The following is a 56,365-nucleotide window of genomic DNA, read 5'->3' on the forward strand; positions in this document are numbered from 1 at the left end:
CGAGTAAAGCGAGAGTACGAACGACACCATTGGGAAATAATGCGCCCGGCCGTATAGCCCAATAATAGAGGAGACGCAGAGTTTTGTAGCGAAGCGTCGAAGCGTCAGGCGCGACTCGGCGTCTAGATGCGGCATCATGAATGCTCGCTGCCATCATCGCGCCGACTATGCGTTCGCGGGTCCCATCGATCAGCTCGCACGTGCGCGATAGCGCGGTGCGGCCTTCAAAAAAGTATGCCTGTCTCGATCAGCGCGCGCACCTGATCGCGTCGATCGAAGTCACGACCGAAGCCAAAGCCCGCCTCGAGGTTCCCGATCCGGGTGTACGACACCTCTCCTCGCGCGAAGAATATGCCTTTCTGATAAGTCGGCGTTAAGGTCAGCGACCAGGCACTGCTTCCGGGACCATAAAGCAAGTTCGTTGGCGCACACGACGCGTCCGATCCGCATCTTCCCCCGCTAGTCTTCAGATACTCAGCCCGCGCGCCGAGCGACCACTCCTTGTCGATCGCGTATTTAACGAGCAGCGCCCCGCCGTAGGTATCGGCGGAACGATTGATGCCGAGCTGATCATCGCGGCCAACGTGGCTGTATTGGAGATACGGCGTCAGCGTGAGCGGACCGCTCGTATGGGTGTAAATGAGATTGAAAATGCTGCTATTGTTCTGCGCCAAAGGCGTCGCGAAGGAGGATTTGTCATTACGCGATAGCGCACCAGCGCCGACGAAGCTCAGCGAATTCGAGGAATCAAACGCGTAGGAAAGCGTGCCCGAGAGCCAGTTCAGCTTTCCCGAAAAGTAGCCGTCGTTAAGCGAGACCGCCGCACTGACCGCTCCCTTGGCGTAGTTCACTTGAACGCCGCGGCTGATGGCCGGCTCCTGATTCCACAGCAAGCCGCGCTCGATATTGACGTTTTGGAAGGTGAACGTCGACTCCGCGCCGACCATCGTCGGCAGTAATCCGGCAGACACGGATAGTTCGGGCGATATCACCGCTTTCGCGTACGCCACCGGAACCGGACCAAAAAGCTGTTCTGTCGCTTCGGTCGCCTTCAGGTAAGACGTACCCAGCGAAGGGATGGAGTAAATGCCCGTCTGAACATAGAACTGTAGCGGGCCCCGGGTCGTTTGAAACTGGACTTGCGCGTTGCTGATATCGACGAAGCCATCGCGGTTGCCGATCCCGCCGGCGTGCGTTGCATTGGTCTGCGCGACGCCAATGCCCGTCACTTGGCCCGACACCAGAACCTGACCGAACGGTCCTGCCTCAAGCGCGATGGCGTCAGGATTAGGGACGAGGGGGCCAGCAAAACTGGGTGCCGGAACCGGATCTGCATATGCCGCGCTCGCGCCGAAGAGCGTAGCGCACGCCACTCCAAGCGCCAGGGTCGAGGGCGATGTCAACCACCGTTTGTGTCGCGGCGTCGACTTGCGAATAGCAGAGAAATCGGCAGGTCCGGGCATATTGCATCCCCATTTGATTGGGCAGATGCAGCGAAGCACTAATTTTACGCGTATAAAGTCGGCGCTTTATCTGACGCTGGGACGTAAGGATCGCATATATATTTGGGAGGGATCGGCACTGTTTGACGCCGCTTAGACCGCCTGGCGGTAATGGAACTCAGAAACGGCGGCTTCGACCATTATGCAGTAGCTGCTTGCCCGGACGTCAAGCTCAGCAGCCGACGAAAGGGCGGGTTGTCATTCTCGGTCGACCAAACCGCCGAGAAGGGCACCGCACACCCTTCGAGCCTCCGATAGGTGATGCCGGGGAACGACGTCTCCGCGACCGATTGGCTTGCTATCGAGATGCCCCTGCCAATCGCAACCAACTGCATCAGGGTCTGTGACGACACCCGGTCACGCTGTATCCGTGGCGAATATCCAATAGAGGAGAGGTGCCGGAAAACGAACGCTTCGATATCGCGTCCCGGCGTAGCTTCGGTCACCAGAAACTGCTTCAGCCGGATGTCACTCCACGCGATTTCGCTCTTCTTCGTGAGTGCATCACTCTCCGGCAAGACGACGAACACATCCTCGCTCCACAGCCGTTTGGTGGCAAGGCTTCCAGTGTCAAGCGGCGCGGCCATGAACGCGATATCGAGATTGCCGCGCTCCAGGTCCTCGAAGAGCTGTGTATGTGTGCCTTCCACAAACTCAAGCTGCACCGCTTCATGCTGCCGACAAAAGCGAATAAGGAGCTCCCCGAGAAACCCGGTTGCGAGCGGAGATGACAGGCCGACGCGAACCGTACCGGACCGGCCGCGACCTATCGTGCCGACATCGCCTACCGCGCGATCAATCTCGTTCAGCGCGGCTTGGGCATGCTCGACAAAAATCGAGCCAGCTTGCGTTAGCGAAACGCCCGACCTCTTGCGAAGAAATAGGCTGGAGCCCAGCCCGTCCTCCAAGTTTCTGACCTGTCGACTGATCGTCGACTCCCGCACCCCAAGGCGTGAGGATGCCTTGCGAAAGCTTCCAAACCGGGCGGCCGTCACAACGTATCGTATGTGCCTAAGTTCTAGCTCAAATGCCTTCACCGCCGGAGGGGCCGAGCTGTGCAGCGATGTCGGCGGCGATGGAAGCTACAGCGCATCTCGGCGTTACCTGTGATTGGAACGCGTCGAGTCGAACGCGATGCTATAGGAAGCTGCTTACCCCGCGTGACATAAGGATCGCGTAGAGTTTCGGGGGCGACCGCAAAGACCGCGTAAGACGCAGCCCTCATTCGCCAGTTCGAAAGCCTACTCTACTTCACTCGCATTCATCTATTCATGACCGGCCAAGAAACGTCGCAGGCGGTAGCTGTGACATGCTCCCTTACGCCATCCTTATACACGGGCGTAAAAACTCAGCGCCGCCTTTACGTGCAACGTCTTAAAGGCGTCCCGCAGACTGACACTAAACTGGAGCTGCAGCCAAAATGCTCAGCAACTTTCTGGCCGAGAAGCCGAGATCTGCGCGTCTACTGAGCCGCGTGCGTCCGCGCTCGCGCACGCAGAGACGATCTTTCGGCGTCGTCGCGCTGTTTGGAGAATCCTCGTGACCGAAACCCTCATGATTGGTCTGGCCGGCGCCTGCGCGGTCGGCCTCTTCATCTACCTTTTCTACGCCCTCATGAAGCCTGAGCGCTTCTGAGCATCAACGATCCATTCTAACCGGCAGGTGGCAAATATGGGCGACCTCATCTTCGTAGCGGTAACGCTCGGATTCTTCGCAATCACAGCAGGGTTCATCGTGGCCCTCGATCGAATTTGAGGGGGCTCTGATGGGATACGATCTGAATCAATTCATCGTCGTTCTGGCGATCATGACGGGCCTCGTCTTTGTGACTGGCCCGTGGCTCACGCGCATCTTCACCGCGCCTGGACACAATATTATCGAGCGCGGCACCTACCGGTTGCTGGGCGTCGATCCCGCCGAGCCGATGTCTTGGAAACGCTATGGCGCGGTGCTGCTCCTCAGCAACGCCGCCATGATGCTGCTCGGCTACCTGATTTTGCGCATCCAGCAACTTCTGCCCGGCGATTCGCTCGGTCGCTCTTCGCAGACACCCGACCTCGCGTTCAACACCGTCGCCTCGTTCATCACCAATACCAACTGGCAGGCCTATTCTGGCGAAACGAGCCTCTCGAACCTGTCGCAGATGGCGGTCATCACGTTCCTGATGACCGTCAGCGCCGCGACCGGCGTTGCCGCCGCGGGCGGCTTCATCCGGGGCCTTAGCCGCAAGAGCGCCGGCGACATCGGCAATTATTGGGTCGACTTCACGCGCGTCACCTACCGCCTGCTGCTCCCGGTCTGCTTCGTCCTTGCGCTCATCTATGTGTGGCAGGGCATGCCGCAGACGCTGACGGCCGACACGGTGGTCACGACGCTCGAAGGCGCTCGCCAGCAACTCATCATCGGGCCGGTGGCCAGTCTCGAGACCATCAAGCACATCGGCACCAACGGCGGTGGCTTCTTCGGCATGAACGCCGCGCATCCTTTTGAAAACCCGACACCGCTCACCAACACGCTGCACATCCTGAGCATGTTGTTGATCCCGTCGGCCCTGACCTACGTCTTCGGATCGATGATCGCCAACCGCAAGCAGGGTTGGTCGTTCTTCGCCGCCTTCTTCGTCATGTTCCTCGGTTTCCTAGCGCTGGTCTACGGCGCCGAGCATGCGGGCAATCCGATGCTCTCGCCGCTGGGAATTGATCAGGCGCAGACCGCAACGCTCGGCGGCGGCAACATGGAGGGTAAGGAACTTCGCTTCGGCATCGCGCAGACCAGCCTGTTCGTGACCACCACGACGGCGGCGACGACGGGATCGGTCGACTCGATGCACGCCTCGCTGACGCCGCTTGGCGGCCTCGTCCCGATCGCCCAGATGATGCTCAACAACGTGTTCGGCGGCGATGGCGTCGGCCTCATCAATCTCGTCACCTATGCAATTCTGACCGTCTTCCTGGTCGGCATGATGATCGGGCGAACGCCCGAATTCCTCGGCAAGAAGGTCGAGGCGCGCGAGATGAAGTTCGTGATGCTGGCTGTTCTGGCCCATGCCTTCAGCATCCTCGGTTTCACGGCGCTCGCATGCGTCATGCCCTCCACCGTCGACAGTCTGGCCAACATGGGGCCCCACGGTTTCAGCGAAGTGCTCTACGCCTATACCTCGGGCACCGCCAACAACGGTTCGGCCTTCGCCGGCTTCAACGCCAACACGCCCTTCTTCAACACAACCATTGGGCTCGCGATGCTGGTCGGGCGCTATCTGACCTTGCTGCCGATGCTGGCGGTCGCGGGCGTGATGGCGGCGAAGACGACGGTGCCGGCTGGCCCAGGGACGCTCTCGACCGCAACGCCGCTGTTCACAGGGCTTCTCGTGTTCGTGGTGTTGGTGGTCGGGGGTCTGACCTTCCTCCCCGCGCTCGCGCTCGGCCCCATCGTCGAGCATCTGCTGATGCTGTCTGGCACGACATTCTGAGGACATCGCCATGCACAACGATCAATCGACATCCGCCGACCTCTCTGCCACCTCCGCCTTCAAGGGCATCGCCCGGCCGGTGCTTGTTTCAGCCCTGCTATTCATGGTGGTGACAGGTCTGGCCTATCCGCTGGCGACAACCGGCGTCGCCAATCTGCTCTTCCCGAGCCAGGCTCAGGGAAGCCTGATCGAGAGAAACGGGCAGGCCATCGGGTCTCGCCAGATCGGACAATATTTCGCACGCCCGGAATATTTCCATAGTCGGCCAAGCGCCACGTCGGGTCCCGACCCGCAGGACCCCTCCAAGACGGTCGACCAGCCGTATAACGCTGGAGCCAGCGCCGCGAGCAACCAGGGTGTTCTCAGCAAGAAGCTCCTCACCGCGGTCGAAGAGCGCGCCATCGCCTACCGTCAGGAGAACGGACTGGCGGCCAACGCCGCCGTTCCGGTCGACGCGGTGACCGCGTCCGGCTCAGGTCTCGACCCGCATATCTCGATCGCCAACGCCAACATCCAGGCGCAGCGGGTCGCTCGCGCCCGAGGGGTGGCGGTGGACCGCGTCCTGGCGCTGATCAATGAGAATGTCGATCGACCGCAGTTCGGTCTGTTCGGCGACCCACGCGTCAATGTCCTTGCACTCAATCTCGCGCTCGACGCGGCTGCCGCGCCGGCCCGTCCGGCTGCCCAATAAAACCGAGGTGGCATCATGTCCGATCTAGAGACTCCTACGGCGCAGAGCGCCGCCGTCCTCGGCGGAAACGTCAAGCAAGTGCCGTGGGCATCAGTGGCCGCGGAAGCCTTCAAGAAGCTGTCACCGCGCGTTCAGATCAAGAACCCGGTGATGTTCGTCGTGTTTCTCGGCAGCATCGTCACAACTTTGCTTTTCATTCAGGCCGTGACCGGCAAGGGCGAGGCGTCCGCTCCCTTCATCTTCGCGATCGCCGCATGGCTTTGGTTCACGGTCCTTTTCGCCAACGCTGCCGAGGCCATGGCGGAAGGGCGCGGCAAGGCGCAGGCCGATGCGCTGCGCGCCACCCGCCAGCGCGTTCTCGCTCGGATGCTCAAGGAGCCGCGACGTGACGCCGAATCCTGGCCTCAGGCGAGCGACGAACTGGGTGTGGGAGCATACGTGCTTGTCGAGGCTGGCGAGATCATCCCGGCCGACGGCGAAGTGCTGCAAGGCGCAGCTTCGGTGGATGAGTCCGCAATCACCGGCGAGTCCGCCCCCGTCATCCGCGAGGCAGGCGGCGACTTCGCATCCGTGACGGGCGGCACACGCGTGCTTTCGGACTGGATTGTTGTCGAGGTCACTGCCAAGCCGGGCGAGGCCTTCCTCGATCGCATGATCGCGATGGTCGAAGGCGCTAAGCGTGGCAAGACACCCAACGAGATCGCACTCACGATCCTATTGGTCGCACTCACGATCATCTTCCTGCTCGTCTGCGTCACCCTCCTGCCGTTCTCTAGCTTCAGCACGATCATCAACGGCTCGGGCACGGTGGTGACGATCACGGTGCTCATTGCGCTTCTCGTTTGCCTCATCCCGACGACGATCGGAGCACTGCTCTCAGCCGTGGGCATCGCCGGTATGAGCCGGATGATGAAGGCCAATGTGCTGGCCACCTCTGGCCGCGCGATCGAGGCGGCGGGTGATGTCGACGTCCTCCTCCTCGACAAGACCGGCACGATCACGCTCGGCAATCGCGAGGCGACGAAGTTTCATCCCGCGCCCGGCATCAAAGAGCCCGCGCTGGCCGACGCGGCGCAGCTCGCATCCCTTGCCGACGAGACGCCCGAAGGGCGCTCTATCGTGATCCTGGCCAAAAACGCTTTCGGCATCCGCGGCCGCGAGCTTCAGGGCGCGGAGACAATCGGTTTCACCGCGCAAACCCGAATGAGCGGCATCAACATCGACGGCCGCCAGATCCGGAAAGGTGCGGCCAGTGCGATCCGCGCCCATGTCGAGGCGATGGGCGGTGTCTTCCCCAAGGAAGTGACCACGACCGTCGAAGAAGTTTCTCGCCGCGGCAGCACACCGCTCGTCGTTAGCGACGGAACCAATGTCCTGGGCGTGATCGAGCTCAAGGACATCATCAAAGGCGGGATCAAGGAGCGCTTCGCCGAGCTTCGCGCGATGGGCATCAAGACCGTGATGATCACCGGCGACAACCAGTTGACGGCAGCGACCATCGCGGCCGAAGCCGGCGTCGACGATTACTTGGCTGAGGCGACGCCGGAGGACAAGCTCCGGCTTATTCGCCAGTACCAGGCTGAGGGACGGCTCGTCGCGATGACCGGCGACGGCACCAACGACGCGCCCGCGCTCGCCCAAGCCGATGTCGCCGTCGCGATGAACAGCGGTACGCAGGCGGCCAAGGAAGCCGGCAATATGGTCGATCTCGACAGCAACCCAACCAAGCTGCTGCGCGTCGTCGAAGTCGGCAAGCAGATGATCATGACGCGCGGCGCGCTCACGACCTTTAGCGTCGCAAACGACCTGGCCAAGTATTTCGCGATCATTCCCGCCGCCTTCGTCGCGACCTATCCGCCGCTCGCCGCGCTCAACGTGATGGGACTGCACAGCCCGGCCTCGGCGATTCTCTCTGCGGTCATCTTCAACGCGCTGATCATCGTCGTGCTAATCCCGCTCGCCCTACGCGGGGTGAAGTATCGCGCCGAACCGGCGGCGCGGCTTCTCGGTCGGAACCTGCTCATCTACGGATTAGGCGGGATTATCGTGCCATTTATAGGTATAAAGCTCATCGACCTCGTGCTCACGCCGTTCTTTTAGACGAACGGCGTGCGGCACTGGCGTGAGGCAGTAGACGATGAACGATCAGCGACCTGATCCGGACGCTCTTCTGGAGGCCGTAAGAGGTAACGCAGAGCACTCCAAACGCGGACAGCTCAAGATTTTCTTCGGGGCCTGCGCTGGGGTGGGGAAGACCTTTGCGATGCTTCAAGCGGCGCGGCAGGCTCAGGCTGAGGGCGTGCGCGTCGGAATCGGCATCGTCGAGACGCACGGCCGCAAGGAAACCGAGGCGCTGATCGACGGCTTTGCCATTCTCCCGCGCAAGACGTTGCCGGGTAATGGCAGGCCTGTCACCGAGTTCGATCTCGATGGCGCCCTGGCGTCCGACTACAAGCTGCTGGTGGTCGACGAGCTTGCCCACACGAACGTCGCCGGCAGCCGCCATGCCAAGCGGTGGCAAGATGTCGAAGAGCTGCTCGACGCCGGCGTCGATGTCTACACCGCGCTCAACGTACAGCACCTCGACAGCCTCAACGACATCGTCGGCGGCATTATCGGCATTCGCGTCCGTGAAACCGTACCCGATCGCATTTTCGATTCCGCGACCGATGTCGTGCTGGTCGATCTGCCGCCGGACGATCTGCTCGCCCGCATGAACGCCGGCAAGGTCTACTTGCCCGTGTCAATCGAGCGCGCGCGTCAGAACTTCTTCCGCCGCGGCAATCTGATCGCGCTACGCGAGCTTGCGCTCCGCCGCGTCGCCGACCGGGTCAACGCCGATGTCCGGACCTACCGCGTCTCGCACGCGATCAAGACGGTCTGGCCGACGCAGGAATTGCTCATGGTCTGCGTCAGCGCGGATCGGTCCCAGGAAAAGCTCGTCCGTGAAGCCGGGCGCCTCGCCCAGCGGCTTCAGGCCAAATGGATCGTCGTCCACGTCGATCAGCCCTATCAAAATAATGACGCGCGATCCCGCGAGGCGCTGCTCGTCATCGCGAAGACGGCCCAATCAGCCGGCGCGGAGTTTGCAAATGTCCCTGGCCAAGACATTACCGAGGCGATCCTCGACTATGCTCGAAAGCGCAACGCCACCAAGCTCATCATCGGAAACACAGCTCGCCGACGCATATTTACGTTCAAACGTCGATTGCAGGAACGGCTTGCCCGCGCCAATCCGGAAATTGGGCTCCTGCTGCTGAGCGTTGACGAAGTCCGGGCGACCCGCCGAGTTCGTTGGATACCGGAGGAGCCGCAGACGCAGATCGCGGCGCTTGGCATCGCCACGCTCGCATGCGGCGCGGCGACCTTCCTCGCCTCCCAGCTCGTAGGCTTTTTCGATCTTTCCAACGTCGTCATGCTTTTCCTGGTGACGACCGTGTTCATCGCCTTGCGACTCGGCCGCCTCGCCGGGGCGTGGGCGTCCCTGCTTTCGGTAGGCTGCTTTGACTTCTTCTTCGTCGAGCCGAAGCTCTCGTTCGCGGTCACCGACACGCAATACATATTCACTTTCGCGCTTATGATGGTAGTCGCAGTCGTGATCAGCCAACTCGCGGCGCGCCTCCGATCGGAAGCTCGTGTAGCCCGTGCCGGAGAACGACGGGCGTCGGCCTTGGCCAGGATCGCCCGCGACCTCTCAAGCGCGATCAAGATTGACCAAGTTGTCGCGATTTGCCGGGAAGCGCTGACACCACTGTTCGAAGCGCGGATCATCCTCCTGGTTCCCGACAAGAACGAGCGCTTGATGCCTACCGAGGACCCCGGCCTTGTCGATACATCGACCGCACAATGGGCTTTCGATCATGGACAACAAGCGGGCCTTGGCACTCAGACCTTGAGCGCCGCCCACGCCCTGTACCTTCCCCTGAAAGCGTCGATGGCCATGCGCGGAGTGCTGGCGGTCGTGCCGGTCGGCGCGCCGCTGCCCGACGATCCGGACGATCGCCGTCTGCTTGATGCCTGCTGCTCGACCATTGGCCTCACGCTCGAGCGCATCCACTTCATGGAAGTCGCACAGGAAACCCTGGTCCGGATGGAGGGTGAGAAGCTCCGCAACGCGCTGCTGTCGGCCGTATCGCACGACCTCAAGACGCCGCTGACCGCGATCCGCGGCCTGGCCGAGACGCTCGAGCATCGCAAAGAGCTTCCAGTCGAAGATCGCAGTGACCTGGCGCGCTCGATCCGGGTTCAGGCCGACGAGCTCAAGCGCCTCGTTGCCAACCTGCTCGACCTGGCACGCATGCAAAGCGAAGGCGTGCGGCTCAACAAGGAATGGAATTCCTTGAGCGAGATCGTCGGCAGCGCCGTGTTACAATCGCGCGCGATCCTCGAACCTCGCAAGGTTCGCACCAATCTGCCGGCGGATCTTCCGCTCATAGAGGCCGATGCCACGCTCATCGAGCGCGTTCTTATCAATCTGTTCGACAACGCCGCCAAGTATACGCCGCGCGATAGCACGATAAACGTTCGGGCCGGTGCTACGGCGGACACCATGTATCTTATCGTTGAAGATAATGGCCCCGGGCTCCCCGTGCGGGATCCGGAAATGCTCTTCGAGCCGTTCGCGCGCGGGCAGAAGGAGTCGTCGGTCGCCGGCGTTGGATTGGGGCTCGCGCTCTGCCGCAGTATCATCACGGCTCACGGCGGAAGCATCCGAGCCGAACAGCGCAAACCAAACGGAGCTGCGTTCGAGATACGACTGCCGCTTGGGACGCCGCCTGCGATCGAAAGTGAACCGATCCATGATCAAGCCGCGCATTCTGATCGTTGAAGACGAAGCCGATATTCGGCGCTTTATCCGCATGGCGCTGGAAAAAGAGGGCATGAATGTCTTCGAGACGGCGACGGCCGAAGAGGCGCGGCTGAATGCGGGCAGTCGCAAGCCCGACCTGATGATCGTCGATCTCGGACTACCCGACGGCGACGGCAAGACGCTGATCCGGGAAGTGCGCGGCTGGATGTCAGCGCCCGTTCTCGTACTATCCGCGCGCGAGCAGGAAACCGAAAAGGTGGAGGCGCTTGACGCCGGCGCCGACGACTATCTGGTCAAGCCGTTTGGCGTGCCCGAACTCCTGGCGCGAGTGCGGGCACAACTGCGGCGCGCCGGCACCGTATCGAACGGCGGCGCAGCGTCGCCCGTAGCCAAGTTCGGGTCGGTCACCATCAATCTTGCCACGCACGAAGTTGCGCGCGCGGGCATACCCGTCCATCTCACGCCCAACGAGTTTCGACTTCTGACGGCGTTGGTCCGTGGCCACGGCAAGGTGCTAACCCACCGCCAACTGCTTATGGAGGTGTGGGGTCCCGGATACTCAGAACGCGCCCATTACCTCCGCATCTACATGGCGCAGCTCAGGCAAAAGCTCGAAGAGGAGCCGTCGCAGCCCCAGCACCTCCTGACGGAATTGCAGGTCGGATACCGCTTGTCCGGCCTGGAGGCCGCCGAGGCACGTCATAGCTGAGGCTGAACAACCGGATCAATCCGACAATCCGCAAGGACCAGATCATGGCCGAAAATCAGAATGAAACTGTCATCGAATTGGCCACCGACGGCCGTATCGAGAAAGCTGACGTCGAAACCGCCATGCGGCAGCTTGATACGGCGCTTGAGCGCGGCGACACCGTCCATGTCTTCGCGGAAGTCCGCAACTTCAAGGGCATGTCCTCGGAGGCGTGGCGTAGCGATCTTGGCAATGCGTTCCGCTACTTGGCACGGCTCAGACAATTCGGACGGATCGCCATCGTCAGCGACCAGGCTTGGATCCGTAACGCCGCCCGGATCGAAAACGCCTTGCTGCCCTATGTCAGCTATCAGTCCTATACGCCCGATCGTCGGGAGCACGCCCTCGCCTGGGTTCGCGGTGACGTCGATTGCGCGCATCCTGAAAGCCTGCGGGTCTTAGAGAACGGTGATTCCGATATTTTCACCTTCGAGATCGACGGGCGCATCACCAGCGCGGATGCGCGCAATCTCGCCGAGAGGCTTTCGGCCGCGTTCAGCGGCGGGGGCGGTCGCCGTCTCCTCGGCATCGTCCGTCACTACGACGGCTTCGAGCCGTCGCTGCTCGTTGATACGAGGCTGCTCGAACTGAAGATCGGACTGTTACGCCATATCGAGCGATATGCGCTCGTCGGCGGGCCCGACTGGATAAGTCGCCTCACCAACCTCTTCGATCCGCTGCTCAAGATGGAAGCCCGTCATTTCGCGGCTGGCGACGAAGAGGCTGCACGGGCCTGGTTGCGCCGCCATGGCGGCTGAAGAAGAGCCCGTCCCCGCCAGCCCATCGGAGACTGCTTCCTCGGTCCGGAGCACCAACGCGAAGAGCGTCGATCCGGTATCGGACGAAGCATATTTCGCCCGCCGGGCGGCACAGGAACTGGAGTTAGCGGCCAACGCTTCAGATGTAGCGGTCAAGAGACTTCATCTCGATCTCGCCGCGCGATATGCAACGCGCCGCGAGTTGGCTGCGCGAGACGTCGAGGCGAGTCATCCAATCGGTCGAACATGATTTTACCGCCGGCCGCCGAGAGCGAGGTCAAGCCCCGACCAGAGGTGCTCCCCAAGCCGGCATCGACCGCAATGTCCGCGCCGCTTAGAACCACGGCGAGCCAATCAGCCCGACGTCACAAGCGCTGTAGCCGCACACAATCGTCGGTCATCGCGATGACGACTGCAGGTCGGGCGACTAAGCTCGGGCCGCACCTCCTCATACAGAAAGAGGACTGATGCCAGTCATCGCAGCGTATCTCTACCGCGACGGTCGTCGGATTCGCGAGGTCGACATCGGCGAACGGGTTGATTGCCCGACGGATCGCTCCGAGTTCGTTTGGATAGGCTTGTCGGACCCATGCGCGGAGGACGTCATGGCATTACAGGCCCTCTACAATCTTCACCCACTCGCGGTAGAAGACTCGCTCAAAGACGGCCAGTTGCCGAAGGTCGATATCTACGGCGATCAGTTGTTCCTGATCGCGCGCACCGCGCAACTGGACGACGGCGTCATTGCCTACGGACAGACCGCCGTGTTCCTCGGTCACAGTCACATCATCACGGTGCGGCAAGGCTCAACCCGATCACACCTTCCGCTGCGCAAGCACCTGGAAGAGTCGCCAGATCTCCTCGGCCAAGGCACGGACTATGTGTTGCACGCAGTGCTGGATTTCATCGTCGACGGGTACATTCCACTGGTCGAGTCGCTCGAGGAAGAAGTCTCGGCTATGGAGCAGCGCACGCTCGACGCCTTCTTGGGTCGAACCGAGATCGCCCGAATATTCACGCTTCGGCGTCAGCTCACTCGCTTTGGACACATCCTGATACCCATGGAGGAGGTGGCCCGTAAGTTAGCTCAGACCAACCATCCTTGCATCGATGCCGAGGCTCGCCACTATTTCGGCGATGTGCTGGATCACGTGCGGCGGGTGGAGACGATGAACACTGGTCTCCGCGAGGTGCTGACTTCCGTTTTCGAGTTCAGCAATCTGATGGAGCAACAACGCACTGGCGCCATCACCCGCCAACTGGCGGCATGGGCGGCGATCCTGGCCGTGCCGACTGCCTTGGCTGGCATTTACGGGATGAACTTCGAGCATATGCCCGAGTTGCATTCCGTCTATGGCTACCCTGCGGTTATGTCGATCATCGCCGTGATATGCCTTACACTCTACCGGCGCTTCCGAAAAACTGGATGGCTATAGCCCACACTACTTAAGGCCAAAGACGCGGCATACCTCACGGCTGCCGACTTAGGAAGTAAGGCGCATATATACACCATCTTTACGTCTAGCCCGAAAATCTGATCTCGAATCTTTATGATCGTGCCTTTAGTTGGATTGCCGCCACCATGGAGGGCGGCATGCCAATCGCAGCAACTGATGCAAGGAATGCAGGGTTACGACTAGCGGGCTTGCTGGGCGTGATCATTGCCGCACTTGCGTTGAGCCGCCTGTACGCACTTGTCCATGTGCTTCCGCTGCATGAAGCCACGCCCTTTGAGATGCTTCTGGCGGCGTTGGGCTTCGTCGGCATGAGCGCGGGCAGCGCCTTGCTCGTGCTCGGTCGCCACATCTTTGATCAGATCGAGCTACCGAGGCGCTCTCCGGCGAACCCTCTCCACATTCCCTCCGAGAAGGCCTCGCACGCAATGAGATGGACCGTGGCGCCCGCCAATCCATCATCGGTGTCTCCGCGCCCGCCGCGCGCCAGCAACCATGTTCTGCTGCGGGGAGCACGATGAGGCACAATGATGAATCCAGAAGGCCTCCTGATGCTCCTGCTCATCATCGGCGGGTTGCTGTGGTTGAACATCTACCTCCGCGTAAAGCTGTTTCTGGCGAGCCGCCGGGACAGGCGCAAAGCAACAAAAGACCGCGGATCGGAGGAACGCTCCGCCTGAAAAAATCGCAAACATGATTGGAGCAGCCGCGATCAACCTGAGAGCAAGCGAACTTCGATCAACGTCGCGGCTTCGATTGACCGTCCGCTCGGTTTCACGGAATGACCAATGTCTGGCGCGTCCGTCTTCATCATCTTCTTGGCAGTGCTCTTGATTGCAGCACGCCTGTTGCTTCGCCCGGAGCGCCGACCGCCGGTCCCCGCGAGCGAAAAAGCCGAAGGCATTCCACGTAGCGATAGACCAGTTGGAACACGCCCTACAACGTTTGAGCCAAGCAAAAATCGCCGCTTTCTCAAGTTGTCCGCCCCTTCCGGTGGGCCTCAAAAGAGGCTCTCACATAGCCTGCGCGACGCTTGCAGTCATTTCACCGGCGGCAGCACATCGGCATCGCTTCGGATCGGACTGGACGCCTCCCTGAGCTATGGCCCACTTCGAAACGTGCTCGCTCGGCTCCAAAAAACAGAAGCAGCAATAGATGTACGTTTTGTCGAGGGTGACGGCGACGATATCGCCGATCAAGTTGCGCGCGGAACAATTGACGTCGCTTTCATACAAGAGCGGGTGGATAAAGCGTCCATCGTGTCCGAGCACTGCTGGAACGAGACGATCGTAGTAGCCTTGCCGGAGGGTCATCGGCTCGCCGGTCACCACGCCCTTCGTCGCGAAGCACTCAGATGCGAAACGTTTCTGATGGCGATCGATGAAACGCGCGTCATCCGCACGGCGAACGAAATAGCGACAATACTCGAAGGCCGGCCACGGTTGATCATTCCAACCCAGGTCCATCGCGACACTCTCATGCATCTCGTAGGATTGGGGTTCGGGATCGCGCTGACACGCTCTTGCGCACTAGGCGTTTATTACCCCGGCGTCATCTACCGACCGATCAGCGCTCCGGAGCCTCACGCTGCGGTCTACGCAATATGGCGGCCGGAGACCCTCTCGCCAGAGGCGTCAGTTCTGCTCGCCTATGCCCAGGCCGAAGGCCGTCAAGGAGCGGTGGAGTGATCGCCCCGTCAACCCATGCTGCGCGCCGCCGCCTGAGCTTCCTTCGGCTCATAAGGGCTTTTGCACCGACCTCGCCCAGGGTGCTATAGGATGCCGCCCCTCAGCATTCTTTCCGCGGCCGTTAAGATCATCGGCGTCTCAGGCCTGATCGGCCTGCTCGTGGCGGCTCATCATATACCAGCGGCCGCGACGCCGTTGCGCGCGGTCGCCTTGCTTTGGTTTCTTGCGCTCGGGATCATCTACGTTCTGATCCCGGGGAAACGAAGCGGGCGCTCCTTCCTTGGTCGCCGTCCATGGCGGTGAACAGCTTTCACGCTGATGTCGGCGACTGGATCCTCATGCTCGCGCGCTTCGCTTTGCTCGTGTCGCTAGTGGCGTTGTTCGTACGGCGACGCCAAGTCACACGAGGCATAATGGCGAAGCTCGACACGCTCGCGAAGTCTCGGCTCATCAACAAAGCCAAAGATCGGTCTGTAACCGAGGCTCCACAAGAACCTCTAGCTGGAGATCGAGGTCGGCTTAATGGATCTCAGGACGAGAAAGACTGAAAGCGAAGATCTTAGACGAAGCTAATCTGCCCTAACGCAATATTTGCGCGGTTTGGCCCGATCATACGCCATCCTGATGTCGGTCGAGCTACCGTTCGTTGCATTGGCCTCGCGCGGCCGTGACCGGCGAGCCTTGGAGCAATGATAGGGCACTCGCCGACCATGTGGGAAGCGGTCACGCGATTCCGGTGGATGAGGTTGTTGCGTGAGCAGGATAGCCGCTCGCGGATACACCTCCGCGCGTTTTGCGGGCAAGTCGGATTGATCCTCCTACTCTGCGCACCAACCTTTGCGCTCGATCATCGGCCGCCCTTTCTTTTCCTGTTCTTCGTGCATTTAATGTTTGCTGCATCCGCGCTCGTTCTCGTTGGGGTGGCGCTGGTCACGCGACAGCCAGTTTCGCGTACGAGCCTCTGCATGTGGGATCACGTCTTCGCCATGTTGCTCCTGATGCTGATCAGCTCCGCGGGACTCAGAATGCTGGTCAGCTAAGGCCGTGCGCTCGCCGTTCTCAGCCAAATCGGGTTCACCGGGTTACGTAACACATCGCTCTGAGGCTCGCGGGGCGATTGACGGGGCTAGGGCCGCAGCCCATGGTCGCTTGGTTATGCAAGCGTCGAAGGCTCACGTCCGATTCTGCAATCGCGGGTGCCAGCTCATGTCGGGCTGTTAGCCCCGGGTCCGGACGTTCGCGTGCTGGGTTCGGGGTAAGGGCATAGCCCGATCCGCCACGCCTCGCCAGCGTTCGCAACCCTCACACTACGAGCCTTCGTCATGACCCTTGTTAAAGCTGCCGCGCGCCCTCCCATTCATATGATCGACACCGAAGCCGATGCGCTGTCCGATCTCGGAATGCGTGCCCACGCCCGCCAGTCAGATGTTAGCCGCCTGTTGATGGCCGAGATCGAACGCGCCAGGATTCACACCGCCGAGGACATTCCTCCTGACGTCGTTACCATGCGTTCGACGGTCGAGTTTGTCGATCAGGCAACCGGCACCCGTCGTACCGTCGAACTTGTCTACCCTGCCGAGGCCGATATTGCTGCGAACCGGATCTCCGTACTCACTCCTGTCGGCGCCGGGCTCATCGGCTTGCGCGAAGGTGACTCAATACTCTGGCCAGATCGCGATGGACACGAGCGCACGCTGAGCGTGGTCAAGGTGATACAACCGGTGCGAGGCGCGAAAGCAAAAGGTCGGTGATCGCGACCCCGGCGGCCGATTCGACCGCCTACTTGATGAGCCTAAGGCCGGCTGACGACCGAAGAGCTGCGATTGGCGTTATTGCGCCGCTAGCTCTACGCGAGATCCAAAGGGTTTCAGCATTTGTTTGGCGGCAGGCCGCGCAGACATACGGTCGTACCAACCGCCCACCGAGGGCCGTTGCGGCACGTTTAGCCATGGCGTCTCTGGCCCGGCCGCAGCCATAAAGCCGTATAGAATGATATCCGCCATGCTCAAATTCTCGCCCGCAATGAAGGCCTTTTCCGCCATCTCATCGTCGAGCATGTTGAGCCCGCGTTCGGCGATCAGCCGGTTTGAGTGCATGGCTTCAAGCTGAAGGATTCGGTTGCCCCGATAGGCTTCGACCGCGATGTCCGACCCTCGGAACCATGCAACGAAATGGGAAATTATCTCCAAGTACATTCGCCGAGTCCACATGTGCACCTCAGCGCGCTCAATGGGCGAGTTGCCGCACAGGTGCCGGCCACCTTGAGCGATTTCATCGAAGTAGCCGCAGATCGCCGTTATCTCGGTAATCACACGACCATCATCCAACCGGAGGGCTGGTAATTCTCCGCGAGCGTTTACGTTCTCGAGATACGGACGACGGCGGTTCTCTAGTGCGGCAAGGTCAATAGTCTCCACATCGAAAGAAAGCCCTCCACGCTCAAGTACAAAAAGGCGGACAGTGGTCGGGTTCGGTCCAGGTTGCTTGGCGTCATAAAAAATCAAGATCCATCTCCTCATCAAGACGCGACACGGCGGTATGCTCCACCCCCTCGTCCTTGCCTTCCCGCACCCCAGTTTTCCGGAAGGCGACACATCCGTTAGAATGCAGGCCAGCGACAAAATCACCCGATGCGCGGGAAAAAGGGCAAGTCCTCGGAAAACTTGAGCAAGATGTCGTATATCGACCTCATGCTCGCTAGCGTTGCGAAGATCAGTCCATTGTTGTCGATTGGAAGCTTCGAAGATGTATGATCCAGCTAGCCTGGCGTGTCAGAATGCACTCGGTGGTGTCGTCTTGGAAACGAGCCGGGCCGTAGGATGGCGCTCTCTGCTGGTCGAACGCCGGCGATGGACTGCGGGTGAGATCGAGCTAAGTGGGACGCCGTCGCCAGATCTCCGTCTCGCAGTAGCGTTAGGCCCGACGCATTACGCCGAAGTGTTCTCAGCCGGGAAGTGGCGCGGTTCAAAAGTCCGCCGTGGCACAATCGGCGTTACGGCGCCCGGTGACACGGATCGGCTCCGGTGGAGCGCCCAAACAGCACTGGAAGCCACCAGCCTCTATATATCTCAAGCAATTCTTGCAGCGGCATCTGACCAGCTGCGAATATCGGGCGCTCATGGCGCGAACATCGCAAGCGCGAAGCCTATTTTTGCGGATGCGGCGGTGACGGGCGTGGTAAGCAGCCTAATTTCCGGCATGCGACGCGGTGCTCCGGAAATTTATGCAGAGTCGTGCGTATGCTGGCTAGCGATGCATCTAATGTTGATGCACGGCAGGATTGATCCTCTGACCCATTTCGCAGGGCAGGAAGGCATCACCGACAAGCGCCTATTGCGCGCCGTGGACCTAATTCGAATGCGGTATGCCGAGAATCTCACCCTAGACGAGCTTGCGTCGGTAGCTTGTGTGAGCAAGTTCCACTTTTCTCGACTGTTTAGGAAGCGGACTGGGCTGTCTCCCCACGCGTTTATCATGGAGGAACGAATGAAGACCGCTCGTGCCCTCCTGCTTGAGACTGATCTGCAGGTAGCCGAGGTCGCTCGGAGAGTTGGATACGCGCGTGCCTCAGCGTTCAGCGTTGCCTTCCGAAGCATAGTTGGCACTACGCCGTCTGATTTTCGCGTCGAGGCGCTACAATCAGACGTGACTTAGAATAGCGACGAACGAGCGGAACGCGCCCTCCGCCTGCAGGCGCCGGCTTTCCGCTTCGAACACGCGGCATGCGCGCTTAAGCTCCTGCGGCCTAGCATCCGGCAGGGTTGCACGAAGGACATCCTCGACCTTCTCCGACCATTGGACGAGTGTTCGGGAAACATCAAAAGTGGTCGTTGCCACGGCCTAAGTCCCTTCGCGACGGTCTTTATAGGCCATACGGTGCCGAGTGGCTCCCCAAGCCAATGTCGACTCCGTCGATCGGCAACTCCAGCGCACGGACACGAACCGGAGGGCCCGCCTTGCATCAGGCATTGAAACCGCCATCCGCCGTGATGGCGGACCCAGTCATAAAGCCGGCCGCGGGGCTCGCAAGGAAGCTCACGACCGATGCGATCTCATGTGGCTGGCCGACACGCTTGAGCGCAGTGAAGTCGATATTGACGTCGTTGAGCGCTCCATCGGCGGGGTTAAGGTCGGTCCTGATCGGCCCGGGCTGGACGAGGTTGACGGTGATGTTGCGGGTCCCAAGCTCGCGGGAGAGCCCGCGCGTGAGGGCAAGCTGCGCCGACTTGGTCACCGCGTACATCGTCAGCTGCGGAAACGGAACGCGCTCGGCGATGTTCGAGCCGATGAAGATGATGCGACCGCCCTCGGGCAGGTGCGGGATCACGGTCTGCGCCACCAGCACGGCGCCGCGGACATTGATATGCAGGAGGGTATCGATGTCGTCGAGGCTTAGCTCGGCAATCGTGCCGGTACGCGCGGTTCCGGCGTTGTTCACCAGGATGTCCAGACCGCCGAGCTTCGCGACCGCTTCTGCGACGAGACGCTTCACCGCTGCTGGATCAGCATTGTCGGCCTGGACCGCAAAGCCCCGCCGCCTTTTCGCTTCGATCTGTCGGACGATGTCCGCCGCGCTGTCGGCGTCGTTCTGATAGCTGAAGGCGACATCTGCGCCCTGGTTAGCCAGCTCGACCGCGATCGCCGCGCCGATGCCGCGCGAACCGCCCGTCACCAGGGCGCGCTTGCCGTTGAGGTCAGTCATGGATGATCTCCGGTATTGGCGGCGTGCGAGCCGCGAGTGTGTTAGATGAAGCAAGCGCTCGACGGCGGATCAGTCGGCCCGGACAATCAGCTTCTTGCCGCTGTGGCTGCCGTCGAAAAGCTTCAGGAAGGTTTCGGGCAGGCTCTCGAAGCCTTTGATGAATTCCTCGCCGTAGATGATCCTGCCGCTCGTCACCAACGGCGTCATTTCCGCGAGGAATTCTGGAAACGTGTCCAGCACGTAAGGCGTCGCGAACGCCTTGATGCTGACGAAGCGGTAGTGGATCAGCGTGATCATCCGAGGCAGATAGTTGGTGCCCTTAGGCAGCTCGGTGTCGCTGTAATCGGCGATGGTCCCGCAGAGCGTCATCTTCGCGTCAGTGTTGAAATGCTCCATCAGCACCGGGAAAAGCGGGCCGCCGACATTCTCGAAAAACGCGTCGATGCCGTTGGGCAGTGCGCGGGCAACCTGCTGCTCAAGGTCGTCGGCCTTGTAGTCGATCGCTTCATCCAGGCCGAGCTCGCGCTTGAGGAAAGCCACCTTCTCCGGTCCGCCGGCTACACCGACGACGCGAAAGCCCCGCAGCTTGCCGAGCTGCGCCGCGGTCGAGCCCACCGATCCCGCCGCACCGGTGACGACCAGCGTGCCGCCGGGCTTGAAGTCGTGGACCTTGGTCATGCCGTACCAGGCGGTGAAACCGGTAAGGCCGAGAGGCCCGAGCGCGGTCGAGAGGGGCGCGATATTCGGATCGAGCTTGCGAAGGTCGGAGCCGTCCGACACCGCATAGTCCTGCCAGCCCGTCCAGGTCTGGACGTGATCGCCCACCGCGAAGTCCGGGTTGCGGCTCTCCTCGACCACCGCCACCGTCGGCCCGCCCATCGGATCGCCGATCTCGATGACCGGCCATTCGGACGAGCCGTTGCCCATCAGGTTGCGCTGATAGGGATCGATCGAGAACAGCGTGTTGCGAAAGAGCACCTCGCCGTCCTTCGGCGACGGGATCGCGCTTTCCACGAGCTCGAAGTCGCTGAGCCTGGCCTGGCCCTGGGGGCGGGCGGCGAGCGTGAACTGGCGGTTGGTCTTCCTCGTCATGCGAAATTCCTCGTGAAGCTTGATCGTTGAATGGCGTTACGGCGCTCAGCTCAGCGCGGCGATCAGCGCCGTGTCTTTGTTGGTGAAATCCGGGTCGACATAGATGCGCACGGCACGGATCAGGTCGCCGTCGAACTCGAAGACGTTGCAAAACAAGCCCTGGGAGATCTCGCCGTCCGGGAACGGCGTGCCGTCTGACGTCTCGCCCCACTCGCGCCCCTCGACCGCGATCGTGTCGCCGGCTTCGATGAAGGACAGGCCGTCGATGTCGTGCTCGAGCCTGCGCAGCACCTTCGCCATGCGGATCGTGAAGGTGCGCACTGCCTCCTTGCCGATCGCCGTGCCGAACTTGGGATAGGTCAACCGGATATCGTCGGTGTACAGGTCAAGGACGCGGGTATCGGCGGCATCGGCATAGCGGAAGAACTGCCGGATCATATCGCGCCGGTCGGTGGAGTCTGGGTTCGCCACTGCGGCTCTCCTGTCGACGCTCACGCGTCCTGGATGATCTCGATGAGGTTGCCCCAGGGATCGGCGAAGAAGCCGCCGCGTCGCCGGATCGGCTCATATTCGAGTGGGCCGGCGACGATCGTCACGCCGCGCCGCCCGAGCTCGGCAAGCGTGTCCTCGATGCTGTCGACCTTGAGGCAGAGATGGTGCCAGCCCCGCTGACCGAGTGAGGCCTCGATCTCCCCCGCTCCCGGGCGGTCGACGGCGCCGGGGCCAGCCGCGATCTCGATCTGGAAATCGTCGTCGTCCGGCGGCGCGAGGAAGCCCCACTTCAACCCGACCGCCTCGGTGGTGGCGGTCAGCCGGAAGTCGAGCTTCTCGGTGTACCAGGCAACGGCTGCGTCGAAATCGGGCACGCGCACGCCGGCATGGTCGCCGCGCATCGACGCGAGCGGGCTGGACGGCTTTCGGGGCGGTGAGAACAGCGCCATCGTCAGGCGCTCAGCTGCCGGGCGACCGCCTCGGCATCATGGATCGCCGCCATGTGCTTGAAGCGGCCGTCGATCACCTGATAGACGGCATATTCGACGACCTCGAACGAGGCGCCGGTCGGCTCGACACCAACGAAGGTCTTGGCCGGGGTGCCAGTGTTCACGAGCTGCGCGCCGAGCCGGTCGCCGTCGATGATGAGGTTCGTCAGCTCCCAGTGAAGGTCTGGAACCGCGCCGGCCTCTTCCCGCTGCACCGCGAGGATGTCCTCGCGGGTGGCCGGCTTGCCATTGAGGGTGACCTCGTCATGGATGAATGTGTCCATGACATCGAAGTCCCTGGCATTCAGGGCGGCAATGTAGCGATCGTAGAAATCGCGCAGGTCTGGGTTCGACATTGTTATCTCCATTGATCGGTCAGGTGGAAGCTTGCTGGATTCTCAGCTTGACGGTTGTCCGGGGCGGTGCGCGCGGGCGAGATTGGCGACCAGCTCGGCTCGGGTCTGAGCACTCTGCTTCCAGGCGGGCTGGCCCGGGCGGGTCCGCCAGGATTCGCTGAGAGGGCTGTTGTCGACGTTGTCGAAGCCGAACTGGTCGTAGAGCCGCGCGACGATCGCGACGGCCTCGGGAAAGTTGCTGGACGCGGACAGCGCCAGCCGGTCGGGTGCCCCGGAGGGTTTACCCCAGGTCAGAATCCGCGGCGCCTGGATGTGGGTGAACGCCTTCACCACCTTCGAAGCGGGGAGCTGCTCCTGCCGCAGCTCGTGCTCGGTCTTCTCGCCCGAGTCGACGATTCCGTAGTTGCCGTCGCGCCACGGCATATAGTTGTTGGTGTCGATCACGACCTTGCCCGCGAGCGCATCAGCCGGCATGTCGTTGACCAGCTTGAGCGGCGCCGCGACGACGACAAAATCGCCGGCGGCAGCGGCTTCCGCCGCCGTGGCAGCGCGCGCCGCCGGACCGAGTTGTTCGACGAGATCGGCCAACGTCTCGGGCCCGCGCGAGTTGGCGAGCACGACCTCATAGCCGCTGGCGATCGCCGCACGCGCGATATGACTGCCGACCTCGCCCGCGCCGATGATGCCGATGGTGGTCATGCGGCCCCGACCAGCGCTTCGCTCCTGGCCCAGAGCTGCCGCGCCTTTCCCTCATCGAGCGCATAGGAGCGCACGCCATCGGCGAAGGGGTTGGGCGTGTCGTCGACTGTCGCAACACGGACATCTTCGAGATACCTACCGCCGATCTCGTCTCCGTCTGCAACGACCGCGGCCCAGACCGTCGTCGCGGCCGCCTGACCGACGTCCTTCAGTTCCGCTGGCGGCAGCCCCGCCTCGGCGCGCGCATTGCCCACGGTCTGGAACAGGCCGTTCAGCTCCTCTTCGCTGAAGTTGCGGGGAAGGTCGGTCAGGCTGTTGCCGGGCATGACCGCGGCCGCGCGGATGCCGCGGGCTCGATGGCGGCGGTCGAACTCGACGGCGAACAGCGCATTGGCCGTTTTCGACCGGCCATAAGCGACGAACGGCTCGTATTCCTGCCGCTCGAAATTGGGATCGTCCAGATCCACGTCCGCGACGCGATGCGCCTGCGACGACAGCACCACGAGGCGGCCGCCGTCGACAAACAACGGCTCGATCCGGGTGACGAGCGCGAAGTGGCCGAGGTGGTTGGTCCCGAACTGCGTCTCGAAGCCGTCGGCGGTCCTGCCAGCGGGCGTTGCCATTATGCCGGCATTGGCGATGATGGCATCAAACCGGCGGCCGTCGGCGAGCAGCCTGTCCGCGGCGGCCCGAACACTCGCCAACGACGCAAGGTCGAGCTCGATCAGTTCGAGGCTGCCGCCGGCGGTTTCGGCCTCCTTAAGGACCGGCACCGTCGCCGCCTCCGCCTTTGCGATGTCTCTCACCGCGCCGACGACGCTGGCGCCGCGCGCGACCAGCGCCCGCGCCGTCTCCAGCCCGATCCCCGACGAGATGCCCGTGATAAGGTAGCGCTTTCCCGAAAGATCGATACCGGCGAGGACCTCGTCGGCGGTCGACCGGGCGTTGAAATTGTCTGTCATTTTCACTCCTGCTGACCATCGCGCCAGTGAGCCAACCCCGGCCATCCGATAACATAACGGACATTACGATAATGACTGTTACGGAATCTGGACAAACAGAGTCAAGCGGTTTAGTAATGACCGTTATGAAAAGTGGGGAGCCGACCTGATGGGACGTCGTCGTGAGTTCAATGAGGTGGAAGTGCTCGACGCCGTGCTCCCGGTTTTCTGGCGAAAGGGCTATGAAGGCACGTCCTATGCCGATCTGGTCGATGCGGCCGGCGTGGAGCGGCCGGCGCTCTATTCGGCGTTCGGAAACAAGGAAGCGCTCTTCCGCAAGGCGCTGGCCCGCTATGAGGAGCTGTATCTCCACTATATTCCCGAGGCGCTCGAGCTGCCTACGGCGCGTGACGTCGCGGCGCACTTCCTGCGCAGCACGGTCGAGCTCAATACGCGTTTTGAGGATCGCACCGGCTGTCTGGGCATCAATGGAGCAATGGCGGGCGGCGAAGAGGCCGAGCCGGTGCGCCAAGCGCTGGTTGCGTTTCGCGCAGCCGGCCAGCAGCGCTTCCGCGAGCGCTTCGAAAGCGCCAAGGCGGAGGGTGATTTGCCCGAGGCCGCGGACCCCGCCGTGCTGGCCGCCTACGTCATGACGGTCAGCCAGGGGATCGCGGTGCAAGCCAAGGCCGGGGGCTGCCGCGCGCTGCTGCACGCGGTGGCGGAACAGGCGCTGGCGTCCTGGCCGACGTAGGTCGGCACGCGCGGCGACCCTGCCCGAATGCGCGCGGAACTCACCCTGGGATTGCGTGCGGAGCGGCGTGACTGGATCAGTTCTCGGGAACCGGCACGTCGAACGCGTTCAGCAGAATGCAGATCACGGTGTAGCTGGCGACCAAGAATGCGAGTTCGCCCACACCTTCGTTGCCAAACAGCGCTCGTGCCTGTTCGTAGGTCGAGGCGGGCACCGAGCCGCCGCCGGTCGCCGCCGTCACGAAGTCGAAAGCGGCAGCCTGCATCTCGTCGAGATCCGGCGGACGCTGGCCGGCGGCGATCGCCGCGATCAACGGTCTCGGCAATCCTGCCTCCACCGCCATCTTCTCGTGGGAATAGAGTTCGTATCGCGCCTTGAAGCGCGCGCCGACCGCCAGGATCACCACCTCCCGCACCGTCTCCGGCAGGGTCGCGCCTCCGACCAGCGAGTCGAGAAACGCGAACGCCGGCGCGCCGAACCGCGGGAAGTGCAGCAGCGCCGGGAACGGACCGATCAGCGCGCCGTCCGCGTCCTGCGAGGCGAAGGCCGACAGGCTTCGTCCCATGCGCTCGACGATCGCGTCGTGCAGGGCACGCACCTCCGGTGAAAGATCATTGGGCGGGATCGGCGGCAGGCGCATGGCGGATCCTCAGGGCTGACCGGGAAAATGGTCGCGGATCAGCGCTGCGACATGGGCGACGGCGACGTCGCCCTGCGCGCGATTGGCGACGGCGAGGTGCAGCGGAAAACCCTCGACCGCGATCGGCGGCTCGCAATAGTGCAGCTCGGGTTCGTGATGCATGCACGCGCGCGGCAGCATGGCGATGAGGTCGCTGGCCAGCAGCAGCGGCGGCACCATCAGGAAACTCGGCACGGTGATCCCGACCCGCCGCCTGCGTCCGAGCAGCGCGAGCTGGTCGTCGAGCGGCGTGCGGCGGCTCCCGCGCGCCGAAAGGACGACGTGCGGAAAAGCGAGCCAGCGGTCGAGATCGAAGTCCTGCGCCGCCGGATGCCCGCGCCGCATGGCGACGCAATAGCGCTCGACATAGAGTTCGGTGCGCACGAATCCGCTGCCGGCCTGCGGCAGAACCGAGATGGCGACGTCGGCCTGGTCGCGCGCGAGCGCATCGATAACGTCCTCGCTCTCGCGCCAGTGCAGCAGCACCAGGCTGATGCCCGGCGCGGTGCGTCGGGTCTGCTCCCACAGGATCTGGAGCAGCGTGAGCGCGGGAATATCGGTGGAAACGATGCGGACCGTGCGCTCCACCGTGGCCAGTTCATCAGGCGGGGCGCCAATCACAGCGCGAGCCTGTGTCAGCAACGCGCGGATCGGCTCGCGTAGTGCCTGTCCGCGCGCGGTGAGTTCCATCCCCCGGCCGGCGCGCACGAGGAGACGATCACCGAACAGCTTGCGACACCGGTCGAGCGCGCCCGAGACCGAGGGCTGGGCCATGCCGAGCCGGCGCGCCGCGCTGACGAGCTTGCGCTCCTCGAGCACGACATCCAGCACGACCAGAAGATTCAGATCGACATCCCTAAGGTCCATGTGACGAGGCTATCTGCCAATCGGCCGTGACGATAGACGGAACGCGGATCATCGCCGCTGTCGATTGTCCGATATAGGCCACGCCTATCGATCCCATCCGCTCTCGCGACGTTTACGGTTCAAGATCAATCGCCGGAGTACGCAGTCATGATTTTTCATTCGATCCGCTTCCAGTTGAAGGAGAGCGTGACGCCGGAGCAACTCGATCCCGTGCTCAAGCAGTTACACAAGATGGGCACCGAGATTCCGGTCATTCAGACTTACTGCGTCGGCCGCGATATCGGCGGTGACTTCGACTATGGCGCCACCTTCGTCGTCAAGAACATCGACGACTACAAGACCTACATGCATTCGCCGATCCACCGGAAGGTGGACGAGATCGGCCTGCCGCTGGTGGTCGACATGGTCTCGTTCGACGTCACCGACGAGGAGGACCCAACCATCCCCGACCAGATCAAGGCGATCCACAAGGAGCGGTTCGAAAGCGACCCAGCGCTCGCCAAGCTGGTGCAGGGCCTCAAGTCCTACTCCGGTAGCAGCAGGCCGGAGTGAACGCGATGGCGAAGCCCGTGCTCACCGCCACCGGCGGTGGCTACGCCCCGGACGGCTGGAAGCAGTGGCCCGAAGACGAGGAGTTCTCGGCCCAGTTCGTCCGCATCCTGGCCGCCGCGCAGGACGGCGCGAGCACGGTCGGCGAGTGCTTCCAGACGGCGGGCCGCATCCAGTCGGGCGATCGCGATGGCTGGCACGAGTCCTGGCTCACGCCGGCGGAACGCTCCGTTTCGCGCGCCGAAGCGGCCGAGGCCGCCGGTCATCGCCTGACTGCCCGTGCCAACTGGATCCGCGCGGCCAACTATTTTCGAACCGCCGAATTCTTCCTCGACCCGGCCGATCCCCGGCGCCTTTCGACATTCGACCGGATCGAGGCCTGCTCGCAGCGCGCGCTCACCTTGTTCGAGCCGGCCGGCGAGATCGCGCGCATCCCCTATGAAGATGGCACACATCTCGACGCCTATTTCCTGATCGCACCGGGCGAAGGGCGCCGCCCGGCGGTGATCGCCTTCGGCGGCCTCGACGAATATAAGGACGAGCTGATCCAGGAGATGGAGCGCTATGCGCTCGCCCGCGGCCTCTCGCTGCTGCTGGTCGACCTTCCCGGACAGGGTGGAACGCTGCGTCGGGAGGGAATCACCGCGCGACCGGACACCGAGGTGCCGGTGGGGGCCTGCATCGATTGGCTGCTTGGCCGCGATGATGTCGATCCCGGTCGGATCGGGGTCTACGGCGCGAGCCTGGGGGGCTATTACGTCACCCGCGCCGCCGCGCGCGAGCATCGCGTGGCCTGCGCCGTCTCAGACGCGGCGCAGTGGAAGGTGGCAAAGTCGGCGCAAGCGCTGTTGGCGCAGCCCAACAGCATGACGGCAGTGCTCTCGCGCTGGGTGTTCGGCGCGCGTGACATGGAGGAGTTGGTCACCGTCACCGAGCCGTTCGATCTCGAAGGCGTGGTCAAGGATATAGCCTGTCCCTTCCTAATCGTGGCGGGTGAGCTCGACAGCTTCGGCACCCACAACGCCGAGAGCGTATATGCAGAAGCCAAGGCGGCGGGCGTCGACGTGACGATCAAATGGTTTTCGCCCGAAGAGACCGGGGCCGCGCATTGCCAGATCGACAATCCGACCATCGGCATGGAGCTGATCTGCGACTGGCTCGCCGATCGGCTGGGGCGTTGAGCACCATGTCCGAAACCACTCTCGTCACGCTTGCCGAACGCTGGCGGCTGCTTTGGAACGGGGATCTGGCGCTGGGACGCGAGATCATCGCCGACGACTTCGTCGCCCATGCCGCGCCTATGACCGGATCGGGCGATGACCTCATTCGGGGACGTACGGCGCTCGAAGCCTGGATCTCAGGCATTCACGAATTGCTCGACGAGCTCGCCTTCACCTACGAGCTGGGGCCGATCACCCAGGGCAACCTGATGGCGGTGCGCTGGCGCGCGCGGGGCTGCTATCGTGGCGGCTTTCCCGGCAGTCCACCCGAAGCGATCGGCCGCGCGGTGACCTTCACCGGCACCGACAGCCTACGCACAGAAGATGGCTGCATCGTCGAATATTGGGGCAACGCAGACAGCCTGCTGTTCGTCCAGCAACTCGGTGTTCAGACGATGCCGGGCTACTAGCGACTCGCGCTACCCAATAGGGCCGCCACAGCGATGACTCGAACTGCATGCCGCTATCGGCCGCCGTATCCGCTGCGCTGGCGTACTCCCGGCGACGTTAGAGCAGGATACGGCGGCGAACGGCGGTATGTGGCGCACCCGACACGATTCGAACGTGTGGCCTCCACCTTCGGAGGGTGGCGCTCTATCCAGCTGAGCTACGGGTGCATTATGCTTACGCGGTGCTTACGCGAAAAATCTTAGAGTTGAAAGCGCCAACCTCGGTGCTCTCAAAGTGCTGTATTTCAAGTGTTTTTCGAACTCCTTCTCACAATCGTTCCGCTTGACATCAGCCTTCGGAGGGCAACGCTCTATCCAGCTGAGCTACGGGTGCTGACCGCGAAGCCTCTGTAGCCCGGCTCCGCCCGGAGCGCAACAGGGAAAGGGATCGGGCGTCCGCTCAAGGGGATCCGGGCGAAGGCTCCTGCGGCAAAGGTCACACGGTCGAATCGTGTCGGGTGCGCAGGGGGAGGGGAGGCGAGGGCTGGAAGGGGCCGGCAATGTTCCCCGGTTGTGGACGGCGTGCGGCGCGGCTGACGCCGCGTGCCGCTGGTGTGCCGGCTGAGCCTGTGCTGATCTGACGTCGCCGTCGTGATGGCCGATGGAATGCGAGGAGCGCAGCAGGCGTGACCGGTGTCTTCGCCCATTCGGCGCCAGGCCAGCCGACGGCGCAGTGGGAGGCCCTGTCGGACCATCTCGCCCGGGTCGGCGACACGGCTGCGCGCTTTGCCGACGTCTTCGGCTGGGGCGAGCTGGCGCGACTGGCCGGCACGCTCCACGACATCGGCAAGGTGTCCGAGGCGTTCCAGTCCTACCTTCACGGTCGGGGCTCAAGCTGCGACCACTCGACGGCGGGCGCCCGCGTGGCGGCAACCGAATATCCTCACCCGGTCGGACGGATGCTCGCCACGATCGTCGCCGGGCATCATGCAGGTCTCGACGATGGCGACGGGATCGACCGGCGGCTCGATCCGCACCAGGCGGAGATCCCGGCCTTCGAGGGGTGGCGAAGCCATGCAGCGACGCTCGCGCCGGTGGCGGGTCTGAGACCGACGCGGCGCTTCGCGCAGAGCGTGTTGCCCGGCTTCACCGACGCATTCCTCACGCGAATGCTCTTCTCCTGCCTAGTCGACGCCGATTTCCTGGAAACCGAGCGCTTCTACGCCGGCGCGCAGCCAGTCCCTCGCGGCGGCTACCCCGAAATCGCCGTTTTCCAGGCACGGCTCCGCGCCCATATGGACGGGCTTTCGGCGACGGCCCGCCCCGGCCTGGTCAACGTCGTGCGGGCCGAGGTGCTCGCGTCCGTGCGCGAGCGGGCAGCCCTGGCCCCAGGTCTCTTCATACTCACGGTCCCAACGTGAACCGCTCCGGGTTTCCCGGCAACTGTAATCAGATCGCGGCGGCTGGGGTGTAATCGGTACCGCTGGCGAGCATGGCGTTCAGTGTAACCAGCAGTTTGCGGGCAGTAGCCGTCAGTGCCGCCTTGGTCGGTTTTCCGGCCAACTGGAGGCGCTGGCGGAAGTCTCGGAATATGGCACACCGCCGGGAGGCTTGCAGAGCTGCGAGGTAAAGGATCGTTCGGACGATTGGCCGACCACCGCCGACGCTGCGTGGGCCGACACGCTTGCCGCTGTCACGCGCGATCGGTGCCAAGCCCGCCAGGGCAGCGATGCTGCGGCGATCAAGCTGCCCGAGTTCAGGCAGCTCGGCGATCAATGTCGCGGCAACGATTGGACCTACACCAGGAGCGGTTTGAAGGCGCTGATTGAGAGGTGGGATTGCCCCGTTTCTGTGGTTCTTGCTCACTTTGCGTGGATCAGGCGGCCAGAACCATGCGGCGTTTCAGGAGATCGAGGCCTGCCCGTCCGTAGCACTGGCGCTTGATGAGCTTGAGCCGGTTGACCTGGCCTTCAGCCTGGCCGCTACTCCATGGCTCCATGAGAGCAGCCCGGACGGCAGCGATGTCCGCCTCCAATCCCGAGGCGAACGTCGCGATCGCAGAAGCCTCACAGGTCCGGGCCTTCGTGATCCAAGCCTCGATGTCTGCAGCGGCGTCCTAATCATCGGCCACGGGCTTGCCCTTCCCGGCGGCGCGCACGAGTGCGGTGAAGCGGCGGGCCAGACCCGTGACGGCCCGCGCAGTGTCGTCCTGCTCGACGCGGCTCACCACAGCCGCTTCGCTCTCATCCAAGACCGAGGTCGGCTGCACGAGCAGCCACGCCAACTGCCGTGCTGGCGGCAACGGGGCTTCCGATCCAAGCGGCTCCGAAGCGGAAGCCTTGGCACTGCGGGGCTTGCGGCCTGACCGGACCGGCCTCGTCCGGCGCTCGGCGACGAAGCGATGCACTTGCCGGCTCGTCCCCGGGTAGCCCTGCTCCCGGATCTCGCGCCACAGCGCCATGGCGTTCTCGCAGCCCTCGTCGATCCGCCCCGCCAGGTATGCGCCGTGCGGATCAAGCAGGCTCGGCCCGGCACCGTGAGGCAACCGCGTCGGGAACGTCTCGGCGCTGGCATACTTGCGCACCGTCGCACGAGCCAGCCCCAGGGCACGGGCGATCGCGAGCAGGGGTTCCCCACCGGCATGCCGGCGGCGGACCTCGTCGTAGACAACCTGCCATCGCATCCGGCTCTGTGCCCCCGCTTCCAACTCCGACAGAGAGCGGGCAAAGGCGCGGTCGCGCCGGGCGGGACGAACGGTCGAGCCAGGGAGGAGCGGCAGGCTGCGCAACCGGGCATGGGCGCCGTGGAGCCAGCGTTCGACGGCCTGCCGCATGTTGGTGAGCAGGTGCCATCGATCGGCGACCTGCTGCGCCTGGGGAGCGCCAAGGCTTGCGCCTCGGGCGTACTCGGTCGAGCGATCCCGGGCGACGAGTTCGACGCCGGAGTGCTGTTCGAGCCAGCCGGCCACCGTGGGTGCCGTACGATCAGGGAGGAGGTCGATGACGCGGTGACGATCGAGATCGACGACGATCGTGCCGTACCGGCTGCCCTTACGGATTGCCCAGTCGTCGATCCCGACCCGGATGGGAGCCGGCGCGTCGGGCATCGGCATGCGGGTGACGAGCCGCAGCACGGTCGCGCGACTTGCCGGCATGTGGAGGTGCGTGAGGAGACGCGCGCCGCCTGCACCGCCGCAGGCGAGGCCGACCCTGGCCTGCACCTCGCCAAGCCGCCGCGTGCGCCGGGCGCGCGGTGCGAGGAAGGTCATAGGCGTCTCGGCGAAGGTCCGGCGTCGGCAGGTTGGGTTGAGGCAGTAGAACCGCCGCACCTCGATGCGGAGCCTGGTCTGCGATGCCGACACTGGCAGGTCGGCGGGCTGGCGGTGATAGCGGCTATGGACGGACCGGCTCGCCTGCCCGCACTCGGGGCAGCGGCCGCTGGCTGCGTCCAGTCGCACGGGTATGATGAGGTGATCCTCGTGCTGCTCTACAAACCGCGCGACACGACACTCGGGGATGGCGAAGGAGATATCCATGCCCATCCACGATGGGGAGGGCGGGCCTGCCCTGCAGCGGCCCGAGTCAATCCACCGCCATCCACGCAAAACGAGCAAGAACCACCGATCCGGGGCAATCCCAAGGGCAGAGTTCTGGATCGGCTTTGATCAGGTCACCGATCTGCGCCTCGACCTTCGCGATGCGACGATCGAGAACCGCAATCAAGCTCACGATGTCAGCGCGGGCTTGGCGGTCAGCTGTTTGCTGGAGCCTTGTGGCCTCCTGTTTACGGATCTCGACGAGTTGGCGACGGCGGGTCGCCTGGGCCTGAAGGGCGCGTCGGGCTGCGGCGAGGGGCTGTGTCGTTGCGGGCCGCAGCCGTATCCCTAACTCTGCCAATATACGCGCATCGACGCGATCGGTTTTCCCGATCACTCCCATGGCCCGGGCAAAATCGCGAGCCTGTCGCGGGTTCACGCGACTGAACCGGACATTGCAAGTTTCGAGAGCATCGCGCAGCACGCGATCATAACCACCACTAGCTTCGAAGATGACCCATGCCCCCTGCTTTGCACATGCAGCGGCGAAGCTTCGTGCTGCAGCAGTCGTATTTGCGATCCGGCGTGCGCCGCTGAGCGCATGGTGAACGTCGAGCCAGTCCTTGGCAACATCAACTCCGACGAAGATGTCTTGCATCATGATCCCTACTCCTGTCCTGCGGGATCGGCCGAAGCTGTCCCAATCAACTGTCCAGGCTGATGCTTCATGGCGCGGACGGCTCCCGATCCGGGAACTGGGCTCAGACACCCTGGAGGCTCGCGGGATGCCGTCCGCGGGAGCAGAGTAGATCAACCGCGACAGACAGGAGGCTCCAACTTCTGAGAGGATGGAGCCATGACGAAGCGAACAGCCCCTTTTTCGCCTGAGGTGCGCGAGCGCGCGGTGCGGATGGTGCGCGACCATGAAGGCGAGCATGGCTCGCAGTGGTCAGCGATCCAGTCGATTGCGGCCAAGATCGGCTGCTCGGGCGAGACGCTGCGGAACTGGGTGCGTCAGTCCGAGCGTGATCAGGGCGTGCGTCCTGGCCAGACAACGGACGAGCGCGAGCGGATCAAGGCGCTGGAGCGAGAGGTTCGCGAGCTACGCCAGGCCAACGAGATCCTGCGCAAGGCGAGCGCGTATTTCGCGATGGCGGAGCTCGACCGCCGGTCTCGGCCATGATCAGCTTCATCGACGAGCATCGAGAGGTCTACGGGGTCGAGCCGATCTGCAGGGTGCTGCCGATCGCCCCGTCGACTTACTACGCGCATGCCGCCCGGCGCGCCGATCCGGACAAGCAACCGGTTCGTACTCGCAGCGACGCCGCGTTGATGATCGAGATCCAGCGTGTGTTCGAGGCGAACTTCTGCGTCTACGGCGTGCGCAAGATCTGGCGGCAACTGGCCCGGGAGGGGATCGTGACCGCGCGATGCACGGTGGCGCGGCTGATGCGCCGATTGGGCTTGGCGGGGGTGGTGCGAGGCAGGACCGTGCGCACCACGATCTCCGACCTGGCCGCTGCCTGTCCGCTTGATCGGGTTAACCGCCACTTCAAGGCTCCCCGGCCGAATGCCTTGTGGGTGAGCGACTTCACCTACGTAGCGACGTGGTCGGGCTTCGTGTACGTGGCCTTCGTCATCGATGTGTTCGCTCGGCGCATCGTCGGTTGGCGAGCCTCACGCAGCGCTCATGCAAGCGTCGTTCTGGATGCTCTGGAGCAGGCATTGCACGAGCGTCGTCCCGTCCAGGGCAGCGGCCTGGTGCACCACTCGGACCGCGGCTCGCAATACTTAGCTCTACGGTACACCGAGCGCCTGGCCGGAGCGGGCATCGAGCCGTCGGTCGGCAGCGTCGGCGACAGCTACGACAACGCCTTGGCCGAAACGATCAACGGCCTGTTCAAGGCGGAGGTCATCCACCGACGCGGACCCTGGCGTTCCTTCGAGGCCGTCGAGTATGCCACCCTGGAGTGGGTCGACTGGTACAATCATCGCCGCCTGCTCGCGCCGATCGGCAACATCCCTCCCGCCGAGGCCGAAGCGCGCTATCATGCCCACGTCGGTGACCAAGCCCTGGCCGCCTGACCCAAGACAAACAGCCTCCCAAAAACCCGGAGCGGTTCACAGATCGATCGGGGTCTGTCGATGACCGGACAGCAGAGAGCCAGGCTCCGAGCGCCCAGATGGCCACTCCCGGATTAACCTGAGCTTCCTTGTGCGGTCAGGTCAGCAATTTCGATCATTGTGACCTGAGCTTATTCAGGGATCGATTCGCGGCAGCACGCTCTGCCCGAACGCACCAATGAAGGCCTCCTGGCTAGCACCTACCTGATGGACGATGATCTCGGCAAAGCCCAACGTCGCCAACTCCGTCAACCAGGCTGCGTGCTGCCCGAGATCGTGCGAGATGCGCACGCTAGCATGCATGTCTACGGGGCGCACGAAGCGGGCGGCGGTCTCGAAATCCTCCGGGCACCGCAGCTCCCAGTTCACGTCGCCCTCGATGGCATTGCTGGCCCACTGGGCGTGGGCCTCCGCGAGTGCCCGCGCTGGGTCGGGGTCCCAACACACCTTCGTCTGCAGGAAGATCGGCTTACCCGCGCCGCCACCTTCACGGAACACCTCGATCACGGGGCGCAGCTTGCCCGGCTCGATCCCGACCGTGACCAGCCCGTCCGCCCAGGCTCCGACCGCGCGGGCGCTCGCGGCAGTCACGGCGCCGCCCAGGAGAAGCGGTGCGCATCTGGGACGTGAGTAGAGGCGGGCATCGACCACGGTGACACTGCCATGGTGGGTGACGGTCTCGCCGTCGAACAAGGCGCGGATGATCCCTGCACACTCGGCGAGCCGCGCGTTGCGCGCGGCCTTGTTCGGCCACGGCAGGCCGGTGATGTCTTCGTTGAGCCGCTGACCGCTGCCGAGCGCCAGCCACAGGCGCTCGGGGAACATTTCGGCGAGCGTCGCAGCGGATTGCGCGAGAACGGCCGGGTGATGTCGGTAGCCCGGTGCGGTGATGATGCCGAACGGAATGTGCGTCGTAGCCAGCGCTGCACCGAGCCAGGACCAGGCATGGCCCGAATGACCCTGTGCGTTGCTCCACGGCTTGAAGTGCTCTGAAGACATCGCGCAGGCGAAGCCCGCCGCCTCCGCCGCCTGCACGTGGCGGAGGAGGGCGGAGGGTGCGTGCTGCTCGTGCGAGGCGTGGTAGCCGATGCGTGCCATGCTGGTCTCCCATCTCATCATCGACCGCCCGCGATGCGGGGCGCGCGCCGGACGTCGGTCTCGCGCAAGGAGCGGTCGGCGTAGGTGCCCTGCACCGCGGCGCGGCCGCCATGCTCGAAGAGGTCGAGCATCAGCGCGCTATGGATGAAGCCGAGATGGCTGAAGGCCTGCGGGAAGTTCCCGAGGAACGCGCCGTCCTCCGCCGCCTCTTCGCTGTAAAGTCCCACATCGTTCTTCATCGCTCGCAACGCTTCGAAGCGCATACGAGCGTCCTCCTCGCGGCCGAGCCAGAGCAGGGCGTCGACGAGCCAGAAGGCGCAGAGGAGGAACGTGCCTTCGTGGCCCGGCAGTCCATCGTCGTTCTTGTAACGGTAGACGAGGTGTCCGTGCCCGAGCCGCTCGATCACGGCATCGACGGTGCGCGCGAAGACTGTCTCGTCGACAGGAAAGCCGACCATCGGCGCGATCAGCACGGCCGCGTCGACGGCGTCCGTGCCGAGATATTGCGGGTAGTAGCCGTCGCGGTGAACCGCCCCGCCGTTGACGAAGGCGACGATCCGGTCGCGCTCGCGGCACCAATCCGGCTTCTCGCCGAACAGGCGGATCGCCCGGTCGAGGGCGACCCAGTTCATGATCGCGGCGTGCAGGTAGCGCTCTTCCGGCTTGCGCGGCTCCCACAGACCGGCATCCGGCTCGTGCCAATGGGCCGCCGAGATGTCGGCGAGACGGGCGCCGTGCCGGCGCATGTCATCCGACAGGGTGCCGCCGAGCCGGACGTAGAGATACAGCAGGTCGAGCACCTGCCCGTAGGCATCGGCCTGATGCTGCTCGGCGGCCTCGTTGCCGTGCTGCACCGGTGCGCTGCCGCGCCAACCCTCGAAGTGCTCGATCTTCTGCTCCGAGAGATCGCCCTCGCCGGAGATGCTGTAGAGCGGCTTGAGCTGGCCCTCCTCGCGCTCGCACAGCGCGGACACGAAGCCGAAGAAGGCCTCCGCCTCCCGGGACATGCCGAACTTCTTCAGGACGTAGAAGGACAGGCAGGCGTCGCGGATCCAGCAGAAGCGGTAATCCCAGTTGCGGATACCGCCGATCTCCTCGGGCAGCGAGGTCGTGGCCGCGGCCACGATCGCGCCGCTCGGCTCGTAGGTCAGGCCCTTGAGCACGAGGGCCGAACGCATCAACTCGTCCGCCAGGGGGCCGACATAGGCGGCATCACGGGTCCACAGCACCCAGGCTTGGCGCGTGTCCTCCATCAGGGCGCGGGCATCTGGCGGAGCATGAGGGGCATCGGCCAAGTAGAGCGCGAAGCTCTGCTCCTGCTGGGCTTCGACGGTGAAGCGTGACACCGCGCGGCGTTCCTCAGCCGCGAAATCCGTGCTCGCGACGAGGCTGGGACAGCCCGGCGCGGAGATGCGTCCTTCCGCGATGGAGAGCGGCGCGAAACTGTCGGCGAAGCCTGCGAGCGGGCGATAGGTGGCAATCATCGCTACGCGGCCGGAGACACCGGTGACGAGGCGCACGAGGCGCGGCCGATCCGCGCCGCTCTCCGCCCCGACCATGAAATCGTGCAGGGTGACGAAGCCGTTCTCGGTCGTGAAGGTCGTCTCGAGGACGTTGCTGCGGCTCAGGTATTGCCGCGTCGTCTCGAAGCGCCCCTCGGGCTGGATGGTGAAGTGGCCGCCGCGCTTACGGTCGAGCAGGCGGGAGAAAGACGGGTTGGCGTCGAAACGCTCCAAGCAGGCCCAGTCGATCGCTCCGTCGCGGGCGACGAGGGCGGCCCCTTCGCAGTTGCTCAGGAGAGCGTAGGATTCGATCGGCTGGTAGGGGCGGTCTTCCGCGGCAGGCATGTGTGATCCTCTGGCGGCGCGGTCGGCCGCCTTTCGCGTTGTCGGTTCGGCTTGAGATCAGACGTCGAGGCGGAAGGCTGGCTCCAGCAGGCCGCGTGCGCCGACCTCGACGAGGAGCGTGCGGCCGTGATCCGGGTCCGCGGCGCGCGCCGACGCGTCCATGCCCTCGTAGCCGCTCGTGACCAGCAATCGGTCGAGGTCGCGTCCGGCGAAGGTGGGGCAGGTCGGCTGACGCACGGGGACTGCCACCGTGCGCACCCGTTCACCCTCCGGGCTGTAGGCGTCGAGGCAGGCCGCGCCGAAGCGCGCGGTCCAGATCAACCCGTCCACATCCACGGCGGCGCCGTCGATTCCACCCTCGCCGTTGCTGTGATCGTAGTGGGTTTCGGGCTCCGCCACGGGCAGGCCGGTGGCCGGATCGAGCCTGACGCGCCGCAGGACGCCTTCTTCGGTATCGACGAAGTATCCAGTCGCCCCGTCGGGTGAGAAGGCGATGCCGTTCGGCGTGGTCAGGCCTCCGTAGAGGCGTGTCACGCGGGTGCCTGCGACGTGATAGATCGCGCCGCGCCCGGTCTCGGCCTCGCGGTTCATCGTGCCGATCCACAGGGCACCGGACGGGTGGACGCGGCCGTCATTGGAACGGTTGCCAGCAATTTCCGCCTCAAGCGGACACAGCCGGCTCAAGGAGCCGTCGATGATGGTGCGGACGTAAAGCCCATCCTCTGCCGAGAGAAGCTGCCGGTGGGTATCGATCGCGGCCACGTCGCTCGCCAGGAAGGGCAGCTTGTGGATCCGGGCTGGGCTATCTCCCTCGCGCAAGGAACGTTCGAACAGACGCGCTTCGAGGATGTCGACCCACCAAGCGGTATCGGTCACCGGATCGTAGCTGGGACCTTCACCGAGATGGCATCGGCTCGGGTCGAGAATATGGATCGACGGGGCAGAGGCCAACATGGGAGCCTTTTGTTAGATTCGCAGGCAACGACGCGCGCTTTGGCGTTTGGTTCCAGCGAATATTCTACGATTTGTGGATCTGCTTGCTGTGCGACCCTTACGTTTGATCGATAGAATTATTCCTCCCTACGGTGTCAGACTATAGGTGATGGTCCCGCCGCTGGAATGCTCGGGCGTGCGAGGGATCGCTCCGCATCGTTCTCAGGGCAGCAGGTTTCGCCTTGTCACGCGCCGCAGCTTCCTCGGTCTCGCGCAAGGCTGCTAGCGAGGATGGGGATCGGTGTCGTCGAAGGCCAAGGGGGAGCGTCGGCATAGACTATTGGGCGATGCCTGTTGCGATTTGCGGGTCGGCCGGCCACCGACGACGTAGATGCAGCAGGCGGGCGGCAGCGCGTGCCGCCTGACCCATTCGAAGTGCCTGATCCAGATATCCGGCACGTTTGAGCGGGTAACTTCATCCCGCCAGAATTTTTCCGCCGTGCGCACGAACACAGTGTTCCCGCCAAGCCGCCAGACGCGAGAAACTTCTTGCGCCCGGCATGGTTGACGGTGCGACAAGACAACAGACCGGAGAAGGCATGTCCGTATCGCAGCGCCGTGAGCAACGACTTCTCGACACCAGCGAAGCGGAACTGGTCGCTCGTTCTCGTCGGCCACATCTTTCGGCCGAAGGTGATGCTGAAATCTCCGAGCTGATCAGGCTCTTGCGCGAACGGCGCGATCGCGCTCGCGACGTATCACGCCGCCAGCGCCGCGAGGTGCGGGGCAAGGCTGCACCGTCCGGCACCCGCCCGGCCTCGGACAATAGCGGCACCCGCGAGAAAGCGGCTCTGCTCGCGGCCGCGGTGAAGCGTGTCAGCAAGGAGCGCGAGCGGCGGCGCAGCACGACGGCCTCGCACGCCCGTCGGGCGCTCGCGATAAAGCAGGCCGCGGGCGATCCTGCCGCGGGCCGCCCGGCGTCGCGGGCTTCGAACGACGGCATGCACCCGGTCCCGGACGACACGCGGGCGCCTTCCGGCGCTCTCAACGAGGAAGGCCAGGAGATCGCAAGGCGTCGTGGCGGCGGCCCGCGCTAGCAGGTCTGAGCACGCCGACCTGCCCGACGCAGCGTGACAGATCGGTGCCGCGGGACATCTTGATACGCGCGGCGCTCACCCGCCCCGGCCGATGTCGGAAATCGCGGCGTTCGCGCATGGCCCGCGAGCATCGTCCGGGGACGGCAACGGCCGAGTGATTCCGGTCGGACGCCGTCGATCCTTAGCCCATCCAGGCGCAGCGCCAGCTGACAGAGCGCCCTACGAGCGGACGTGGGCGGCCATCCGCCGGACCGTCTCGCCATCGCCGACGGTGCCGACACGATAGACGCTGGCGTTGGGGTCCACGACGAAGGCCACCACGAGGGATTCTGAGATGGCGCGCATCCGCACCTCCGCGCCCTCTGGGCACAGGCCGCTTTCAGCCTCGCTGAACGTCTGCTCCTCGGCTTCAATACAGCCAGAGAAAATGAAGAAGTAGGTGCGCCAGCCTGACCGGGATGGGAGAATCGTGGTATCGCCCGAATTCATGCGAATGTCGTGACACTCGACGGCATTGCGCACGGTGAAGCGAGCCTCGCTCCCGGTTGGACCGAACACGTGGCGCCATCTGTTCGTTTCGAGCTTCGGCAAGCGTCCGTGCTGGATATGTGGATCGAGATCGGCGACCTGAGGGCGTACGAAAATCTGAAGCATCCGCAGTGGAGGATCGTCGTTCCGCGTGCGCTCCTCGTGCTGGAAGCCGCGCCCGGCATTCATGATCATCAGGTGATCGGCATCAAGGGTCAGATGTCCGCCCTGCGGATCATCGTGGCGCATGATACCGGCCGGAACCCAGGAGATGATCTCGTCCTGCACGTGCTCGTGGAGCTTAATGTGGGTGCCCGGGGCTAAAAACGACTCCATGATTGTCGCCAATGGGCCGAGGCCGTGGTCGGCGAGGCCGTGCTCAAGATGGCCCGGGAAGTAGGCTCTAGCGACGAACCCAACGCTGGCGATGGCGTTCTCGGTCGTGCGCTCGGCTTTCGCGATCACGGGACTCCGTGGCGATCCAGGGGTGAGGCATCCGCGCGGGATGCTGCGTTCGACAACGCTCATGGCGGCGTCGGCTGCTGTCGCCAGCGCGGAAAAATGCATGGCTCCGGGATAGGCATCACGCAGACCATTCGCCGATTAAGCGACTCACGACATCGAAGCTCACCGGGTGCCAAGGATCGCACCCGCCAAGGGCTGGGCCAGGAGCGCCATGAGCACATAAGGCACCCCTCACGATGAAGGTCGGATTTCCTTGGACTTCGTAATCCGCGCTGCCGAATGCGCCTAAGCGCGAAAGCGGCTCGGCTGGGCTCCGTCGATGGCTCAGCCGGCCGCGAGCCCAAGGTCTGAGCGCCCGGATCGCTCTCCGTGGCCGGATGTGGCCCATTTGTGCCGCGGACACGCTTCCAAGAGCTAAAGATGAGCTCACGAAGCGCTAAGTCCTTCATGGATCAGGAGGTCGATCTAGCACCGGCTCTACTCGTCCTCCACCTTCGGAGGGCAGCGCTCTATCCAGCTGAGCTACGGGTGCTGACCGCGAAGCCTCTGTAGCCCGGCTCAGGGCGGAGCGCAACAGGGAAAGGGATCGCCAGGCCGCTCAAAGGGATCCGGGCGAAGGCTCCGCAGGCGAAGGGCACACGGTCGAATCGTGTCGGGTGCGCAAGGGGAGCGGAGGCGAAGCTGAGAAGAGCCGGCAGTGTGGACGGCGTGCGGCGCGGCGGACGCCGCGTGCCGCTGGTGCGCTGGATGGGCCTCACTTCGGTTGTCTGCGGGCCTGCCGAGTCCGTGCCACGAGCGTGCTCCGCGGAAAGCCGGCCTGTCGCATCAGGGCTTCGACGACAGCCTCGGGCACTGTTACCTCGTTCGATGACGGGCAGGCTCCGCGCCTGGATGCCGTCGACGAAGAGCGCAGCCGCCAGCGAGTGGCGGATGGGCAAGCGGTTGCCCCGAGGGGCGGCTTGCGTGCAGAACGCAACCAGATCTTCGCGGGGCTCGACGATGATGCCGAACCCGGCGTGGAAGGGCCTGGCCTCGACCAGCCGCATGCCGATCGCAAGGCCTCAGTGTGCCGAGGATCTCGTTGGGAGGGCCAGAGAGACGGCGTCCGACGACGAACGGCTCCGGGGGCTCGGTCCTCCCTGGGCACGACGCGGCCGGCCCGGCGCTCGACCTCCCGCGAGAGGGACCGGCGCGCCTCCCCGCCCGCCACCGCCGGCGGTCCGTGCCGGGGCGTCGACCGGTTCACGGGAGATAACGCGGGGCGGACCCCAGCTTCAGGGCCTCACGCGATTGCGGCGCGACGGGTTAATGCTCTAGACAGCTCCCGGAGCCGCGGTTCCGCAATGAGATAACCCAAGGGCAGGAAACGATCGTGGACGAGATCGAAACCAGGACGATCCGCAAGGTCATGTGGCGGCTGATGCCGTTCCTCGTCGTATGCTACTTCGTGGCCTACCTCGACCGGGTCAATGTCGGCTTCGCCAAGCTGCAGATGAATGCGGCCCTCGGGCTGTCGGAGGCCGCCTACGGGTTCGGCGCCGGGCTGTTCTTCATCGCCTACTTCCTGCTCGAGGTGCCGTCGAACCTCGCGCTCGACAAGTTCGGCGCGCGGCTCTGGATCGCCCGCATCATGTTCAGCTGGGGCCTGATCTCGGCCCTGTTCGCCTTCATCCAGCCGATCTCGCGGGCGACCGGGATCTCGAACGAGTGGGTGTTCTTCACCTTACGCTTCCTGCTCGGCATCGCCGAGGCCGGCTTCTTCCCGGGCATCATCTTCTACCTGACGCTCTGGTTCCCGTCGGTCTACCGGGCCCGCGTCGTCGCCATGTTCATGCTGGCGATCCCGTTCTCGTCGATCGTCGGCGCGCCGGTCTCGGGCGCCCTCCTGAACATCACCGGGGGCGGGCTCGACGGCTGGCAGTGGCTGTTCATCCTCGAGGCGCTGCCGTCGATCGCGATGGCCTTCGTGGTGATCTTCTACCTCACCGACCGGCCGGGCCAGGCGAAGTGGCTGCGCGACGACGAGAAGTCGTGGCTGGAGACGCGCCTCGAGACCGAGCGCCAGCAGAAGGTCGCCGTCGAGCACCTGAGCATCGGCAAGGCGCTCTCCGACCCGCGGGTGCTGGCCTGCTCGTTCGTGTATTTCTGCCTCAACGCGGCGAGCTACGGCGTCGCCTTCTTCCTGCCGACCATCGTCAAGGGCTTCGGCGTCAGCAACTTCCAGACCGGCCTGCTCTCGGCGCTGCCCTTCGTGTTCGGGGCGATCGGGATGGTGCTGCTCGGCCGCAGCTCCGACCGGACGCTGAAGCGCCGCGAGCACGTCTGCTTCGCGATGATCGTCGCGGCGGTCGGCGTCGCGGGCGCGGGGCTGGTGTCGAGCCCGGTCCTGATCCTCGGGCTCCTCTGCCTGAGCCAGATCGGCGTCTCGGCGACCCCCCCGCTGCTGTGGCCGATCCCCAGCGCCTTCCTGACCGGCACCTCGGCCGCCGCCGGCATCGCGGCGATCAACTCGATCGGCAACCTGTCGGGATTCGCCGGGCCCTACGTCATGGGCTACCTCAAGGACCTGACCGGCAATTTCACCGCCGGCCTGCTGGTGCTGGGCGCCTGCACGCTGGCGGGCGGCATCGTGGCGATGACCCTGAAGGTCAGCAGCGAGCTGGAGACTGCGGCCACCAGGGCGGCCGCGGCGGAGTGACGATACCGCGCGCTGCCGGACGGGCTCGCCCGGCGGCGCGGGACGATGCAAAGGGGTTCGGGGGCGTCAGCCCCCGAGCGACCGCAGGGCCGGGTACAGGCCGCGATAGCGCCCGAGCCGCTCGGCATAGGCTTGCGTGAGGCCGGGATCCGGCTGCACGGTCTCGCCGCGGGGCGGCTTGGCGCAGACCGTCGCGGGCGCCTCGCCGGTGGCGGCGAGCCGGGCGAGGCGGGCCGCCCCGAAGGCGCCGCCGTGCTCGCCCTCGGCGAGCGGGCGCAGGGGCACGTCGAGCACGCTCGCCAGGATGCGGATCCAGGCCTCGGACCGCGCGCCGCCGCCGATCACGTCCGCCGCCTCGATCCGGCTGCCGGAGGCCCGCACCGCGTCGAGACAGTCGCGCAGCGAGAACGCCACCCCCTCCATCACCGCCTGCGTCAGGGCCGGACGCTCGGTGCCGGAGGACAGGCCCGCGAAGGCGCCGCGCACCGCGCCGTCGTTGTGCGGCGTGCGCTCGCCGGCGAGGTAGGGCAGGAACAGGGCCTCGCTCGGGCGCTCGATCCGGCCGACCTCCCCCACCAGGGTCGCCTCGTCGGCGCCCGTGATCCCGGCCCACCAGGCGAGGGACGCGGCGGCCGAGAGGGTCACGCCCATCTGGTGCCACAGGCCCGGCAGGGCGTGGCAGAAGGCGTGGACGGCGCCCTCCGGATAGGGCCGCGCGCCGTCGGTGGTGGCGAACAGCACGCCCGAGGTGCCGAGCGACACGAAGGCGTCGCCCGGCCGGATCGCCCCGAGCCCGACGGCGCCTGCGGCGTTGTCGCCGGCCCCGCCGGCGAGGATCGGCGGGGTCGCCATGCCCCAGCGTCTCGCGAGGTCGGGGCGCAGGGTCCCGGCCGGGGCCGAGCCCTCGACGAGGCGCGGCATCGCGGCGGGGTCGAGACCGGTGGCGGCGAGCGCCTCGCCCGACCAGGCCCGGGCGGCGACGTCGAGCCAGAGGGTGCCTGAGGCGTCCGACATCTCCTCGATCGCCTCGCCCGTGAGGGCGAGGCGCAACCACGCCTTCGGCAGCAGGACCCGGGCGGTCTTCGAGAAGATCTCCGGCTCGTGCGTCCGGACCCAGAGCAGCTTCGGGGCCGTGAAGCCCGGCATGGCGATGTTGCCGGCGACCCGGCGCAGGTCCGGGAACGCCGCTTCGAGGGCGGCGCATTCGTCCGTCGCCCGGGTGTCGTTCCACAGGATGCAGGGGCGCAGCACCCGGTCGGCCGCGTCGAGCAGGACCGCGCCGTGCTGCTGGCCCGACAGGCCGATGCCCCTGACCGCCGCGAGTTCGGCGGGGTGGCGGTCCTTGAGGGCGTCGAGGGCCCGCTCCAGGGCGGCCCACCACTGGGCCGGGTCCTGCTCGCTCCAGCCCGGATGCGGCCGGCTCACGGTGAGCGGCGCCGTGGCGCTGCCGACGACGCGTTGCGCCGCATCGACCAGGACGGCCTTGAGGCCGGAGGTGCCGAGATCGAGACCGAGGAACATCGGGAGACCAAGCCTCAGGAGAGCGCCGGCAGGAGGTCGTCGCGAGTCGGCAGGTCGGCGCCGAGGCGGGTGCAGGTGACGCTCGCCGCCGCCACCGCCTCGGACAGGATGTCCCGCAGGGCGTCGGCGTCGAGGCCGAGCAGCGCGTCGCGGGAGAGCCGGCCGTCGCGGTCGAGGCGGGCGAGCAGGGCGGCGTGGAAGGTGTCGCCGGCCCCCACCGTGTCGATCACCGCGACCTTGCGGCCCGGGACGGTGATGGTTTCATCGCCATGGTAGGCCCGTGCCCCGTCCGGACCTGCCGTGACGACCACGAGGGCGATGCCGGCGGCGAGCCACCGCCTCACGATCGCCGCCTCGTCGGCGCCAGGGCCGTAGGCGGCGCGCAGGTCCTCGTCGGAGAGCTTCACGATGTCGGCATGGGCCGCGAGGTCGTCGAACCGGGCGTGCCAGCGGGCGAGATCGGGGATCAGGCCGAGGCGCAGGTTCGGGTCGAGGCTGATCACCCGCCGCCGCGCCTCCCGGGCGGCCAAAGCCGCGTAGGCCGTGCCGACGGGCTCGGCCACCAGCGAGAACGACCCCATGGCGATCGCCCGCACCGCGTCGGGCAGGGCGGCGGGCAGGTCGGCGACCCCGAGGTCGGCATGCGCGCAGGATTCGGCGTGGAAGCTGTAGGCGGGGTGGCCGTCGGCCCCGGTCGACACGATGGCGAGCGGGGTCGGCCGCGGGCTCTGCTTCGCGAAGGCGAGATCGACGCCCTCCGCCGCCAGTCGGTCGGCCAGCATCCGCCCGAACGCGTCGGCGGAGAGGCCGGCCAGGAAGGTGCTGTCCGCCCCGAGCCGGCGGATGCCGATCGCCAGGTTGAACGGCGAGCCGCCCGCCACCGCCAGCGCCGGCAGGCCGCCGCGCTCAGGATTCGGCCTCCCGGTCTCGACGAACAGGTCGATCAGGGCTTCGCCGCAGACCAGGATCATGGGGGGACTCCTCACGCCGCCAGCGGGTGGCGCGACCGGTGCGGCAGGGCACGGCCGTCGCCGTCGAACAGGTGCGTCGCCGACGGATCGATCGTCAGGCGGATCGCCTCGCCGGTGCGCACCGGGGCGCTGCCCTCGATCTGCGCCACCACGGTGGCGCCGTCCGCGACCGCCACGTGCGCCAGCGTCAGGCCGCCGAGGCGCTCGACGTGGCTGACCTCGCCGGCGAGCGCCCCGTCGGATCCGGGCTTGAGCGCCTCCGGGCGGATGCCGAGCGTCACGCCGGTGCCCGGCGCGGCGCGGGTGCCGTCCACCGGCACCACCACCTCGCCGCCGCCCGGCAGCGCCACCCGCACGCCGGCCGGATCGGCCCCCGTCGCGCGCACCGGCAGCAGGTTCATGCGCGGGCTGCCGATGAAGCCGGCCACGAACAGGTTCGCCGGGTGATGGTAGAGTTCGAGGGGCGAGCCGACCTGCTCGATGCGCCCGGCCTGCAGCACAACGATCTTGTCGGCCATCGTCATCGCCTCGACCTGGTCGTGGGTGACGTAGATCATCGTGGCCTTGAGGTCGCGGTGGAGCCGCGCCAGCTCGATCCGCATCTGGCCGCGCAAAGCCGCATCGAGGTTCGAGAGCGGCTCGTCGAACAGGAAGATCTTGGGGTGGCGCACGATCGCCCGGCCGATCGCGACGCGCTGGCGCTGGCCGCCGGACAGGTCCTTCGGCTTGCGGTCGAGATAGGCGTCGAGCTGGAGGATGCGCGAGGCCTCCGCCACCTTGGCGGCGCGCTCGGCCTTCGAGGCGCCGGCGAGCTTGAGGGCGAAGGCCATGTTGTCGCGCACGCTCATATGCGGATAGAGCGCGTAGGACTGGAACACCATGGCGAGCCCGCGATCGGCGGGGCCGACATCGTTGATGCGCGTCCCGTCGATGAACAGGTCGCCGTCGGTGATCTCTTCCAGGCCGGCGATCATCCGCAGCAGCGTCGACTTCCCGCAGCCCGACGGGCCGACGAAGACCGCGAATTCGCGGTCGGCGATGTCGAGATCGACGCCCTTGATGATCTCGGTGGTGCCGTAGCTCTTGCGCAATCCGCGCAGGCGAAGGGTTGCCATGGCGAAGGCTCCTACTTGACGGCGCCGAAGGTGAGGCCGCGCACCAGCTGGCGCTGCGACAGCCAGCCGAAGACCAGGATCGGCGCCACCGCCACCGTCGAGGCGGCGGACAGCTTGGCGAAGAACAGCCCCTGTGGGCTCGAGAACGAGGCGATGAAGGCGGTGAGGGGGGCCGCCGCCGACGAGGTCAGGTTGAGGCTCCAGAACGCCTCGTTCCAGCACAGGATCAGCGAGAGCAGGCCCGTCGAGGCGACCCCCGGGAGGGTCAGCGGCAGGAGCAGGTGCCAGACCTCGGCGCCGGTGCGCGCCCCGTCCATCCGTCCGGCCTCCAGGATGTCGTGCGGCACCTCCTTGAAGAAGGTGAACAGCATCCAGACCACGATCGGCAGGTTCATCAGCGTGTAGACGACGATGAGGCCGAACCGGGTATCGAGGAGGCCGAGGGTGCGGAACAGGAGGTAGATCGGCACCAGCACGCCCACGGAAGGCAGCATCTTGGTCGAGAGCATCCAGAGCAGCGTCGAGCGGGTGCGCTTCGTCGGGTGGAAGGCCATGACGTAGGCGGCCGGAATCGCGAGAGCGAGCGCCAATACCGTGCCGCCGACCGAGATGATCACCGAGTTGAGCGCGAAGGACAGGTAATCGGCCCGGGCCAGCACCTCGCCGTAGCTCTGGAGCGTCGGCGTGAAGGTGAGGGACGGGTTCACCGCCTCCGGCTCGCTCTTGAGGCTGGTGAGCAGCATCCACAAGAGCGGGAAGAACAGCACGAAGGCCGCGCCCCAGCCGAGAACCGCGATGCCGATGCGCTTCGGCAAGCTCTGCTTCACCATCCTACACCTCCAGCCGGCGCGCGATGGTGCGCACGAGGAAGAACGCCACGATGTTGGCGAGCACGATCGCCACCACGCCGCCGGCCGAAGCGCCGCCGACATCGTATTGCAGGAGGGCGCGGGCGTAGATCAGGAAGGCGAGGTTGGTGGTGGCGTTGCCGGGCCCGCCCGCCGTCGTCACGTAGATCTCGGCGAAGACGGTGAGCAGGAAGATCGTCTCGATCATCACCACCACGCTGATCGCCCGGGAGAGGTGCGGCAGCACGATGTAGACGAACTGCGCCACCGCGCCGGCCCCGTCCATCCGGGCGGCCTCCAGCTGCTCGCGGTCGAGGGATTGGACCGCGGTGAGCAGGATCAGGAGCGCGAAGGGCAGCCACTCCCACGACACGATCAGGATGACCGAGAGCAGGGGATACTCGGCGAACCAGTCGATGGCGGGGAGGCCCAGCGCCCGGGCCACGGCGCCGAAGACGCCGTAGATCGGGTGCATCATCAGGTTCTTCCAGATCAGCGCTGCCACCGTCGGCATGACGAAGAACGGCGCGATCGCGAAGAGGCGCGCGATGTTGCGGCCCGGGAACGGCTGGTCGAACAGCACCGCCAGCAGCGTGCCGCCGACCACGGTGATGATCAGCACCGCGCCGACGAGGACGAGGGTGTTGGTGAGCGAGGCCCAGAAATCCGGATCGGTGACCAGGAACTCGTAATTGTCGAGGCCCGCGAAGCCCGTCACCGTCGGGTCGAGCAGGTTGTAGCGCTGAAGCGAGAACCACACGGTCATCACCAGCGGCACGATCATCCAGATCAGCAGCACGGTGACCGAGGGGCCGATGAACGGCAGGCCGTTGAAGCGGCGCCCCTTGGCGGGGGCCGTGGTGGGCGTGGACATGGCCGTCTCCGCGCGGCGCCGGTCGGGTCGGGGCCGCCTTTGGTCGGCGGCCCCGGTCTCGCGAAGCGGGTCCTATTTCGGGTAGCCGGCCTGCCGCATCGTCCGCTCGGTCGCCGATTGCGCGGCCTTGAGCGCCGCGTCGATCGTCTGCTGGCCGGTGAGCGTCGCCGCCACGGTCTGGCCGACCTGGGTGCCGATGCCCTGGAATTCGGGGATCGCCACGAATTGCGCGCCGGTATAGGGGCGCGGGTTCCTGGTCTGGCCGTTCGGGTTGGCGCTGTCGATCGCCTTTAGGACGAAGCCCGCGAAGGGCGCGGCCTTCTGGTAGTCGGGGCTCTTGTAGGTCGATTCGCGGGTGCCCGGCGGCACCGCGACCCAGCCGTTTTCCTTGGCCACCATCTCGACATACGCCTTGCTGGTCGCCCAGGCGACGAAGGTCTTGGCGGCGTCCTTCTGCTTGGACGAGGCCGGGATGCCGAGGTTCCAGCTCCACAGCCAGGTCGGGCCGCCCTTGAAGCTGCCGGTCGGCATCGGCGCGAAGGCGACCTTGTCGGCGACCTGCGACTGCTTCGGGTCGTAGAGCAGGCCGGCCGCGACGGTGGAATCGATCCAGATCGCGCAGCGGCCGCTGGCGAACAGAGCCAGGTTCTCGTTGAAGCCGTTCGAGGTCGCGCCGGGAGGGCCGTAATTCTTCAGGACATCGGTGTAGTAGGTGAGCGCGTTCTTCCATTCCGGCGTGTCGATCGTGGTCTTCCAGCCCTCGCCGAACCACTGGCCGCCGAAGGTGTCGACCAGCGTGGTCACGTAGGCCATGTTCTCGCCCCAGCCCGGCTTGCCGCGCAGGCAGAGGCCGTAGGTCTGGCTGGCCTTGTCGGTGAGCTTGGCGGCGAAGCTCTTGATCTCGTCGTAGGTCGGCGCTGCCGGCATGGTCAGGCCGGCCTTGTCGAACAGGTCCTTGCGATAATAGGTCATCGCGCTCTCGCCGTAGAACGGCAGCGCGTAGAGCTTGCCGTCCCGGCTCACGCCTTCGCGGACGGTCTTGAGGATGTCGCCCGCGTCATAGTCGGCCGGCAGGCCGTCCATCGGCTCGAGCCAGTTCTGACGCGCCCAGATCGGCACCTCGTAATTGCCGATGGTCAGCACGTCGAACTGGCCGGCCCGGGTGGCGATGTCGGTGGTGACGCGCTGGCGCAGCACGTTCTCCTCCAGCACCACCCAGCGCAGCTTGATGTCCGGATGCGCCTTCTCGAAGGCCGAGGACAGCTTCTGCATCACCACCATGTCGCCGTTGTTGACGGTGGCGATGGTGAGCGTCGACTCGGCGAGCGCCGGGCTGCCGGCAAGGAGGGAAGCGGCGAGCAGCAGGGTTCGCGTCCGTGTCACGTCATGTCCTCCCGTCGTGCCGTTCCTCCCGCAGGGGACGGCCTTGTGCGCAATTGGTGAGGGTCCGGCGGGGTGGCGTCAAGCACGGAGCGCGGGCGGCCGTGTCGCGGCGTCCAGGGCGCGCGGGAGAGGATTTTGCGTTGTAGAGTTATAGCTCGACGGAGTGCCGAAGGGTAAGCTCTCCGCGGAGAGGTCTTTCGACGGTGAGGCGCGGGATTGTCCGGAGCGGGGGATGTGCCTCGTTTTGGAAATTCGGCGAGTATCGTCGGGCAAGGATAACCTCGCCGCAAAGCATCTCGCGAATCAGGAGTGGCGACATGCCTCCTGTAACCGTTCCAGGGGACGCCACCGATAGCCTCGATACGCCGGAGCGCATCGCCCACGAGCTGAACGCCATTCTCGAGGAAGCGGATCCCGCGCTTCTGGCCGTCGCACGCGGCGGCATTGCCAGGGCGCAGGGCATGACCCGGATCGCCAAGGCGATCGGCCTGTTGGCGGAAGCCCCGTACCGGACCCCGTCCGACAAGGGGAACCCGCAGCTCGCGACCCTGCTGGCCGTGCTCAACGCGCTCGGCCTGAGGCTGCCGTCGTGCCGGCGGCCGGGCCGGCCTGACGCGGCCGCCCCGACGGACGGTCACGCCGCCCGCCGCGCCGCCTCGTCCAGCGTCGCCTGGATGCCCTGACCGTAGAGCATCCCGAGCCATGCCGCGACCGGCTCCGCGAGGCGCGGGTCGTCGCCGAGCTCGCCGAAGAGCGGACGGATGCCGAGGAGCGGACGCGGATCCGGGCCGCCCTCGATCGCCTTCTCGCGCAGGAGCGCCGCCATCGGATGGCGCACCTCGATCGCGCCGCCGTTCTCGTCCTCGCCCCGCACCCGGCGCAGCCAGGCGGCGAGCGCCAGCGCCAGGAACGCGATGCTGCCGCCCTGCTCCAGCCGGCCGCGGATCGGGTCGACCAGGACGTTGAGCGGTGCGTCGGTGTTGACCCGTTCCACCGTGTCGCGGATCGCCGGGTTGGCGAAGCGCGCGACGAGGGTGCGCTTGTACTCGGCGAGGTCGATCCCCGGCACCGGCGGGACGGTCGGGCCGGTCTCGCGGTCCATCAGCGCCGTCATCACCGCGGCGATGCGCGGATCGGCCATCGCTTCGTCGATGGTGACGTAGCCGGCGAGCCGGCCGAGCCCCGAGACCGCGAGGTGGCTGCCGTTGAGGAGCCGCAGCTTCATGAACTCGTAGGGCGCCACGTCCTCGACGAACTGCGCCCCCACCGTCTCCCAGGCCGGACGCCCGGCGGGGAAGCGGTCCTCGATCACCCACTGGGTGAAGGTCTCGCTGAAGACCGGCCAGGCGTCGGCGAGACCGTGGCGCCTGGCCAGGGCCGCGACATCCGCCGGCGCCGTCACCGGGGTGATGCGGTCGACCATCGTCGAGGGGAAGGCGACCTCGGCGGCGATCCACGCGGCGAGACCGGGGTCGCGCAGCCGGGCGAGGGCCACCACCGCGTCGCGCAGCACGTCGCCGTTATGCTGGATGTTGTCGCAGGTGAGCGGGGTGAACGGCGCCCGGCCGGCTGCGCGCCGCCGCCGCAGGGCCTCGACGATGACCCCGACGGCGCTCCTCGGCCGCTCGGGCGCGGCGAGGTCGGCGCGGATCAGCGGGTGGTCGGGATCGAGCCGCTTCGTCGCCGGATCGAGGCAGTAGCCGTTCTCGGTCACCGTGAGGCTGACGATGCGGATCGCCGGATCGTCGATCGCGTCGAGGATTGCCGCGGTGGTCTCGCCCGCGAAGGCGATCCCGGCGAGCGACCCGATCACCGTCACGGTCTCGTCCGCGCCCTCGCGCTCGACGAGGGTGTAGAGCGCGTCCTGCGGCGCCAGCGCGTCGATCATCCGCCGGTCGCCCGGCATCAGCCCGACTCCGAGGATGCCGAAGGCGAGGGCGTCCGGGTCCCGCTCCATCAGGTCGTGGGTGTAGCGGGCCATGTGCGCCCGGTGGAACCCGCCGAGCCCGAGATGGACGATGCCCGCCCGCACCCGCGCCACGTCGTAGCCGGGCGCCCGGACGCTCGGCGCGAGGGACGCCAGCGTGGCGCGGCTGAGGGATACGGGGGCGCGGTCTGTGCTCATGGTCTGGCTCGGGCTCGCGTCGGGCGCAGGGCGCCCTCGATGGCTTCTGATTAGTGCGCGGCTACGGCAGCGTCGATGGTGGGGGCGGCCGATCGAGCTTTTCCGGGCCGTGCGCGACGCCGCGGGGGCGTGGCGTCGGCCTGGAAGGCGGCGCAGGCCGGATAGCCCGTCACGGCTCATGACCGCCTCGTGGTCCGGGACCGGGAGGCCCCATGCGCGGTGCCGGCGCCCACGCGCCTCGATCTCCTGTGGCATCCGCCCCCTGGCCCGCGCCCTTGGCCGGGACGTCCGGCGCGGGCGGGCGGACGGGGTCGCCCTGACCGAACTGGGGTTCGTCGCGCGGGCGGCGGATGGCGGGCTGTCGAGCGAGGCGGACGGGGTCGCCACGACGATCAGGATCGCCGCGTAGGGTGCGCTCATCCTGAACCCGCGTCCTGCCCCGCCTCCTCCCGCATGGCCGCGAGCCCCAGGCGGACGTGGTCGCGAAACAGCCGCACCCGGGCCGGCAGCTCGCGCCCGGCGAGGCTGACGGCGCGGAGCACCCCGCCGCGGCTCGCCCAGTCCGGCAGCACCGGCACCAGGGCGCCGTCCTTGAGCGCCCGGGCCGCCACCAGGCTCGGAATGTGGCCGATCCCGGCCCCGGCCCGGGTCAGCCGCAGCACCGTGGCGTAATCGGTGGCGCGGACCGCAGGCCGGGCGCTGATCTGGCCCTCCCGGCCCTGGCCGTCGGAGAGCCGCACCGGCGCGGAGCCCAGGCGCTCGCGCGACAGGATCAGGTCGTGGTCGGGGAGGGCGTCGAGGGAGGCCGGCGCGCCCCGCGCGGCGAGGTAGGCCGGGGCGGCGTAGAGGCCGATCACCAGGCTCGCCAGGACCGGGGCGCGGTAGCCGCCATCCTGCCCCTCGCCGCTGCCGAGGCGGAGCGCCAGGTCGATGCGGTTGGCGGCGAGGTCGAGCCGCGTGTCGGTGATGAGGAGGTCGATCGTGACCTGCGGGTAGCGCGCCCGGAAGGACGCGACGAGGTCGGGCATCACCTCGATGCCGAAATCGATCGAGGTGGTGACCCGCAGATGGCCGCGGGGCAGGGTGCGGGCGTCCCGCGCCGTCTCCAGCGCCCCGTCGAGGAGCGCGAGGCTCTCCTGCGCCTTGGCGTGGAAGGCCAGCCCCTCGACCGTCGGCGAGACCGCCCGCGGCGTGCGGGCGAGCAGGGTGACGCCGAGTTCCTGTTCCAGCCGCGAGACCCGGCGGCTGATGCTCCCCTTGGTTTCCCCCAGGATTTCCGCCGCCTGGGTCACAGTTCCGTGATCGACGACGGCACAAAACGCCCGCACATCGGAGAGCGCACCCCGGAAGGTTTCCGATCCAACAACCATGTGTCCCGGTTTAGCTGTCTTACGCCCGCGACGGAACCGGCTTAATCCGACCGCCGCAAGACGGGTTGCGGATGCCCTGATCGCAGGCCCGCCCGCCCCCGCCGTTACGGAGTGTTCTCGTGAAGCTGTCCGTCCTCGCCCTCGGCCTCGCCGCCGGTCTCGCCCTCGCCGCCCCGGCCAGCGCCCAGGCGACCCGCGACCCCGCCCAGATCCAGGCGGGCACCTACACGGTCGATCCGGGCCACACCCAGGCGCTGTTCACGGTCAACCATTTCGGCTTCTCGCCCTATACGGGCATCTTCTCGGACGTCTCGGGCACCCTGGAACTGCAGCCGGCCAAGCCCGCCGAGAGCCGCCTGAAGGTCACCATTCCGGTGAAGTCGCTCTACGCGCCGAGCCAGCACATGACGGACTCGCTGAAGAGCGACAAGTGGCTCGACGCCACCCAGTTCCCGGAGATGACCTTCACCTCGACGAAGATCACGCCCGAGGGCAAGGACAAGGCGAAGGTCGCCGGCGATCTCACCCTCCACGGCGTGACCAAGCCCGTGATCCTCGAGGTGACGCTGGTCGGGGCCGGCACCAACCCGATCAACAAGAAGGCCACCGTCGGCTTCGAGGCCAAGGGCACGCTCAAGCGCTCGGAATTCGGCGTGAAGACATTCGTGCCGGCCGTCAGCGACGAGGTCCAGCTGACCCTGCACGGCGCCTTCGAGCGCAAGGACCAGTGAACCGGAACGCCGGAGGTTTTTGAACCATGCACACGGTCGCGACACCCCGCCGCTACACCCTCGTGGCGATCGTGCTGCACTGGCTGATCGCTCTCGGCATCCTGGCCCTGCTGGGCCTCGGCCTCGCGATGACGCGGGGCTCCCTGTCGCCGATGGATCGCTTCGCGTTCTACCAGTGGCACAAGTCGGTCGGCCTCACGGTGCTGGGGCTGATGGTCCTTCGCGTCGCGTGGCGCCTGTTCCGGGCGCCGCCGCCGTTGCCAGAGACGATGCCGAAGGCCGAGCGGCGGGCGGCGGGCGCGGCGCACCTGGCGCTCTACGGGCTGCTGCTTGCCATGCCGCTCGTCGGCTGGGCGATGGTCTCGGCCTCGCCCTACAACATCCCCACGGTGCTCTACGGGGTGATCCCGTGGCCGCACCTGCCGGTCCTGCCCGAATTGCCCAACAAGGCGGCGGTCGAAGGCGTGCTGAAGCTCGTGCACAGCTACGGCGCCTGGCTGCTGATCGCCCTGCTCCTCCTGCATGTCGGCGCGGCCCTGCGCCATCACCTCGCGCTGCGCGACGACACCCTGTGGCGGATGCTGCCCCTGGTGCCGCGCCCGGGTGCGAAACCCGAGGTTTCCTCGCGATGACCCTCCTTCGCCTCGCCCTCGCCCTCGGCCTGTCCGCCGCGTCTCTCGCTGCCGCGCCTCGCGCCGCGCAGGCCGCCGACTGGGCCGTCGATCCGGGAAAGAGCCGCATCGGCTTCTCGGGCGTCCAGGTCGGCGCCCCGTTCAAGGGCCGGTTCACCCGCTACGACGCGCAGATCAGCTTCGATCCGGCGAAGCCCGAGGCCGGCAGGGCCGTGGTGCTGATCGACCTCACCAGCGCCGACACCGGCGACAAGCAGCGCGACGAGGCCCTGCCGCAGCCCGACTGGTTCAATGCGAGCAAGGACAGGCAGGCCCGCTTCGAGGCGACCCGCTTCGTCGCGAAGGGCGGCGACGCCTACGACGCGATCGGCACCTTGACGATCCGCGGCATGCGCAAGGACGTGACCCTGCCGTTCACGCTGACGGTCTCGGGCGGCACCGCCCACGCGATCGGCCATCTCGACCTCGTGCGCACCGATTACGGCGTCGGCCAGGGCCCCTGGGCCGATGGCGGGATGGTCGCCCTGCAGGTCGGGGTCGATATCGACGTGACGGCGACCGCGAAGACGGGCGGGTGACGGCTCGATGGGACGGGGACCGCTTGATCGATCCCCATCCCGGCCACCCTCGCAGAGCCTGTTTGATCGGGCGGACGGCGTTTCACGTCCTCCCGGTCATCCTGGGGCCGCGCAGCGGAACCCGGGATCCATATTGCTGAGGATGCAGGACAAGGCGGAACGCTGCCGGCCGTATCCGGTATCGTCGGGCGCTGCTCCAAGTTTTTGATCGTGCCGCATTTTCTGCGACGAACCGGCATCGACTTCGTCGGAAAATGCTCGCGCCACGGCCGGGGCATCCTGTGCGAGAGGGGCTTGCCCGGACGACTGCGAAAGCCAACTTGGTTACGTTGTAGAGCGCTCGCATTCCCTTGCGCTCCGACCCACCCTCGCTGAGCTATGGCAGATCGACCTCCCCCGAAAGCCATCCCACCGGATGACAGCTTGTTTCATCCGTTTGTCCCAGACGTCGCGCACAGGACGACGGGTGAGATTCTCGCGCATCCCGATTATGCGCGGATCCGGCCGCTCTACATCGCGAAGATCAACGCGAACAATGCGGCCGACAAGTTCCCGGGAGGCTGGCCTGCAGCGGCTTACCGCTACACGGCAGTCTGCGTGATCGTGAAAGTGTACGCGGGCTTCGAGCCCGACGACCGGTCGACGTGGCCGACGCTGGCGAAAGTCAAAGAGACGGCGAGCGCCTTCGGGCAATCCAGCCACCGTCAGCTCGACGATGTGGTGGGCCGTCTGGTCGCGACGGGCCACATCATCCTGGAATGCCCGGCCGCCGACCGCCGGCTCCGCTTCCTGCGCCCGACGGAAAAGCTGCTCGCATGGGATCGCGAGCAGCTCTGCGCCTATTACGACATCCTCCAGCTCCTCTACCCTGACTCGGCTTACGACATCGCCACGCGGCGCGATTCCGTCTTCCATCTCGCGCACCGCCGTTGCGCCCCCAAGATAATGACGCCGATCATCAGGAATTTTCTGCAGCAAAATCACAAATTCTTGCCATTTCTGCAGATGAACCACGGCGCGAACGTGATGAGAAACCTGGCGCTGGCCGCATCTCTGAATCCGGAGAATCCGATCAGAGAAACCGAATTTGTTGGCTCAATGATGAAGCTCGGAGTGTCTCGATCGCATATCCGCAATATAATTACTTTGGCAAACGAGAGCGAAATGGTCGTTCGATCCGGAGGGCGGCAAAAGTTGCTCGATATGACGCCACTCGGGTTCAAGATTATCGATCGTTTCATCGGTGATACGCTTTCCTCGCATGACTTGAGCTTCAACCTGGCGAAGAATTGGCTTGAAAAAAATCATCCCGTGAAGTCGGAGCAACACATCTGAGGAGGGTCACGGCCGGTGCCGGGACGACGGCGAGCGTGCGAAGGACCGGAAGGTTTCGCGGCCTCGCGCTCGCCTGCCGTGTCGGGCCCGCTTGACCGCCGGCGCCCGGCGGCGGATGACCGCCCCCCGTTCCCGGCCAGCGTGCTCCCCCGATGATCGTCCGCCCCCGCCCCGGCGCCCTCGCGATCCTGTTCGCGCTGCGCGGGTCGATC

Annotated in this window: 55 protein-coding genes, 1 tRNA gene, 1 pseudogene and 1 other annotated feature (1 of these 58 running past the window's edge); of the genes and pseudogenes, 29 read left to right on the top strand and 28 right to left on the bottom strand. The window is 65.5% G+C overall.

From position 1 onward, the window contains the following. Positions 1-224: 224 nt before the first annotated feature. On the bottom strand, positions 225-1,463 hold the full coding sequence (locus G4G93_RS02360) for an outer membrane beta-barrel protein (RefSeq protein ID WP_099957421.1): 1,239 nt from the start codon (positions 1,461-1,463) through the stop codon (positions 225-227). A 179-nt stretch (positions 1,464-1,642) separates the two neighbouring features. After that, positions 1,643-2,539 carry a LysR family transcriptional regulator gene (locus G4G93_RS02365; protein ID WP_099957420.1) on the bottom strand — a complete coding sequence of 299 codons (897 nt, stop codon included), beginning with the start codon at positions 2,537-2,539 and terminating at the stop codon, positions 1,643-1,645. Positions 2,540-3,041: 502 nt separating this feature from the next. On the opposite strand from G4G93_RS02365, the gene kdpF reads away from it, so the two are divergent. From kdpF to rnk, 13 genes are all read left to right on the top strand, one after another. Next, on the top strand, positions 3,042-3,137 hold the full coding sequence (kdpF, locus tag G4G93_RS02370) for a K(+)-transporting ATPase subunit F (protein WP_206289431.1): 96 nt from the start codon (positions 3,042-3,044) through the stop codon (positions 3,135-3,137). Positions 3,138-3,267: 130 nt separating this feature from the next. Next, positions 3,268-4,971 (top strand): potassium-transporting ATPase subunit KdpA, encoded by a 1,704-nt coding sequence (gene kdpA, locus G4G93_RS02375; RefSeq protein ID WP_099957419.1) that lies wholly within the window; start codon positions 3,268-3,270, stop codon positions 4,969-4,971. Between the two features lie 10 nt (positions 4,972-4,981). Continuing rightward, complete coding sequence (gene kdpC / locus G4G93_RS02380; protein WP_099957418.1) at positions 4,982-5,662, top strand: potassium-transporting ATPase subunit KdpC; 681 nt, start codon at positions 4,982-4,984, stop codon at positions 5,660-5,662. Between the two features lie 78 nt (positions 5,663-5,740). Next, positions 5,741-7,762: a potassium-transporting ATPase subunit KdpB gene (kdpB, locus tag G4G93_RS02385; protein ID WP_395413620.1), complete on the top strand. Its 2,022-nt coding sequence runs from the start codon at positions 5,741-5,743 to the stop codon at positions 7,760-7,762. 37 nt (positions 7,763-7,799) lie between these two features. Then, positions 7,800-10,490, top strand: a complete 2,691-nt coding sequence (locus tag G4G93_RS02390) for a sensor histidine kinase (RefSeq protein ID WP_099957416.1) — start codon at positions 7,800-7,802, stop codon at positions 10,488-10,490. Next, complete coding sequence (locus G4G93_RS02395) at positions 10,462-11,181, top strand: response regulator (protein WP_099957415.1); 720 nt, start codon at positions 10,462-10,464, stop codon at positions 11,179-11,181. The genes G4G93_RS02390 and G4G93_RS02395 overlap by 29 nt, the downstream gene beginning before the upstream one ends. A gap of 44 nt (positions 11,182-11,225) precedes the next feature. Beyond that, on the top strand, positions 11,226-11,978 hold the full coding sequence (locus tag G4G93_RS02400) for an STAS/SEC14 domain-containing protein (protein WP_099957414.1): 753 nt from the start codon (positions 11,226-11,228) through the stop codon (positions 11,976-11,978). 467 nt (positions 11,979-12,445) lie between these two features. Next, the gene (locus tag G4G93_RS02405; protein WP_099957413.1) at positions 12,446-13,414 is read left to right on the top strand and encodes a magnesium and cobalt transport protein CorA; all 969 of its coding nucleotides are present in this window, start codon (positions 12,446-12,448) and stop codon (positions 13,412-13,414) included. A gap of 209 nt (positions 13,415-13,623) precedes the next feature. Then, on the top strand, positions 13,624-13,953 hold the full coding sequence (locus tag G4G93_RS02410; protein ID WP_123834561.1) for a hypothetical protein: 330 nt from the start codon (positions 13,624-13,626) through the stop codon (positions 13,951-13,953). Between the two features lie 30 nt (positions 13,954-13,983). Further along, entirely contained in the window at positions 13,984-14,112 is a 129-nt protein-coding gene (locus G4G93_RS36370; RefSeq protein ID WP_275298328.1) for a hypothetical protein, read from the top strand. 108 nt (positions 14,113-14,220) lie between these two features. Further along, positions 14,221-15,120, top strand: coding sequence for a LysR family substrate-binding domain-containing protein (locus tag G4G93_RS36675; protein ID WP_099957412.1), 900 nt, complete (start codon positions 14,221-14,223; stop codon positions 15,118-15,120). 90 nt (positions 15,121-15,210) lie between these two features. Further along, entirely contained in the window at positions 15,211-15,423 is a 213-nt protein-coding gene (locus tag G4G93_RS02420) for a hypothetical protein (protein ID WP_123834559.1), read from the top strand. A gap of 1,019 nt (positions 15,424-16,442) precedes the next feature. After that, complete coding sequence (rnk, locus tag G4G93_RS02425; RefSeq protein ID WP_099957410.1) at positions 16,443-16,871, top strand: nucleoside diphosphate kinase regulator; 429 nt, start codon at positions 16,443-16,445, stop codon at positions 16,869-16,871. Between the two features lie 78 nt (positions 16,872-16,949). On the opposite strand, the gene G4G93_RS02430 is transcribed toward rnk, so the two are convergent. After that, positions 16,950-17,624 (bottom strand): glutathione S-transferase family protein, encoded by a 675-nt coding sequence (locus tag G4G93_RS02430; protein ID WP_165080823.1) that lies wholly within the window; start codon positions 17,622-17,624, stop codon positions 16,950-16,952. An 853-nt stretch (positions 17,625-18,477) separates the two neighbouring features. Between G4G93_RS02430 and G4G93_RS36680 the strand changes: the two genes are divergently transcribed. After that, positions 18,478-18,774, top strand: coding sequence for a helix-turn-helix transcriptional regulator (locus G4G93_RS36680; RefSeq protein ID WP_395413623.1), 297 nt, complete (start codon positions 18,478-18,480; stop codon positions 18,772-18,774). A 307-nt stretch (positions 18,775-19,081) separates the two neighbouring features. Here G4G93_RS36680 and G4G93_RS02440 read toward each other — a convergent pair whose 3' ends face one another. The 7 genes from G4G93_RS02440 to G4G93_RS02470 all read right to left on the bottom strand — a co-directional run bounded on the left by G4G93_RS02440 (position 19,082) and on the right by G4G93_RS02470 (position 23,911). After that, the gene (locus tag G4G93_RS02440; RefSeq protein ID WP_099957407.1) at positions 19,082-19,822 is read right to left on the bottom strand and encodes an SDR family NAD(P)-dependent oxidoreductase; all 741 of its coding nucleotides are present in this window, start codon (positions 19,820-19,822) and stop codon (positions 19,082-19,084) included. Positions 19,823-19,891: 69 nt separating this feature from the next. Beyond that, complete coding sequence (locus G4G93_RS02445; RefSeq protein WP_099957406.1) at positions 19,892-20,914, bottom strand: NADP-dependent oxidoreductase; 1,023 nt, start codon at positions 20,912-20,914, stop codon at positions 19,892-19,894. Between the two features lie 45 nt (positions 20,915-20,959). Then, complete coding sequence (locus G4G93_RS02450) at positions 20,960-21,385, bottom strand: nuclear transport factor 2 family protein (protein ID WP_206289432.1); 426 nt, start codon at positions 21,383-21,385, stop codon at positions 20,960-20,962. Between the two features lie 20 nt (positions 21,386-21,405). Next, complete coding sequence (locus tag G4G93_RS02455; protein ID WP_099957405.1) at positions 21,406-21,855, bottom strand: VOC family protein; 450 nt, start codon at positions 21,853-21,855, stop codon at positions 21,406-21,408. A 2-nt stretch (positions 21,856-21,857) separates the two neighbouring features. After that, complete coding sequence (locus G4G93_RS02460) at positions 21,858-22,250, bottom strand: ester cyclase (protein WP_099957404.1); 393 nt, start codon at positions 22,248-22,250, stop codon at positions 21,858-21,860. Positions 22,251-22,292: 42 nt separating this feature from the next. Next, a complete protein-coding gene (locus G4G93_RS02465) occupies positions 22,293-22,949 on the bottom strand; it encodes an NADPH-dependent F420 reductase (RefSeq protein WP_099957403.1) in 657 nt (218 codons plus the stop codon). Further along, positions 22,946-23,911, bottom strand: a complete 966-nt coding sequence (locus G4G93_RS02470) for an SDR family NAD(P)-dependent oxidoreductase (protein WP_099957402.1) — start codon at positions 23,909-23,911, stop codon at positions 22,946-22,948. Before G4G93_RS02470 ends, G4G93_RS02465 begins: the two co-directional genes overlap by 4 nt. Before the next feature lie 148 nt (positions 23,912-24,059). On the opposite strand from G4G93_RS02470, the gene G4G93_RS02475 reads away from it, so the two are divergent. Then, positions 24,060-24,641 carry a TetR/AcrR family transcriptional regulator gene (locus tag G4G93_RS02475; RefSeq protein ID WP_099957401.1) on the top strand — a complete coding sequence of 194 codons (582 nt, stop codon included), beginning with the start codon at positions 24,060-24,062 and terminating at the stop codon, positions 24,639-24,641. Positions 24,642-24,717: 76 nt separating this feature from the next. On the opposite strand, the gene G4G93_RS02480 is transcribed toward G4G93_RS02475, so the two are convergent. Further along, positions 24,718-25,281 carry a carboxymuconolactone decarboxylase family protein gene (locus G4G93_RS02480; protein ID WP_099957400.1) on the bottom strand — a complete coding sequence of 188 codons (564 nt, stop codon included), beginning with the start codon at positions 25,279-25,281 and terminating at the stop codon, positions 24,718-24,720. 9 nt (positions 25,282-25,290) lie between these two features. Next, entirely contained in the window at positions 25,291-26,187 is an 897-nt protein-coding gene (locus G4G93_RS02485) for a LysR family transcriptional regulator (RefSeq protein WP_099957399.1), read from the bottom strand. Between the two features lie 147 nt (positions 26,188-26,334). Between G4G93_RS02485 and G4G93_RS02490 the strand changes: the two genes are divergently transcribed. The 3 genes from G4G93_RS02490 to G4G93_RS02500 are packed head-to-tail and all read left to right on the top strand — an operon-like array spanning position 26,335 to position 28,366. Beyond that, positions 26,335-26,739 carry a Dabb family protein gene (locus G4G93_RS02490; protein ID WP_099957398.1) on the top strand — a complete coding sequence of 135 codons (405 nt, stop codon included), beginning with the start codon at positions 26,335-26,337 and terminating at the stop codon, positions 26,737-26,739. A gap of 5 nt (positions 26,740-26,744) precedes the next feature. Further along, on the top strand, positions 26,745-27,917 hold the full coding sequence (locus tag G4G93_RS02495) for an alpha/beta hydrolase family protein (RefSeq protein WP_099957397.1): 1,173 nt from the start codon (positions 26,745-26,747) through the stop codon (positions 27,915-27,917). 5 nt (positions 27,918-27,922) lie between these two features. Further along, the gene (locus G4G93_RS02500) at positions 27,923-28,366 is read left to right on the top strand and encodes an ester cyclase (protein ID WP_165080825.1); all 444 of its coding nucleotides are present in this window, start codon (positions 27,923-27,925) and stop codon (positions 28,364-28,366) included. Positions 28,367-28,496: 130 nt separating this feature from the next. Here G4G93_RS02500 and G4G93_RS02505 read toward each other — a convergent pair. Then, positions 28,497-28,573: transfer RNA gene (locus G4G93_RS02505), tRNA-Arg, on the bottom strand. Between the two features lie 458 nt (positions 28,574-29,031). Here G4G93_RS02505 and G4G93_RS02510 point away from each other — a divergent pair. Next, positions 29,032-29,766: a CRISPR-associated endonuclease Cas3'' gene (locus G4G93_RS02510; RefSeq protein WP_165080827.1), complete on the top strand. Its 735-nt coding sequence runs from the start codon at positions 29,032-29,034 to the stop codon at positions 29,764-29,766. 28 nt (positions 29,767-29,794) lie between these two features. Here the strand turns inward: G4G93_RS02510 and G4G93_RS02515 are convergent, their stop codons facing one another. The 3 genes and pseudogenes from G4G93_RS02515 to G4G93_RS02525 form a co-directional block, all read right to left on the bottom strand. After that, positions 29,795-30,211: a transposase gene (locus G4G93_RS02515; protein WP_165080829.1), complete on the bottom strand. Its 417-nt coding sequence runs from the start codon at positions 30,209-30,211 to the stop codon at positions 29,795-29,797. 10 nt (positions 30,212-30,221) lie between these two features. Then, positions 30,222-31,880, bottom strand: a pseudogene (locus G4G93_RS02520) (ISL3 family transposase). 46 nt (positions 31,881-31,926) lie between these two features. Further along, the gene (locus G4G93_RS02525; protein ID WP_165080831.1) at positions 31,927-32,541 is read right to left on the bottom strand and encodes a transposase; all 615 of its coding nucleotides are present in this window, start codon (positions 32,539-32,541) and stop codon (positions 31,927-31,929) included. A gap of 195 nt (positions 32,542-32,736) precedes the next feature. Between G4G93_RS02525 and G4G93_RS02530 the strand changes: the two genes are divergently transcribed. Beyond that, a protein-coding gene (locus tag G4G93_RS02530; RefSeq protein WP_165080833.1) for an IS3 family transposase occupies positions 32,737-33,965 on the top strand; the annotation gives its coding sequence in 2 pieces (ribosomal slippage) (positions 32,737-33,031 and positions 33,031-33,965; 1,230 coding nt in all). Then, positions 33,018-33,134 (top strand) — a sequence feature (AL1L pseudoknot). It overlaps the preceding gene by 117 nt. A 174-nt stretch (positions 33,966-34,139) precedes the next feature. On the opposite strand, the gene G4G93_RS02535 is transcribed toward G4G93_RS02530, so the two are convergent. The 3 genes from G4G93_RS02535 to G4G93_RS02545 are packed head-to-tail and all read right to left on the bottom strand — an operon-like array spanning position 34,140 to position 37,903. Then, entirely contained in the window at positions 34,140-35,102 is a 963-nt protein-coding gene (locus tag G4G93_RS02535) for a TIGR03885 family FMN-dependent LLM class oxidoreductase (protein ID WP_165080835.1), read from the bottom strand. Positions 35,103-35,119: 17 nt separating this feature from the next. Next, the gene (locus G4G93_RS02540; RefSeq protein ID WP_165080837.1) at positions 35,120-36,949 is read right to left on the bottom strand and encodes a glycoside hydrolase family 15 protein; all 1,830 of its coding nucleotides are present in this window, start codon (positions 36,947-36,949) and stop codon (positions 35,120-35,122) included. Between the two features lie 57 nt (positions 36,950-37,006). Beyond that, positions 37,007-37,903: an SMP-30/gluconolactonase/LRE family protein gene (locus G4G93_RS02545; RefSeq protein WP_165080839.1), complete on the bottom strand. Its 897-nt coding sequence runs from the start codon at positions 37,901-37,903 to the stop codon at positions 37,007-37,009. A gap of 578 nt (positions 37,904-38,481) precedes the next feature. Here G4G93_RS02545 and G4G93_RS02550 point away from each other — a divergent pair. Further along, on the top strand, positions 38,482-38,979 hold the full coding sequence (locus G4G93_RS02550; protein WP_165080841.1) for a hypothetical protein: 498 nt from the start codon (positions 38,482-38,484) through the stop codon (positions 38,977-38,979). 219 nt (positions 38,980-39,198) lie between these two features. On the opposite strand, the gene G4G93_RS02555 is transcribed toward G4G93_RS02550, so the two are convergent. Next, positions 39,199-39,972, bottom strand: a complete 774-nt coding sequence (locus G4G93_RS02555) for a pirin family protein (protein ID WP_206289433.1) — start codon at positions 39,970-39,972, stop codon at positions 39,199-39,201. A 1,372-nt stretch (positions 39,973-41,344) separates the two neighbouring features. On the opposite strand from G4G93_RS02555, the gene G4G93_RS02560 reads away from it, so the two are divergent. Further along, on the top strand, positions 41,345-42,670 hold the full coding sequence (locus tag G4G93_RS02560) for an MFS transporter (RefSeq protein WP_165080845.1): 1,326 nt from the start codon (positions 41,345-41,347) through the stop codon (positions 42,668-42,670). A 66-nt stretch (positions 42,671-42,736) separates the two neighbouring features. Here the strand turns inward: G4G93_RS02560 and xylB are convergent, their stop codons facing one another. The 6 genes from xylB to G4G93_RS02590 all read right to left on the bottom strand — a co-directional run bounded on the left by xylB (position 42,737) and on the right by G4G93_RS02590 (position 49,382). After that, positions 42,737-44,191 (bottom strand): xylulokinase, encoded by a 1,455-nt coding sequence (gene xylB / locus G4G93_RS02565; RefSeq protein WP_165080847.1) that lies wholly within the window; start codon positions 44,189-44,191, stop codon positions 42,737-42,739. Between the two features lie 14 nt (positions 44,192-44,205). Then, positions 44,206-45,162 carry a carbohydrate kinase family protein gene (locus G4G93_RS02570; protein ID WP_165080849.1) on the bottom strand — a complete coding sequence of 319 codons (957 nt, stop codon included), beginning with the start codon at positions 45,160-45,162 and terminating at the stop codon, positions 44,206-44,208. 11 nt (positions 45,163-45,173) lie between these two features. Next, positions 45,174-46,277, bottom strand: coding sequence for an ABC transporter ATP-binding protein (locus G4G93_RS02575; RefSeq protein ID WP_165080851.1), 1,104 nt, complete (start codon positions 46,275-46,277; stop codon positions 45,174-45,176). 11 nt (positions 46,278-46,288) lie between these two features. Further along, positions 46,289-47,107, bottom strand: a complete 819-nt coding sequence (locus tag G4G93_RS02580; RefSeq protein ID WP_206289434.1) for a carbohydrate ABC transporter permease — start codon at positions 47,105-47,107, stop codon at positions 46,289-46,291. Between the two features lies 1 nt (position 47,108). After that, positions 47,109-47,999: a carbohydrate ABC transporter permease gene (locus G4G93_RS02585; RefSeq protein ID WP_165080855.1), complete on the bottom strand. Its 891-nt coding sequence runs from the start codon at positions 47,997-47,999 to the stop codon at positions 47,109-47,111. A gap of 72 nt (positions 48,000-48,071) precedes the next feature. Further along, on the bottom strand, positions 48,072-49,382 hold the full coding sequence (locus G4G93_RS02590) for an ABC transporter substrate-binding protein (protein WP_395410327.1): 1,311 nt from the start codon (positions 49,380-49,382) through the stop codon (positions 48,072-48,074). A gap of 317 nt (positions 49,383-49,699) precedes the next feature. Between G4G93_RS02590 and G4G93_RS02595 the strand changes: the two genes are divergently transcribed. Continuing rightward, positions 49,700-50,065 (top strand): addiction module antidote protein, encoded by a 366-nt coding sequence (locus tag G4G93_RS02595; RefSeq protein WP_165080857.1) that lies wholly within the window; start codon positions 49,700-49,702, stop codon positions 50,063-50,065. On the opposite strand, the gene G4G93_RS02600 is transcribed toward G4G93_RS02595, so the two are convergent. Then, a complete protein-coding gene (locus G4G93_RS02600) occupies positions 50,017-51,507 on the bottom strand; it encodes a mannitol dehydrogenase family protein (RefSeq protein ID WP_165080859.1) in 1,491 nt (496 codons plus the stop codon). The genes G4G93_RS02595 and G4G93_RS02600 overlap by 49 nt on opposite strands. 178 nt (positions 51,508-51,685) lie before the next feature. On the opposite strand from G4G93_RS02600, the gene G4G93_RS02605 reads away from it, so the two are divergent. Beyond that, entirely contained in the window at positions 51,686-51,916 is a 231-nt protein-coding gene (locus G4G93_RS02605) for a hypothetical protein (RefSeq protein WP_246736473.1), read from the top strand. Between the two features lie 7 nt (positions 51,917-51,923). On the opposite strand, the gene G4G93_RS02610 is transcribed toward G4G93_RS02605, so the two are convergent. Continuing rightward, positions 51,924-52,799 (bottom strand): LysR substrate-binding domain-containing protein, encoded by an 876-nt coding sequence (locus G4G93_RS02610; RefSeq protein WP_395410332.1) that lies wholly within the window; start codon positions 52,797-52,799, stop codon positions 51,924-51,926. Between the two features lie 197 nt (positions 52,800-52,996). Between G4G93_RS02610 and G4G93_RS02615 the strand changes: the two genes are divergently transcribed. The 5 genes from G4G93_RS02615 to G4G93_RS02635 form a co-directional block, all read left to right on the top strand. Continuing rightward, a complete protein-coding gene (locus tag G4G93_RS02615) occupies positions 52,997-53,608 on the top strand; it encodes a YceI family protein (RefSeq protein ID WP_165080863.1) in 612 nt (203 codons plus the stop codon). Positions 53,609-53,634: 26 nt separating this feature from the next. Beyond that, a complete protein-coding gene (locus G4G93_RS02620) occupies positions 53,635-54,240 on the top strand; it encodes a cytochrome b (protein WP_165080865.1) in 606 nt (201 codons plus the stop codon). After that, a complete protein-coding gene (locus G4G93_RS02625; RefSeq protein WP_165080867.1) occupies positions 54,237-54,818 on the top strand; it encodes a YceI family protein in 582 nt (193 codons plus the stop codon). The genes G4G93_RS02620 and G4G93_RS02625 overlap by 4 nt, the downstream gene beginning before the upstream one ends. Positions 54,819-55,241: 423 nt before the next feature. Continuing rightward, a complete protein-coding gene (locus G4G93_RS02630) occupies positions 55,242-56,153 on the top strand; it encodes a hypothetical protein (protein ID WP_246736474.1) in 912 nt (303 codons plus the stop codon). Positions 56,154-56,305: 152 nt separating this feature from the next. After that, positions 56,306-56,365, top strand: the 5' portion of a protein-coding gene (locus tag G4G93_RS02635) for a bestrophin family protein (protein ID WP_165080871.1). The gene runs 858 nt beyond the window's last position; only the first 60 of its 918 coding nucleotides appear in the window; the start codon lies at positions 56,306-56,308; its stop codon lies beyond the right edge, outside the window.

Origin of the sequence: Methylobacterium sp. DB0501 (genome assembly GCF_011043735.1) — a bacterium.
In the GTDB taxonomy this organism is placed as follows: domain Bacteria; phylum Pseudomonadota; class Alphaproteobacteria; order Rhizobiales; family Beijerinckiaceae; genus Methylobacterium; species Methylobacterium alsaeris.

Bases quoted from the DNA above. Each gene is read 5' to 3' on its own strand.
- G4G93_RS02475 (WP_099957401.1), top strand. From the start codon at position 24,060: ATGGGACGTCGTCGTGAGTTCAATGAGGTGGAAGTGCTCGACGCCGTG.
- G4G93_RS36675 (WP_099957412.1), top strand. From the start codon at position 14,221: ATGTCTGGCGCGTCCGTCTTCATCATCTTCTTGGCAGTGCTCTTGATT.
- G4G93_RS02480 (WP_099957400.1), bottom strand. From the start codon at position 25,281: ATGCGCCTGCCGCCGATCCCGCCCAATGATCTTTCACCGGAGGTGCGT.
- G4G93_RS02485 (WP_099957399.1), bottom strand. From the start codon at position 26,187: ATGGACCTTAGGGATGTCGATCTGAATCTTCTGGTCGTGCTGGATGTC.
- kdpA (WP_099957419.1), top strand. From the start codon at position 3,268: ATGGGATACGATCTGAATCAATTCATCGTCGTTCTGGCGATCATGACG.
- G4G93_RS02445 (WP_099957406.1), bottom strand. From the start codon at position 20,914: ATGACGAGGAAGACCAACCGCCAGTTCACGCTCGCCGCCCGCCCCCAG.
- G4G93_RS02575 (WP_165080851.1), bottom strand. From the start codon at position 46,277: ATGGCAACCCTTCGCCTGCGCGGATTGCGCAAGAGCTACGGCACCACC.
- G4G93_RS02390 (WP_099957416.1), top strand. From the start codon at position 7,800: ATGAACGATCAGCGACCTGATCCGGACGCTCTTCTGGAGGCCGTAAGA.
- G4G93_RS02600 (WP_165080859.1), bottom strand. From the start codon at position 51,507: ATGAGCACAGACCGCGCCCCCGTATCCCTCAGCCGCGCCACGCTGGCG.
- G4G93_RS02570 (WP_165080849.1), bottom strand. From the start codon at position 45,162: ATGATCCTGGTCTGCGGCGAAGCCCTGATCGACCTGTTCGTCGAGACC.
- rnk (WP_099957410.1), top strand. From the start codon at position 16,443: ATGACCCTTGTTAAAGCTGCCGCGCGCCCTCCCATTCATATGATCGAC.
- G4G93_RS02525 (WP_165080831.1), bottom strand. From the start codon at position 32,541: ATGATGCAAGACATCTTCGTCGGAGTTGATGTTGCCAAGGACTGGCTC.
- G4G93_RS02535 (WP_165080835.1), bottom strand. From the start codon at position 35,102: ATGGCACGCATCGGCTACCACGCCTCGCACGAGCAGCACGCACCCTCC.
- G4G93_RS02585 (WP_165080855.1), bottom strand. From the start codon at position 47,999: ATGTCCACGCCCACCACGGCCCCCGCCAAGGGGCGCCGCTTCAACGGC.
- G4G93_RS02400 (WP_099957414.1), top strand. From the start codon at position 11,226: ATGGCCGAAAATCAGAATGAAACTGTCATCGAATTGGCCACCGACGGC.
- G4G93_RS02495 (WP_099957397.1), top strand. From the start codon at position 26,745: ATGGCGAAGCCCGTGCTCACCGCCACCGGCGGTGGCTACGCCCCGGAC.
- G4G93_RS02595 (WP_165080857.1), top strand. From the start codon at position 49,700: ATGCCTCCTGTAACCGTTCCAGGGGACGCCACCGATAGCCTCGATACG.
- G4G93_RS02550 (WP_165080841.1), top strand. From the start codon at position 38,482: ATGTCCGTATCGCAGCGCCGTGAGCAACGACTTCTCGACACCAGCGAA.
- G4G93_RS36370 (WP_275298328.1), top strand. From the start codon at position 13,984: ATGCTCCTGCTCATCATCGGCGGGTTGCTGTGGTTGAACATCTACCTC.
- G4G93_RS02395 (WP_099957415.1), top strand. From the start codon at position 10,462: ATGATCAAGCCGCGCATTCTGATCGTTGAAGACGAAGCCGATATTCGG.
- kdpC (WP_099957418.1), top strand. From the start codon at position 4,982: ATGCACAACGATCAATCGACATCCGCCGACCTCTCTGCCACCTCCGCC.
- G4G93_RS02360 (WP_099957421.1), bottom strand. From the start codon at position 1,463: ATGCCCGGACCTGCCGATTTCTCTGCTATTCGCAAGTCGACGCCGCGA.
- G4G93_RS02420 (WP_123834559.1), top strand. From the start codon at position 15,211: ATGCCGCCCCTCAGCATTCTTTCCGCGGCCGTTAAGATCATCGGCGTC.
- G4G93_RS02545 (WP_165080839.1), bottom strand. From the start codon at position 37,903: ATGTTGGCCTCTGCCCCGTCGATCCATATTCTCGACCCGAGCCGATGC.
- G4G93_RS02625 (WP_165080867.1), top strand. From the start codon at position 54,237: ATGACCCTCCTTCGCCTCGCCCTCGCCCTCGGCCTGTCCGCCGCGTCT.
- xylB (WP_165080847.1), bottom strand. From the start codon at position 44,191: ATGTTCCTCGGTCTCGATCTCGGCACCTCCGGCCTCAAGGCCGTCCTG.
- G4G93_RS02500 (WP_165080825.1), top strand. From the start codon at position 27,923: ATGTCCGAAACCACTCTCGTCACGCTTGCCGAACGCTGGCGGCTGCTT.
- G4G93_RS02460 (WP_099957404.1), bottom strand. From the start codon at position 22,250: ATGTCGAACCCAGACCTGCGCGATTTCTACGATCGCTACATTGCCGCC.
- G4G93_RS02580 (WP_206289434.1), bottom strand. From the start codon at position 47,107: ATGGTGAAGCAGAGCTTGCCGAAGCGCATCGGCATCGCGGTTCTCGGC.
- G4G93_RS02490 (WP_099957398.1), top strand. From the start codon at position 26,335: ATGATTTTTCATTCGATCCGCTTCCAGTTGAAGGAGAGCGTGACGCCG.
- G4G93_RS02440 (WP_099957407.1), bottom strand. From the start codon at position 19,822: ATGACTGACCTCAACGGCAAGCGCGCCCTGGTGACGGGCGGTTCGCGC.
- G4G93_RS02470 (WP_099957402.1), bottom strand. From the start codon at position 23,911: ATGACAGACAATTTCAACGCCCGGTCGACCGCCGACGAGGTCCTCGCC.
- G4G93_RS02540 (WP_165080837.1), bottom strand. From the start codon at position 36,949: ATGCCTGCCGCGGAAGACCGCCCCTACCAGCCGATCGAATCCTACGCT.
- G4G93_RS02455 (WP_099957405.1), bottom strand. From the start codon at position 21,855: ATGGCGCTGTTCTCACCGCCCCGAAAGCCGTCCAGCCCGCTCGCGTCG.
- G4G93_RS02405 (WP_099957413.1), top strand. From the start codon at position 12,446: ATGCCAGTCATCGCAGCGTATCTCTACCGCGACGGTCGTCGGATTCGC.
- G4G93_RS36680 (WP_395413623.1), top strand. From the start codon at position 18,478: ATGCGGTATGCCGAGAATCTCACCCTAGACGAGCTTGCGTCGGTAGCT.
- G4G93_RS02465 (WP_099957403.1), bottom strand. From the start codon at position 22,949: ATGACCACCATCGGCATCATCGGCGCGGGCGAGGTCGGCAGTCATATC.
- G4G93_RS02605 (WP_246736473.1), top strand. From the start codon at position 51,686: ATGACCGCCTCGTGGTCCGGGACCGGGAGGCCCCATGCGCGGTGCCGG.
- G4G93_RS02620 (WP_165080865.1), top strand. From the start codon at position 53,635: ATGCACACGGTCGCGACACCCCGCCGCTACACCCTCGTGGCGATCGTG.